The organism is Amycolatopsis sp. NPDC059021 (genome assembly GCF_042739895.1).
Lineage (GTDB): Bacteria > Actinomycetota > Actinomycetes > Mycobacteriales > Pseudonocardiaceae > Amycolatopsis.
Genome location: NZ_JBHYIQ010000059.1, coordinates 1 through 57,671 on the forward strand (window position 1 = coordinate 1; position 57,671 = coordinate 57,671).

At 71.0% G+C, this 57,671-nt stretch carries 36 protein-coding genes and 1 riboswitch (1 of these 37 running past the window's edge); of the genes, 11 read left to right on the top strand and 25 right to left on the bottom strand.

Annotated elements, in window-relative coordinates; genetic code table 11:
- The 10 genes from ACFWX1_RS29650 to ACFWX1_RS29695 form a co-directional block, all read right to left on the bottom strand.
- The coding region (locus ACFWX1_RS29650) for a type I polyketide synthase (protein ID WP_378392846.1) at positions 1–2,052 on the bottom strand (2,052 nt) is incomplete at its 3' end.
- Positions 2,049–17,339: an SDR family NAD(P)-dependent oxidoreductase gene (locus tag ACFWX1_RS29655; protein WP_378392848.1), complete on the bottom strand. Its 15,291-nt coding sequence runs from the start codon at positions 17,337–17,339 to the stop codon at positions 2,049–2,051. The genes ACFWX1_RS29655 and ACFWX1_RS29650, both read right to left, overlap by 4 nt.
- A gap of 157 nt (positions 17,340–17,496) precedes the next feature.
- Positions 17,497–18,507: a nucleotide disphospho-sugar-binding domain-containing protein gene (locus ACFWX1_RS29660; protein WP_378392850.1), complete on the bottom strand. Its 1,011-nt coding sequence runs from the start codon at positions 18,505–18,507 to the stop codon at positions 17,497–17,499.
- Between the two features lie 154 nt (positions 18,508–18,661).
- Positions 18,662–21,385, bottom strand: coding sequence for a LuxR C-terminal-related transcriptional regulator (locus ACFWX1_RS29665; protein WP_378392852.1), 2,724 nt, complete (start codon positions 21,383–21,385; stop codon positions 18,662–18,664).
- A 199-nt stretch (positions 21,386–21,584) separates the two neighbouring features.
- Positions 21,585–24,302 (bottom strand): LuxR C-terminal-related transcriptional regulator, encoded by a 2,718-nt coding sequence (locus tag ACFWX1_RS29670; protein ID WP_378392854.1) that lies wholly within the window; start codon positions 24,300–24,302, stop codon positions 21,585–21,587.
- Positions 24,303–24,661: 359 nt separating this feature from the next.
- Complete coding sequence (locus ACFWX1_RS29675; RefSeq protein ID WP_378392856.1) at positions 24,662–25,114, bottom strand: enediyne antibiotic chromoprotein; 453 nt, start codon at positions 25,112–25,114, stop codon at positions 24,662–24,664.
- Positions 25,115–25,495: 381 nt separating this feature from the next.
- Positions 25,496–27,355 carry a dipeptide ABC transporter ATP-binding protein gene (locus tag ACFWX1_RS29680; protein ID WP_378392858.1) on the bottom strand — a complete coding sequence of 620 codons (1,860 nt, stop codon included), beginning with the start codon at positions 27,353–27,355 and terminating at the stop codon, positions 25,496–25,498.
- Positions 27,352–29,028 (bottom strand): ABC transporter substrate-binding protein, encoded by a 1,677-nt coding sequence (locus tag ACFWX1_RS29685; RefSeq protein ID WP_378392860.1) that lies wholly within the window; start codon positions 29,026–29,028, stop codon positions 27,352–27,354. Before ACFWX1_RS29685 ends, ACFWX1_RS29680 begins: the two co-directional genes overlap by 4 nt.
- 11 nt (positions 29,029–29,039) lie before the next feature.
- Positions 29,040–30,035, bottom strand: coding sequence for an ABC transporter permease (locus ACFWX1_RS29690; protein WP_378392862.1), 996 nt, complete (start codon positions 30,033–30,035; stop codon positions 29,040–29,042).
- A complete protein-coding gene (locus ACFWX1_RS29695; protein WP_378392864.1) occupies positions 30,035–30,973 on the bottom strand; it encodes an ABC transporter permease in 939 nt (312 codons plus the stop codon). The genes ACFWX1_RS29690 and ACFWX1_RS29695 overlap by 1 nt, the downstream gene beginning before the upstream one ends.
- Before the next feature lie 243 nt (positions 30,974–31,216).
- Between ACFWX1_RS29695 and ACFWX1_RS29700 the strand changes: the two genes are divergently transcribed.
- Positions 31,217–31,798, top strand: a complete 582-nt coding sequence (locus ACFWX1_RS29700) for a GNAT family N-acetyltransferase (RefSeq protein WP_378392866.1) — start codon at positions 31,217–31,219, stop codon at positions 31,796–31,798.
- Here the strand turns inward: ACFWX1_RS29700 and ACFWX1_RS29705 are convergent.
- Positions 31,772–32,596, bottom strand: a complete 825-nt coding sequence (locus ACFWX1_RS29705) for a hypothetical protein (RefSeq protein ID WP_378392868.1) — start codon at positions 32,594–32,596, stop codon at positions 31,772–31,774. The genes ACFWX1_RS29700 and ACFWX1_RS29705 overlap by 27 nt on opposite strands.
- A 127-nt stretch (positions 32,597–32,723) precedes the next feature.
- Positions 32,724–33,983 (bottom strand): DUF222 domain-containing protein, encoded by a 1,260-nt coding sequence (locus ACFWX1_RS29710; RefSeq protein ID WP_378392870.1) that lies wholly within the window; start codon positions 33,981–33,983, stop codon positions 32,724–32,726.
- 279 nt (positions 33,984–34,262) lie between these two features.
- On the opposite strand from ACFWX1_RS29710, the gene ACFWX1_RS29715 reads away from it, so the two are divergent.
- The 3 genes from ACFWX1_RS29715 to ACFWX1_RS29725 all read left to right on the top strand — a co-directional run bounded on the left by ACFWX1_RS29715 (position 34,263) and on the right by ACFWX1_RS29725 (position 35,349).
- Positions 34,263–34,403 carry a hypothetical protein gene (locus ACFWX1_RS29715; protein WP_378392913.1) on the top strand — a complete coding sequence of 47 codons (141 nt, stop codon included), beginning with the start codon at positions 34,263–34,265 and terminating at the stop codon, positions 34,401–34,403.
- A gap of 62 nt (positions 34,404–34,465) precedes the next feature.
- Entirely contained in the window at positions 34,466–34,930 is a 465-nt protein-coding gene (locus ACFWX1_RS29720; protein WP_378392911.1) for a transposase, read from the top strand.
- Positions 34,852–35,349, top strand: coding sequence for a hypothetical protein (locus tag ACFWX1_RS29725; RefSeq protein WP_378392915.1), 498 nt, complete (start codon positions 34,852–34,854; stop codon positions 35,347–35,349). The genes ACFWX1_RS29720 and ACFWX1_RS29725 overlap by 79 nt, the downstream gene beginning before the upstream one ends.
- 9 nt (positions 35,350–35,358) lie before the next feature.
- On the opposite strand, the gene metH is transcribed toward ACFWX1_RS29725, so the two are convergent.
- A complete protein-coding gene (gene metH / locus ACFWX1_RS29730; RefSeq protein ID WP_378392872.1) occupies positions 35,359–38,982 on the bottom strand; it encodes a methionine synthase in 3,624 nt (1,207 codons plus the stop codon).
- Between the two features lie 14 nt (positions 38,983–38,996).
- A riboswitch (S-adenosyl-L-homocysteine riboswitch) is annotated at positions 38,997–39,074 on the bottom strand.
- A gap of 265 nt (positions 39,075–39,339) precedes the next feature.
- On the opposite strand from metH, the gene ACFWX1_RS29735 reads away from it, so the two are divergent.
- On the top strand, positions 39,340–39,798 hold the full coding sequence (locus ACFWX1_RS29735) for a hypothetical protein (RefSeq protein WP_378392874.1): 459 nt from the start codon (positions 39,340–39,342) through the stop codon (positions 39,796–39,798).
- 6 nt (positions 39,799–39,804) lie between these two features.
- Here the strand turns inward: ACFWX1_RS29735 and ACFWX1_RS29740 are convergent, their stop codons facing one another.
- Positions 39,805–40,374, bottom strand: a complete 570-nt coding sequence (locus ACFWX1_RS29740) for a TetR/AcrR family transcriptional regulator (RefSeq protein WP_378392875.1) — start codon at positions 40,372–40,374, stop codon at positions 39,805–39,807.
- A 71-nt stretch (positions 40,375–40,445) separates the two neighbouring features.
- On the opposite strand from ACFWX1_RS29740, the gene ACFWX1_RS29745 reads away from it, so the two are divergent.
- Positions 40,446–40,940 carry an FBP domain-containing protein gene (locus ACFWX1_RS29745; protein WP_378392877.1) on the top strand — a complete coding sequence of 165 codons (495 nt, stop codon included), beginning with the start codon at positions 40,446–40,448 and terminating at the stop codon, positions 40,938–40,940.
- A complete protein-coding gene (locus ACFWX1_RS29750; RefSeq protein ID WP_378392879.1) occupies positions 40,937–42,118 on the top strand; it encodes a GDSL-type esterase/lipase family protein in 1,182 nt (393 codons plus the stop codon). The genes ACFWX1_RS29745 and ACFWX1_RS29750 overlap by 4 nt, the downstream gene beginning before the upstream one ends.
- A gap of 60 nt (positions 42,119–42,178) precedes the next feature.
- Here ACFWX1_RS29750 and ACFWX1_RS29755 read toward each other — a convergent pair whose 3' ends face one another.
- The 3 genes from ACFWX1_RS29755 to ACFWX1_RS29765 form a co-directional block, all read right to left on the bottom strand.
- Positions 42,179–42,898: a S1 family peptidase gene (locus ACFWX1_RS29755; RefSeq protein ID WP_378325522.1), complete on the bottom strand. Its 720-nt coding sequence runs from the start codon at positions 42,896–42,898 to the stop codon at positions 42,179–42,181.
- Between the two features lie 350 nt (positions 42,899–43,248).
- Positions 43,249–44,484, bottom strand: a complete 1,236-nt coding sequence (locus tag ACFWX1_RS29760) for a glycoside hydrolase family 18 protein (protein WP_378392881.1) — start codon at positions 44,482–44,484, stop codon at positions 43,249–43,251.
- A gap of 104 nt (positions 44,485–44,588) precedes the next feature.
- Entirely contained in the window at positions 44,589–46,193 is a 1,605-nt protein-coding gene (locus ACFWX1_RS29765) for a PucR family transcriptional regulator (protein ID WP_378392883.1), read from the bottom strand.
- A gap of 163 nt (positions 46,194–46,356) precedes the next feature.
- Between ACFWX1_RS29765 and ACFWX1_RS29770 the strand changes: the two genes are divergently transcribed.
- A complete protein-coding gene (locus tag ACFWX1_RS29770) occupies positions 46,357–47,505 on the top strand; it encodes an indoleamine 2,3-dioxygenase (RefSeq protein WP_378392885.1) in 1,149 nt (382 codons plus the stop codon).
- A gap of 43 nt (positions 47,506–47,548) precedes the next feature.
- Positions 47,549–48,787, top strand: a complete 1,239-nt coding sequence (gene kynU / locus ACFWX1_RS29775; protein WP_378392887.1) for a kynureninase — start codon at positions 47,549–47,551, stop codon at positions 48,785–48,787.
- Here the strand turns inward: kynU and ACFWX1_RS29780 are convergent, their stop codons facing one another.
- From ACFWX1_RS29780 to ACFWX1_RS29790, 3 genes are read right to left on the bottom strand one after another with little or no spacing between them, the layout of a single operon-like run.
- Positions 48,788–49,450, bottom strand: coding sequence for a winged helix-turn-helix domain-containing protein (locus tag ACFWX1_RS29780; RefSeq protein ID WP_378392889.1), 663 nt, complete (start codon positions 49,448–49,450; stop codon positions 48,788–48,790). It lies immediately after the preceding gene.
- A 9-nt stretch (positions 49,451–49,459) separates the two neighbouring features.
- Positions 49,460–51,106, bottom strand: a complete 1,647-nt coding sequence (locus tag ACFWX1_RS29785) for a right-handed parallel beta-helix repeat-containing protein (RefSeq protein ID WP_378392891.1) — start codon at positions 51,104–51,106, stop codon at positions 49,460–49,462.
- Positions 51,106–51,795: a LuxR C-terminal-related transcriptional regulator gene (locus ACFWX1_RS29790; RefSeq protein ID WP_378392893.1), complete on the bottom strand. Its 690-nt coding sequence runs from the start codon at positions 51,793–51,795 to the stop codon at positions 51,106–51,108. Before ACFWX1_RS29790 ends, ACFWX1_RS29785 begins: the two co-directional genes overlap by 1 nt.
- Before the next feature lie 141 nt (positions 51,796–51,936).
- Between ACFWX1_RS29790 and ACFWX1_RS29795 the strand changes: the two genes are divergently transcribed.
- Positions 51,937–52,602, top strand: coding sequence for a response regulator transcription factor (locus tag ACFWX1_RS29795; protein WP_378392895.1), 666 nt, complete (start codon positions 51,937–51,939; stop codon positions 52,600–52,602).
- Positions 52,599–53,849: a sensor histidine kinase gene (locus ACFWX1_RS29800; RefSeq protein ID WP_378392897.1), complete on the top strand. Its 1,251-nt coding sequence runs from the start codon at positions 52,599–52,601 to the stop codon at positions 53,847–53,849. The genes ACFWX1_RS29795 and ACFWX1_RS29800 overlap by 4 nt, the downstream gene beginning before the upstream one ends.
- A 93-nt stretch (positions 53,850–53,942) precedes the next feature.
- On the opposite strand, the gene ACFWX1_RS29805 is transcribed toward ACFWX1_RS29800, so the two are convergent.
- From ACFWX1_RS29805 to eccCa, 5 genes are all read right to left on the bottom strand, one after another.
- A complete protein-coding gene (locus ACFWX1_RS29805; protein ID WP_378392899.1) occupies positions 53,943–55,157 on the bottom strand; it encodes a hypothetical protein in 1,215 nt (404 codons plus the stop codon).
- Between the two features lie 14 nt (positions 55,158–55,171).
- Positions 55,172–55,657: a hypothetical protein gene (locus ACFWX1_RS29810; RefSeq protein ID WP_378392901.1), complete on the bottom strand. Its 486-nt coding sequence runs from the start codon at positions 55,655–55,657 to the stop codon at positions 55,172–55,174.
- Between the two features lie 10 nt (positions 55,658–55,667).
- Positions 55,668–57,083 (bottom strand): hypothetical protein, encoded by a 1,416-nt coding sequence (locus tag ACFWX1_RS29815; protein WP_378392903.1) that lies wholly within the window; start codon positions 57,081–57,083, stop codon positions 55,668–55,670.
- Positions 57,084–57,086: 3 nt separating this feature from the next.
- Positions 57,087–57,518 carry a hypothetical protein gene (locus ACFWX1_RS29820; RefSeq protein ID WP_378325507.1) on the bottom strand — a complete coding sequence of 144 codons (432 nt, stop codon included), beginning with the start codon at positions 57,516–57,518 and terminating at the stop codon, positions 57,087–57,089.
- 69 nt (positions 57,519–57,587) lie between these two features.
- On the bottom strand, positions 57,588–57,671 hold the final stretch of the coding sequence (gene eccCa / locus ACFWX1_RS29825) for a type VII secretion protein EccCa (protein WP_378392905.1). Its footprint extends 3,888 nt past the window's final position; 84 of the gene's 3,972 nt are visible here — the last part of the coding sequence; its start codon lies beyond the right edge, outside the window; its stop codon occupies positions 57,588–57,590.

Consider the following 57,671-nt stretch of genomic DNA (forward strand, 5'->3'; position numbering starts at 1 on the left):
CGCCGCGGACAGGCCGACCGAGAGCATCCCGCCACCGCGCCCGCCCAGCAGCTCGGCGATCGCCCGGCTGCGCAGTACGACCACCCTCGCCCCGTCTTCGAGCGACAGCGCCCCCGCCACGCACGCGGCCGCGATCTCGCCCTGGGAGTGGCCGATCACCGCGTCCGGCCGGACACCGTGCGCCTGCCACAGCGCCGCCAGCGAAACCATGACCGCCCACAACAGCGGCTGGACGACGTCGACCCGGTCCAGGGAGGGCTCGCCCGGCAGGCCGGACAACGCGGCCTCGGGCGACCAGCCGACGAGCGGCTCCAACGCGGCCGAGCACTCGGCGAACCGGCCGGCGAACACGGGTGACGCGGTCAGCAGGCCGGTGGCCATGCCCGCCCACTGCGAACCCTGCCCGGGGAAGACGAACACCGTCCTGCCCCGGACATCCGCCGTCCCGGTCACCACGGGCTCGGGGAGGTGATCGTCCGCGATGCCGCGCAACGCCTCGATCCGGTCCCCGGAGAGCACGACCGCGCGCCGTTCGAACGCCGCCCGGCCGGCGGCGAGGGAGCGGGCGACGGCGGCCTCGGTCTGCCCCGGGTTGTCCTCGACGTGCCGGGCCAGCCGCCGGGCGGCGTCGCGCAACGCGGCGCCGGTCCGCGCGGACAGGACCCACGGGGTGACGGCGGGTGCCTCGGCCTCCTCGGCGGATTCCGGCTCGGCGGCCTGTTCGAGGATGACGTGCGCGTTGGTGCCGCTGATCCCGAACGAGGACACCGCCGCCCGCCGCGGCCGGTCCGCCCCCGGCCACGCCGTGTTGGCGGTCAGCAGCCGTACCGTGCCGGCGGACCAGTCCACCTGCGGCGTCGGCTCTTCCGCGTGGAGGGTCTTCGGCAGCATCCCGGACCGGATGGCCTGCACCATCTTGATCACTCCCGCCACCCCGGCCGCGGCCTGCGGGTGCCCGAGATTGGACTTGACCGTTCCCAGCCACAGTGGACGGTCCGCGGGCCGGTCACGGCCGTAGGTGGCGAGCAACGCCTGCGCCTCGATCGGGTCGCCGAGGGTGGTTCCGGTACCGTGCGCCTCCACACAGTCCACAGAGGACGCTTCGAGGCCGGCGCCTGCCAGCGCCCGCTCGATGACCCTGACCTGCGCCAGCCCGTTGGGCGCGGTGAAGCCGTTGCTGACGCCGTCCTGGTTGACCGCGCTGCCGCGGAGCAGCGCCAGCACCGGGTGGCCGTTGCGGCGGGCGTCCCGCAGCCGTTCCAGCACGAGCACCCCGACGCCCTCGGCCCAGCCGGTACCGTCGGCCGCCGCGGAGAACGCCTTGCACCGTCCGTCCGGCGCGAGGCCGCGTTGCCTGCTGAAGTCGACGAACATCTCCGGCGTGCTCATCACCGTCACCCCGCCCGCGAGCGCCAGCCCGCAGTCGCCGCGCCGCAACGACTGCGCCGCGACGTGCAGGGCGACCAGCGACGACGAGCAGGCGGTGTCGATGCTGACCGCGGGCCCCTCCAGGCCGAGGCTGTACGCGACCTGGCCGGACACCAGGCTGCCGCCGGGGCCGCCACCGGTGTAGTCGTGGTACATCAGTCCCGTGTAGACACCGGTGGCGCTGCCCTTCAGGGTGACCGGGTCGATACCGGCGCGTTCGACGGCTTCCCAGGAGACCTCCAGCAGCAGCCGCTGCTGCGGATCGGCGCGTCGCGCGTCGCGCGGGCTGATGCCGAAGAACTCCGCGTCGAAACCCGTCGCGTCGTAGAGGAAACCACCGTGCCGGACGTAGGTCTTCCCCGGCTGCCCGGGATGCGGATCGTAAATGCCTTCGAGATCCCAGCCGCGGTCGACCGGGAACCCGCCGATCGCGTCCCGTCCCTCGGCGACCAGCCGCCACAGTCCTGCCGGATCGGTGACGCCGCCGGGGAACCGGCACGCCATCCCGACGATCGCGATCGGTTCGCGATCGCGGTCCTCCAGCTCCCGCACCCGGTGCCGGGCGGCGCGCAGGTCGGTGGTGGCCCGCCTGAGGTAGTCGCGGAGTTTCTCCTCGGTCGTCATGTCAGCCCCAGTTCGTCGTCGAGGACGCTGAACAACTCGTCGTCCGTGGCCACGCCCAGATCACCGGCCGGATCCCGGGTCGCCGGGTCCCCGGCTCCCGCCGGGGCCCGCCACCGCCGCACCAGCGCCTCGAACCGGGCCAGTACCTTGCCGCGGCTGTCCGCGCCCGCGGTGGCCACCAGACTCGCCGCCAGCCGGTCGATCTCGCCGAGCACCGGATCGACCGGGTCCGTCTCGCCGGCGCCCACCAGGTCGAGCAGGTGCCGGGTGAGCGCGGCCGAGGTGGGATGGTCGAACACCACGGTCGCCGGCAACGCCGATCCCATTGCCGCGCCGAGCCGGTTGCGCAACTCCACCGCGGCCAGCGAGTCGAACCCGAGTTCCTGGAAGGCCCGATCGGGCCCGATCTCGGCGGCCGACTCGTGCCCCAGTACTTCGGCGACCTGCCCGCGAACGACTTCGAGCAGGAAGGGTTCGCGATCGGCCGGAGCGAGGCCTGCCAGCTCGGCGGCCACGGTCTTGCCCGCCGGTGCCGCAGTGGCCCGGCCCGCGGATCCGGCGGAGGTCAGGCCGCGCAGCATGGCCGGGACCCCGTCCCCGCGGGCACGCAGTGCGGGAATGTCGAGTTTCACCGGAAGCAGCACCGGATCGGCCGCCGCTGCCGCCCACGCGACGTCGAACAGGGCGAGGCCCTCCTCCGGCGGCAACGGCGGCAGGCCGAGCCGGGCGAGCCGGTCCTGGCCTGCCTCGCCGAGCGCGGCGGCCAGCCCCGTCCGCGCCCACGCGCCCCAGGCCAGCGACACCGCGGGCAAACCCGCGGCCCGCCGGTGCACGGCGATCGCGTCGGCTGCCGCGTTGGCCGCGGCGTAGGCGGACTGGCCCGCCGCGAGCAGCGATCCCGCCACGGACGAGAAGACCATGAACGCCCGCAGGTCACGGCTCGCGGTGGCTTGGTGCAGATTCCACGCACCGTCCACTTTGGGCGCGAGGACTGCGGCGAGCCGGTCCGGCGTCAACGATTCGACAAGGCCGTTGTCCACGACGCCCGCCGCGTGCACCACCGCCGTCAGGTCGGGAAGGCTGTCCACGAGCTCGCCGACCGCCGCCCGGTCCGCGACGTCACACGCCGCGACGACGACTTCGGCACCGAGCCCGGCGAGTTCCCCGGCCAGTTCGGCCGCGCCCGACGCGGCCCGCCCCCGGCGTGAGGTGAGCACCAGACGCCGCACGCCGTGCGCGACGACGAGGTGCCGGGCGAGCAGCGCGCCGAGACCACCCGTGCCGCCGGTGATCAGGACCGTGCCGGCCACGGCGGGAGGCTCGGTGTCCACAACGGACACCCGGGCCAGGCCGGGCACGTGGGCCACCCCGCCGCGGACGGCGAGCTCGGCATGGTCGCCCGGCACCTCCGCGTCGCCGGAATCCAGGTCCAGCAACCGGAAACGGCCCGGATGTTCCGCCTCGGCCGCCCGGACCAGCCCCCATACGGCCGCGTGCGCCGGGTTCACCCGTTCGCCGCCGACCGCCACCGCGTCCCGGGTGACGAACGTCAACCGCCCGGTGGGTTCCGTCAGCCAGTCCTGGATCACGCCCAGCGCCTCGTTCAGCGCGGCGCGAGTCGCCACCGGAACTTCACCGTCCACAGCGGACATACGGTGCACGGCGGCGTCCGGGCACGGCGTCACCTCGACCGGTTCCCAGGTGATCCGCCACAACGCGTTCCGGCCGACCGGTGCGGAGGGCAGGGCACCGGCCGGACGGGCCACCAGGGACGCCACCGACACGACCGGCGTGCCCGCGCTGTCGACGGCGATCAGCGACACCGCGTCGCTCCCGGCCGGAGCGATCCGTACTCGCAACTCGGCCGTGCCGGTACCAGCGCCGAGCGAGACCCCGTTCCAGGCGAACGGGAGAACCGGCCCGCCTTCGCCGTCCATGTCCAGCAGCTGAGCGTGCAACGCCGCGTCGAACAGCGCCGGATGCACGCCGTACGCGCGCACGCCGACGGTCTCGGGAGGAAGCGTGACCTCGGCGAACAATTCCTCACCGCGTCGCCACATCCGCCGAAGTCCCCGGAAGGCGGGCCCGTAGTCGTAACCGAGGGCGGCGAGGTCGTCGTAAAGACCGGTCACGTCCACCTCGGCGCCGCCAGGGGGTGGCCACTCGGCGACGGGGCCCACCTCGATCGGGGCGGCGTCGGCGGGCAGCAGCACCCCCGTGGCGTTCCTGGTCCACGGCGCGTCCGGTTCGTCGGCGCGGGAATGGACCTCGACGGCCCGTTGTCCCGACTCGCCGGGCGCGTCGACTTTCACCTGCACCACGACGCCGCCCCGCGGAGACAGCACCAGCGGCGCGGCCAGGGTCAGCTCGGCCAGCTGGCCGCAGCCGACCTCGGCCCCGGCTCGCAGCACCACCTCGACGAACGCGGTACCGGGCAGGACGATCCGGTCGAGCACGACGTGCTCGCCCAGCCACGACGCCGTGTCCGTGCCAAGCCGGGTGGTGAACACCACGGCGTCGGTCCCCGGCATCCGCACCGCCGCGCCGAGCAGGGGGTGGCCGACCCCGGCCAGGCCCGCCGCGGCGAGATCGGACCGCGGCACGGGCCGCAGCCAATAAGTCTTGCGCTGGAAGGGATACGTGGGCAAGGCGACCCGGCGAGCACCACTGCCCGCGAAGTACGCGGCCCAATCGACGTCGGCTCCGGACGCCCACAGCCGCGCGAGCGCCGCGACGGCGGTGTCCGGCTCGGGCCGGTCGCGCCGCAGCATCGGCACCACGGACATGTCGGCGCTCTGCCGGGCCATCGCGGTCAGCACCGCGTCGGGCCCGATCTCCACGCAGCGCACCGCTCCCGCACCGGCGAGGGTGCTCACGGCGTCCGCGAACCGGACGCTGTCCCGCACGTTGCGCACCCAGTGGTCCGGGGTGCGCAATTCCGCGCCGGCGACCGTCCCGGTCACGGTGGACACCAGCGGAATCCGCGCGGCGTGGTAGGTCACGGCCTCGGCGGCGGACCGGAACCCGGCCAGCATCGGTTCCATCAGCGGCGAGTGGAACGCGTGGGACACCGGCAGCCGCTTGGCCCTGCCCAGTGCGGCCGTGACCTTCCCGACCGCTTGCTCGGCCCCGGAAACGACCAGGGAGCGCGGCCCGTTGACCGCCGCGATGCCCGCTCCCCCGGTGAGCAGCGGGCGCACCTCGTCCTCGGCCGCCTCGACCGCCACCATCACCCCGCCCTCGGGCAGCGCCGCCATCAGCCGGGCTCGCGCGACGACGAGCCGGGCCGCGTCCGGCAGCGAGAACACTCCGGCCACGTACGCGGCAGTGAGCTCACCGACCGAATGCCCGACCAGGAAATCCGGTCGCACGCCCCAGGATCCGAGCAGCCGGGACAGCGCGACTTCGAGGGCGAACAAGGCCGGTTGCGTGGTGCCGGTGTGGTCCAGCCCCTCCCCGGTGACGATCGCTTCCTTGATCGAGCCGCCCCGGTGCCGGTCGATTTCCGCGCAGACCTCGTCGAATGCCTCAGCGAACACCGGGAACGCCTTGGCCAGTTCGAGACCCATACCGGCGCGCTGCGCCCCCTGCCCGGAAAACAGGAAAGCGGTCGCGCCATCCTGCACGACATCCGCGACGCCAGGCGATTCGCCGCGTGCCAGTGCGGCGACGCCGTCCCTGCCGTCGAACACCACGGCCCGGTGTTCCAGGGGTGCCCGGGTGGTGGCCAGCGAGAAGGCGACGTCGACCGGATTCCGGTCGCCACGCCAGGACAGCAAGCGCCCTGCCTGCGCCCGTAACGCGGGCTCGGTGCGGGCACTGAGCACCCACGGCGTGACGGGCGGTGGGCTCGACGGGCCCGGGGCGGATGGCCGCTCGCCGGATTCCTCGATGATGACGTGGGCGTTGGTGCCGCTGATGCCGAACGACGACACCCCCGCCCGGCGCGGACGACCATTGACCGCCCACTCCCGGGCCTCGGTCAACAACCGCACATTCCCCGTGTCCCAATCAATATGCGGCGACGGCGCGTCGACATGCAAAGTCTCCGGCAACACACCATGACGCATCGCCATCGCCATCTTGATCACCCCGGCCACCCCCGCCGCCGCCTGCGCGTGACCGATATTCGACTTCACCGACCCCAACCACAACGGCTCAACCCGCTCCCGGCCGAAAACCGCCAGCAACGCCTGCGCCTCGATCGGATCACCCAATACCGTCCCGGTACCATGCGCCTCCACAACGTCCACATCGGACGGATCAAGACCACCCTCGGCGAGCGCCCGGCGAATCACCCGCTGCTGCGCCCGGCCGTTCGGCGCCGTCAACCCGTTCGACGCACCATCCGAATTCACCGCCGAACCCCGCACCACGGCCACAACCTCATGCCCGTTCCGGCGCGCGTCCGACAAACGCTCCACCAGCAACACACCGGCGCCCTCGGACCAGCCCGTCCCGTCCGCGGCCGCCGCGAACGACTTACACCGGCCATCACGAGCAAGCCCACCCTGACGAGCAAAATCCGCAAAAGGCTCCGGCGACACCATCACCGTCACCCCACCCACCAACGCCAGCGAACATTCATTGCGCCGCAACGACTGCACAGCCCAGTGCAACGCCACCAACGACGACGAACACGCCGTATCCACACTCACCGCAGGACCCTCGAGCCCCAACGTATAAGCGATCCGGCCCGACACCACACTGCCCAAACCGCCGTTGCCCACATACCCGGCAACCTCTTCGGGAACCTCACCACCCCGGCCCCAATCGTGATACATCACCCCCATGAACACACCGGTCTGAGAACCCCGCAAATCCGACGGCGCGATCCCCGCACGCTCCACCGTCTCCCAGCACACCTCCAGCAACAACCGCTGCTGCGGATCCATCCCCACAGCCTCACGCGGACTCACCCGGAAAAACCCCGCATCGAAATCCGCCACCCCCGCCAAAAACCCACCACGACCCACATACGAAGACCCGGCATCACCGTCAGAACCCACCACATTCAGGTCCCAGCCACGGTCGACCGGGAAATCCCCGATACCGTCACCACCGGAAACCACCAGATCCCACAAACCCTCCGGCGACACCACACCACCCGGATAACGGCACCCCATCCCCACGATCACCACCGGATCACCGTCCAGCTCGCGCGGAGCGACCACAGGGGACTCGGCACTTTCCCCGGCACCGAGTACCGCCAGCAGCAATCCGGCCACCGCCGCTACCGACGGATAATCGAACACCAGCGAAACCGGCAGCCGCACCCCGGAAACCTCGCTCAGCCGGTTACGCAATTCCAACGCCGACAACGAATCGAAACCCAGCTCCGCGAACGAACGATCCACCCCGACGGAAACACCCGAACCGAAACCCAGCACCACGGCGACATGACCACGCACCAGCTCGAGCAGAACACGCTCCGCCTCGACGGCAGGCATTTCCGCGATACGGGAACGCAGCCCGCCCGGATTCGCCGGGCGTGCCGGCGCACGGACCAAGCCGCGTAACAGCGGGGGAACGCCGTCCCGCGCCGCCTGTGCGCGCACCGCGGCGAGATCGAGCCGGATCGGGAGCACGACAGCGCGGTCGGCCGAGATGGCCGTGTCGAACAGCGCGAGTCCTTCCTCGACGGTCAAGGCCGTCACCCCGGAACGGCGCATCCGGGCGAGGTCCGCGTCGGCGAGCTCGTCCGCCATACCGAGATCCCAGAGTCCCCAGGCAAGGGAAACACCCGGCAAGCCCGCGGAACGCCGCACTTCGGCCAAGGCGTCGACGGCGGCGTTGCCCGCGGCGTACGCGGCCTGGCCCGCGGTGCCGAGCGTGCCGGAGGCCGAGGAGAACACCACGAAGAAGTCCAGCTCCGCGGTCGCCTCGTGCAACCACCAGGCCCCATCGACCTTCGGCCGCAACACGGCGTCGACGCGCTCCGGGGTCAGCGATTCGAGCAGCCCGTCGTCGGTCACGCCCGCCGCGTGCACCACGCCGGCCAGCCGGCCCGGAATCCCGGCGACCAGCTCCCGCACCGCGGCCCGGTCACCCACATCGCAGGCCACCACCGAAACCTCGGTACCCACGGCCGACAACTCGGCCACCAGCCCCGGCGCCCCCGGCGCAGCCAAGCCCCGGCGCGACGCCAAGACCAACCGCCGCACACCACGACCCGCCAGATGCCGCGCGAACACCGCACCCAGACCACCGGTACCACCCGTGACCAGAACCGCGCCCTCGACCCCGCCACCGTCCACAACGGACACAGCGGTACGCACAAGACGCGGCACCAGCGACACCCCACCACGAACGGCGATCTCCGGTTCGTCCGAGCCGAACGCGGTGGGTCCGGCCGTGGCGTCGAGGTCGATCACCCGGAACCGGCCGGGGTGCTCCGCCACGGCCGATCTCATCAGTCCCCAGGCCGCGGCCATCCCGGGGTCGGGGACGTCGCCGTCCACGGCCGCGACCGCGCCACGGGTGAGCACCGTCAGCCGTGCTTGCGCGAACCGCGGCTCGCCCAGCCAGGTCCGTGCCACCGCGAGCAACTCGGCGGTGACCGCCCGCGCGACCTCCGGAACCTCACCATCGCGAGCGGGCAGGACATAACACACCTCGCCGGGCATTCCCGCGCCTTCGCCCACGGCCTCGGCCAGCGCCGTCAGTTCGGAGACGTGAGTGACTTTGCGCGATTCGACCGGCTCGACGTCGCTCGCGGGCACCCACCGCGTCTCGAACAGCGAGTCCCGGGCGACCGCTGTGCCGGAGGAAACCTCGCGCAGGGTAAGGGAAGCGATGGTGACCACCGGCGTTCCGGCGGCGTCGACGGCCACGATCGACACGGTGTCCGTGCCGGACAGGCGGACCCGCAGCGTCGTCGCCCGGCCGGACCAGCGGCTCACCGCTTGGAAGGCGAACGGGACCTGGGCCTCGGCCGCGTCCTCGCGCAGCAGCGCGATCGGGTGCAGCGCGGCGTCGAGGAGAGCCGGATGCAGGCCGAAGCCGGTGGTGTCGACCTCATCGGGCAGCGCGACCTCCGCACAGATCGTGTCACCGGTACGCCAAGCCCGCCGGACACCCCGGAACACCGGCCCATACGCCAGGCCGACGTCGGCGAGGCCGGCATAGAGAGCATCGACATCGACGGGCTCCGCCCCGGACGGCGGCCATTCGGCCAGATCGGGCGCCGGTTCGGCACCGGCGGGCGCGAGCAGTCCGGTCGCGTGCCGGGTCCACTCCCCCTCGTCACCCTCGGGCCGCGAAAACACTGTCACCGCGCGTGTTCCGTCGGCCCCGGCGCCGTCCACCGTCACCTGGACGGCCGCCGTACCGGGCAGGACCAGCGGTGCTTCGATGACCAGCTCACGAACCTCGCCGCAGTCCACCTCGGCACCGGCTCGCAGGGCCAGATCCACGAAAGCGGTACCGGGCACCACCACGCGGTCCCGCACGAGGTGATCGGCCAGCCAGGGGTGCCGGACAGGCGACAGCGTGCCGGTCAGCACTACTCCGCCGGTCGCGGGCACCGGCACGACGGCGCGCAGGATGGGGTGATCGGTCCCGGCCTGCCCGGACTCGGCGGCCGTCGCCGCGGGAGGCTTCGGCGTCAACCAGTAGCGCGAGCGCTGAAACGCGTAGGTCGGCAGGTCCACTTTGGACGCTCCGCTGCCCGCGAAGTAACCCGCCCAGTCGACCGCGCCGCCCGACACGTACAGGTGTGCCAGCGCGGTCACGGCGGTCATCGGTTCGAAGCGGTCGCGGCGCAGTACCGGAACCACGACGGCCTCGCCGGGAACGCACGCGCGGACCTGGCCCGAGAGCACCGCGTCCGGCCCGACCTCGACGTACCGGCTCACTCCGGTTCCGGCCAGCTGCCGCACCGCGTCGGCGAAGCGCACGGTGTCCCGTACATTGCGGACCCAATAGTCCACGGTGCACAGTTCGCCGGCCGCCACCGCCCCACCGGTCACGGTCGACACGAAGCGGATCCGGGGAGCGCCGAAGGTCACGGATTCGGCCACCGACCGGAACCCGGCCAGCATCGGCTCCATCAGCCCGGAGTGGAACGCGTGCGACACCCGCAGGGGTTTCGCCCGGCGGCCGTCGGCAGCCAATCGGTTCACGACCGCCGACACGGCGTCGTCGGCACCCGAGACGACCACCGACCGCGGTCCGTTCACCGCGGCAAGCCAGGCGCCTTCGGTGAGCAGCGGCCGCACCTCGTCCTCGGCCGCCTCGACCGCCACCATCACCCCGCCCTCGGGCAGCGCCGCCATCAGCCTGCCCCGCGCTGTCACCAGCCGTACGGCGTCGGCGAGCGACCAGACACCCGCGACGTGTGCCGCGGCGAATTCGCCGATCGAATGCCCCGCGACGACGTCCGGCCGCACTCCCCACGATTCGAGCAGCCGGAACAACGCCACCTCGACCGCGAACAACGCGGGCTGCGTGTGTTCGGTCCGGTCCAGCCCTTCGCCGCTCTCGATCAGTGATCGCAACGACCCGCCCGCCGTGCGGTCTGCTTCCGTGCAGATCTCGTCGAGTGCCTCGGCGAACACCGGGAACGCGTCGGCCAGTTCGAGGCCCATGCCGGCGCGCTGCGCGCCCTGCCCGGAGAACAGGAAAGCGGTCGCGCCGTCGCGTGGTTCTCCGGTGACGAGGCCGGACGCGGGCGTGTCGTCCGCCAGCGCGACCAGACCCGCTTTCAGATCGGCCCGGCCGGAGCCGACCACCACGGCGCGGTGTTCCAGGGGTGCCCGGGTGGTGGCCAGCGAGAAGGCGACGTCGACCGGATTCCGGTCGCCACGCCAGGACAGCAAGCGTCCTGCCTGCGCCCGCAGCGCCCGCGGGCTCGCCGCGGACACCGGCCACGCCACGGGAAGGGACCAGCCGGGAGCGGCCTTGGCGGGCCGGGACTCTCCTTCTTCCAGGACAACGTGGGCGTTGGTGCCGCTGATGCCGAAGGAGGACACCCCCGCCCGGCGCGGACGACCGTTGACCGCCCACTCCCGGGCCTCGGTCAGCAACCGCACATTCCCCGTGTCCCAGTCGATATGCGGTGACGGCGCATCGACGTGCAAGGTCTTGGGCAGCGAACCGTGCCGCATGGCCATCGCCATCTTGATCACCCCGGCCACCCCCGCCGCCGCCTGCGCGTGACCGATATTCGACTTCACCGACCCCAACCACAACGGCTCAACGCGATCCCTGCCATAAGTCGCCAGCAACGCCTGCGCCTCGATCGGATCACCCAGCACCGTCCCGGTGCCGTGTCCTTCGACGGCGTCCACATCGGACGGTTCGAGGCCGCCGTCGGCGAGTGCCCGGCGGATCACCCGTTGCTGCGCCCGGCCGTTCGGCGCGGTCAGCCCGTGGGAGGCGCCGTCGGAGTTCACCGCCGAACCCCGGATCACCGCGAGCACGTCGTGCCCGTTGCGGCGCGCGTCCGAAAGGCGCTCCACCAGCAACACACCGACACCCTCGGACCAACCGGTGCCGTCCGCGGCCGCCGCGAACGACTTACACCGGCCATCCCGAGCAAGCCCACCCTGACGGGAGAAGTCCACGAACGGCTCCGGCGACACCATCACGGTCACCCCGCCGACCAAGGCCAGCGAACATTCGTTGCGCCGCAACGACTGCACGGCCCAATGCAACGCGACCAACGACGACGAACACGCCGTGTCCACACTCACCGCGGGCCCCTCGAGCCCCAACGTGTAGGCGATCCGGCCCGACACCACACTGCCCAAGCTGCCGTTGCTCACGTATCCGGCGATGTCTTCGGGGATCCCCCCACCGCGGCCCCAATCGTGGTACATCACCCCCATGAAGACGCCGGTCTGCGAACCCCGCAAATCCGACGGTGCGATCCCCGCGCGCTCGACCGTCTCCCAGCACACCTCCAGCAACAGCCGCTGCTGCGGATCCATCCCCACAGCCTCACGCGGACTCACCCGGAAAAACCCCGCGTCGAAATCCGCCACACCCGCCAGAAATCCGCCGCGGCCCACATACGAGGCCCCGGCTTCGCCGCCGGGATTCACCACATTCGGGTCCCAGCCGCGATCGGCGGGAAACCCGCCGATGCCGTCCCCACCGGAAACCACCAGATCCCACAAATCCTCCGGCGACACCACGCCACCCGGATAACGGCATCCCATCCCGACGATCACCACCGGATCGTCGACCGTGGCGTCCCGTACCACCGCGTCGGACTCGGGCCGCTCACGAATCCCCAGCTCCACCAGCAACAACTCGGCCACGGCCGTCACGGAGGGGTAGTCGAACACCAACGACGCCGGCAACCGGAGCCCCGACACCTCCATCAACCGGTTACGCAACTCCAACGCCGACAACGAATCGAAACCCAGTTCCCCGAACGAACGATCCACCCCGACGGAAGCGCCCGAGCCGAAACCCAGCACCACGGCGACATGCCCACGCACGAGGTCCACCAGGAGCTGCCCGGCCTCCGCCGGGGGCAACGCCCGTACCCGGTCCGCCAGCCCGCTCCGGGGCGCCGCGGCCGGCACGCGGACCAAACCGCGCAGCAACGCGGGCACGGCGTCGGCGGCAGCCGAAGCGCGAACAGCCGCCAGGTCGAGCCGGGCCGGGACGACGAGCGCCGGGCCCGCGCCCATCGCGGCGTCGAACAACGCCACGCCCTGGGCCGCCGACAGCGCGGAAACCCCGGCTCGCTCCATTCGCCCGACGTCGGCCGCCGCGAGATCGCCCGCGAGGCCGAGATCCCACGGGCCCCAGGCAAGGGAAACGCCGGGAAGACCGAGAGAACGCCGATGAGCCGCCAGGCCGTCGACGAACGTGTTGGCCGCGCCGTAAGCGGCTTGTCCCGCGCTGCCCAGCACTCCGGACACCGAGGAGAACAGCACGAAGAACTCCAGGCCGAGCCCCGCGGTCGCCTCGTGCAACCACCAGGCGCCATCGACCTTCGGCCGCAACACGGCGTCGAGGCGCTCCGGGGTCAGCGATGCGACGAGCCCGTCGTCGAGCACGCCCGCCGCGTGGATCACCCCGAGGATCGGCCCGCCGATATCGGCGACCAAGGCCGTCACCGCGGCCCGGTCGGCCACATCGCAAGCCACCACCGAAACCTCGGCACCCACGGCCGACAACTCGGCCACCAACCCCGGCGCCCCCGGCGCAGCCAAACCCCGACGCGACACCAACACCAACCGCCGCACACCACGACCCGCCAGATGCCGCGCGAACACCGCACCCAGACCACCGGTACCACCCGTGACCAGAACCGCGCCCTCGACCCCGCCACCGTCCACAACGGACACAGCGGCACGCACAAGACGCGGAACCAGCGACACCCCACCACGAACGGCGATCTCCGGCTCGGCCGGGGAAAACACCTCGGGGATCTCGTCGTCGCCCCGCTCGAGATCGACCAGCAGGAACCGGCCGGGGTGCTCGGCCTGCGCGGCCCGTACGAGGCCCCACACCGGCGCCATGGCGAGGTCCACGGCGTCGTCGTGCCCGGCCGCGATGCCGTTGCGGGTGACCACGGCGAGCGGGACGTCGTGCAATCGCTCCTCGGCGAGCCACGCCCGCACCAGCTCCAGCGCCCATTCGGCCGTCGCCCTGGCCTCATCGGGTACACCCCTGTCCGGGGTCTCCGGCACACAAGCGATGGCGACCGGCGGCCGCTCCGCGGCCTCGGCCAGTTCGCGCACATCGGCGAACCGGGGCCCGCGCCACGCACCGGGCCCGACGAGGGCGGCTCGGACAGGCCGGCTCGCGATCTGCCGCCACCGCACCTCGAACAGCGCGTCACGCGACGCGGTGTCCGCCGGCGCCGTACCGGCCGGGCGGGTGGTCAGGGATTCGACCTCGACGACCGGTGTCCCGGAGGCGTCCGCACAGGCGATCGCGCCGGTGCCGGTGATCCGGACCCGCAACGCGGAGACCCCGGTGGCAGGCCCGATGGTCACCCCGGTCCAGGAAAACGGCAGCTGGGCCTGCTCGCCGGACGCCACGACGAGCCGTGCGTGCAGGGCGGCGTCGAACAGCGCGGGATGCACGGCGAACGCCGCGGCGTCGGCACGCCTGTCCTCGGGGAGGGCGACCTCGGCGAACACTTCGTCCTCGCGGCGCCACACCCGGCGCAGCCCCCGGAAGGACGGGCCGTACTCGTAACCCTGCGCGGCGAGTTCGTCGTAGCGGCCGTCGAGAGCGATTTCCTCCGCACCGGCGGGCGGCCACGATGTCAGGTCCGACCACGTCCCGGTGCCTTCGCCGAGCACACCGGTGGCATGGCACGTCCACTCCCCGGACGACTCGGAATACACGGCCACCGACCGGGTCCCGGCCTCTCCGGGCGGCCCGACGACCACCTGGACCGCGAGCGGCGCGGACTCCGGCAGTACGACCGGCACCTGCATCGTCAGTTCGTCGATCCGCGTGCAGCCGGCTTCGGCCGCGGCGCGCAGCACCACTTCGACCAGCGCGGTGCCCGGCAGCAGCCGCGTACCGTGGATCACGTGTTCGGCCGGCCAGTCCGCGTCGGCCGCAAGGCGGCCGGTCAGCACCAGCCCACCGGAGTCGGGCCTGGCGACGACCGCTCCCAGCAAGGGATGGTCCGCGTCGGCAAGGCCGGCCGACGACACCGCGCCAGAACGCGTCGAACGCATCCAGTATCGCCGCCGCTGGAACGGATAAGTCGGCAGGTCCACTTTGGATGCTCCGGGGAAGAACGCGTGCCAGTCGACCACCGCACCGGTCGCGTGCAGCCGGGCCAGCGCCGTCACGCACGCGGCGACCTCGGGCCGGTCACGGCGCAGCACCGGGATCACGGTCGCGTCCGTGGATTCCGCGGCCGTCGCCGCCAGCGAGCCGTCCGGCCCGATCTCGACGATTCTGGTCACTCCTCGCAACGCCGTGACGGCGGCGGAAAGCCGTACCGTGTCCCGGACGTTGCGTACCCAGTAGTCCGGTGAGCACACCTCGGCCGCCATGACCGGACCCCCGCTCACCGTCGACACGATCGGCGTGCGCGGTTCGGCGTAGCGGACCGACCCGGCCACGGCCCGGAACTCGGCGAGCATCGGCTCCATCAGCACCGAATGGAACGCGTGCGACACCGGCAACCGCCTGACCCGCCGCCCGGCCGCCGTGAAATGCGCCGCCGCCCCGGCGACCACACTGTCCACACCGGACAGTACGATCGACCGCCGTCCGTTCACCGCCGCGATGCCGAGCCGCGGGCCCACCAGCGGCAGTACCTCTTCCTCGGTCGCCTCGACGGCCACCATCGCGCCACCCGCGGGCAGCGCGGCCATCAACCTGCCCCGCGCGGCCACTAGCCTGGCGGCGTCGGGCAGGGACAGCACACCGGCCAGGTGCGCCGCCGGCAGTTCGCCGACCGAATGCCCGAGCACCACATCCGGCCGCACGCCCCAGGATTCGAGCAGCCGGGCCAACGCCACCTCGACGGCGAACAACGCGGGCTGGGTGGCACCGGTGTCGTCCAGGCCGTCCCCGTCCGCGATGACGCTCCTGATCGGACGGTCCAGATACCGGTCGAGTTCCGCGCACACCGCGTCGAAGGCGGCGGCGAACGCGGGGAACTCCCCGGCGAGCGCGAGCCCCATCCCGGCGCGCTGGCTGCCCTGCCCGGAGAACAGGAACGCCGTCCGCCCGCCCCCGGCCGTGCCGGTCACCACCCGCCCGGACGCGGCACCCTCGGCGAGCGCGCGCAGCCCCGCCGCGATCTCCGCGTGCTCGGTGCCGACGACGACGGCGCGGTGCGGAAAGGCGGTACGGGTGACGGCCAGCGAGTACGCCACGTCGGAAAGGTTTCCACTGTCCATTGAGGACAGCTGCTTCGCCTGGGCCACGAGCGCTTCCGGGGTGTGCCCGGACAACACCCACGGCACCACCGCACACCCGGCCGGTCGCGCGGCGGGTCCCTCCGCCGCGGGCCGCTCCTCGATGAGGACGTGGGCGTTCGTGCCGCTGATGCCGAACGAGGAGACACCGGCCCGGCGCGGGGTGCCGCCCTCGGCCCACGGGCGTGGTTCGGTGAGCAGCCGCACGGAACCGGCCGACCAGTCGACATGCGGCGAGGGCCGGTCCACGTGCGGGGTGCGCGGCAGGATCCGGTTGCGCAAGGCCATGACCATCTTGATCACCCCGGCCACGCCTGCCGCGGCCTGGGTGTGACCGAGGTTCGCCTTGACCGAGCCCAGCCACAGCGGCCGGTCCGCTGGCCGGTCCTTTCCGTAGGTGGCGAGTAACGCCTGCACCTCGATCGGGTCGCCCAGGGTGGTTCCGGTGCCGTGCCCGTCCACAGCGTCCACATCGGACGGTGCCAGCCCGGCGGCGCGGAGCGCGTCCGTGATCACCCGTTGCTGGGCGAGGCCGTTCGGGGCGGTGAGCCCGCTGCTGGCGCCGTCGGAGTTGACGGCCGAACCGCGGAGCACCGCGAGCACTTCGCGGCCGTCCCGCAGGGCGTCGGACAACCGCTGCACGAGCAGCACGCCCGCGCCTTCGCCCCAGCCGACGCCGTCGGCGGCCTCCGCGAACGCCTTGGAGCGCCCGTCCGGTGACAGCCCACGCTGGCGGCTGAAGTCGATGAACGGCTCCGGCGTCGCCATCACCGTCACCCCGCCGGCCAGCGCCATCGAACACTCGCCACGGCGCAGCGCCTCGGCCGCCCAGTGCACCGCGACCAGTGAGGACGAGCACGCGGTGTCGACCGTGACGGCCGGGCCTTCGAGGCCGAGGGTGTAGGCGACCCGGCCGGAGACGACACTGCCCAGGCTGCCGCCCGGCGAGTAGTCGTGGTACATCACCCCGGCGAACACCCCGGTCCGGCTGCCCCGCAGCTCGGCGGGCACCAGCCCGGCCCGTTCGAACGCCTCCCACGACACTTCCAGCAGCAGGCGCTGCTGCGGGTCCATCTCCAGCGCGTCGCGCGGGGCGATGCCGAAGAACTCCGGATCGAATCCCGCCGGGTCGTCGAGGAAGTTCGCGTGCCGGACGTAGCTGCTGCCGGGGCGCTCGCCGGTGGGGTCGTAGAGCGCGGCGAGGTCCCAGCCACGATCGGCGGGGAACTCGCCGACCGGGTCCCGGCCGTCGGCGACCAGCTGCCACAGCCCCTCCGGTGAGGAAACGCCGCCGGGGTAGCGGCATGCCATCCCGATGATCGCTATCGGCTCGGCCGCCCGGTTCTCCATTTCCCGTAATTGCCGCCGGGTGATTTTCAGCTCACCCGTCATACGCCGGAGATATCCGAGCAGCTTGTCCTGATCCGTCACCGCTCATCCTCCTCGTCCGCTCATCCCCGGCACCCGGCCGCGGGCACACCGGGACAGCGGATTCGATTGATATCCCCCCGGCAATGAAAGCCACCGACGAACCGGGAATCCGATTCGGTGAGAGGAAGTCAACCACAGCCCGCGCGCGCGGCAGCCCCTAAAACGAGCGGGCGAGACCGGTCAGTTCGGCGACCAGCCCGGCCGGGGCAGGCGCCTGCGACAGCTCTTCGCCGAGCCGGTCCGCGGCGGCTCGCAACGCCTCGTCCTCGAGCAGCCTCGTGACGGCGGACGAGATGTCAGCGCGGGCCGTCAGCGCGGCGCCCGCGCGTTCGATCCGTGTCACCAGCCCGGTTTCCGGACCGACGACCAGCTGCGGCAGCCGATGGCTCACCGCGGCGAGCGCCTGGCTCGCCCCGCCGCCGTGCACCACGGCCGAACAGGTGGACAGCAACGGGCTCCACGCCACGGATTCCACCGGCCGGACGTTGTCCGGCACGGCGGCGCCCGCGGGCAGCCCGGCCGTCCCGGTGGTACAGACCACCTCGACGTCGAGTGCGGCGACCGCGCCGAACACCGTCGCCAGCGCTTCGGAAGTCACTGATGCCAAACACAATCGGGGCCGTCGGGGTGACCGCCGCAGCCACGCCGCCACCTCGGCGGGCCCGGCGTAGGGCACGAACCGCACGGCGAGGTGATCGCCGGCGCCCGGCGGCCGCAGCGACCGCGGCGTCGGATCCAGCGTCGCCTCGCCCTCGACCAGGCCCTGGTCCGCGGTCAGGCCGAACCGGCCGAAATCCGCGCCCATCCGGCGGCGGAATCCGTCCGCTGTCACGACCGGCTCGTCCGCCCCGGTGAGCACGCGCACGCTGGGCACACCCGCGACCCGCGCGGCCACCGGCGCGGCGGGCATCAGTTCGTCCCAGACGATCAGATCGGGTGCCCATCGCCGGGCATGGCCGATCAGGTCGTCGACGGACCGGGAGTCCGCGGCGGCGTGCCCGGCATCGTCCAGCTCGATCGCCACCACCCCGGCGCGGTTGATCACCGGGGTGAAATCGCGGCGCCCCGCGATCTGCACCTCGTGTCCCGCCGCCCGCAACGCCCACGCGATCGGCACGAGGTTGTACAGCCGCTCCCGTTCCGGCGCTGTCGCGAACAGTACACGCATGGGCACCCCCAGAAAGCACCGGAAAAGAGGCCGGGCAGCACGGGAAAAGCACGGAAAACACGGCTGCGGAAAACCGCGTCGAAAGGTAGCAGCGCCCCCGCCGCGTCCGACCCCTTATTTTCCGGTGTGCCCGGCCGTAGGGGTTTGCTCCCGATCACGCGGAGTCGAGCACGGTCGAGAGTTCGGCGCGGTTGTTCGTGCGGAGTTTGCGGTAGACGCGGGTCAGGTGCTGCTCGACCGTGCTGACGGTGATGTAGAGGGAGCGGGCGATCTCCCGGTTGGAGTGCCCCTTGGCGGCCAATTGCGCGACCCGGCGTTCCGCCTTGCTCAGCGAAGCGCGGAAGGCGGGCTCGGCTGTCCGGCGGAGATCGACCGGCGCGGCGACCGCCGTGGCCAGCTTGGGCTTGGGCCTGCCGCCCGCCGGGGCGGCCAGGGAGGCCTTCTTCTCCGCGGTGGCCGCGCGTGCGGTCTGCTCGGCCCGGTTGTGCTCGCCGAGTTGCCGGTAGACCCCGCTGAGATCGGCGAGGGCGCGCCCCAGTTCGTGACGGTCGCCCGATTCGCGCAGGGCGGCCACCGCCTGTTCGAGCAGGGCGGGCCTGCGGGCCGGATCACCGGTCTGGGCCAGCAGGCGCAGGCTGATGCCTTTGGTCCTGGCGTCGAGATAGGCGCCCCTGCCGAGTTGCTGGGTGAGGAACTCGTGTGCCTCCGCCGTCCGCTTGAGACGGAGGTAGGCCATGGCGAGGCCGGCGCGCCACGGCAGCAACGGCGGGAAGTCCACCTTTCCCTTGCGGGCGAAGCGGCCGACGGTCTCGAAGTCGTGGACCGCGGCGAACACGCGGTCGGTGGCCAGCATGTGATGGCCACGGGCGAGCAGATAGCGCATTCCGGGGACCGTGGTGTGCATCGACTTCGGCACCGGTACCGCCGCGAGCACCGCGGCCGCCTCCTCGTGCCTGCCGAGCCGGTCGTAGACGCCGAGCGCGACGGCGACCGGGTAACCGACGAACGCACCCCAGGTCCTGGCCGCGGTGGGGTTCACCACGGCGGTGATGGCGGCTTCCGCGGCGAGCAGGTCACCCGCGCGCAGGGCGGCTTCGGCGCGGATGTACTGGAAGATGGCGCACCAGGTGGGCGAGCCGCGCCGCTTCGCCTCGTCGATCAGCTTGTCGCACCACGCCGCGGCGCTGTCCGGGCGGTTGGCGAAGGCCAGCGCGAACAAGGCGCTCGACACCACCGCCATCGTGCCGTCTCCCAGGCAGTAGCTCCGCAGGATCTGCTCGGCACTGGCCGCCGCCTCCTCCGCGGCACCATGGGTCCACAACCCGGCCAGTGCCACCACCGCCTGCGTCCACGGATCGGCTATGTCACCGGGATCGTCGTCGGGAAAGACGTCCGACGACGTCCCGAGCAGAAGGCGGTAGGTCAGGCCGAGTTCGGCGGCCGTCAGCGGGTCGTGCAGCAGCCCGCGATCGCGGGCGACCCGCAGCACTTCGCCGATGTCGTCGGCGTCCCCGGTCCACAGCACGCTGCGGATCGCGCTGAGCACGTCACGCCCGGAGATCGAGTCGTCGCTCATGGCGGCGCGCAGCACCGGCAGATGCGCCATGGCCTCGTTCGGGTCGAGACGCCACTGGGCGCGTGCGAGGGTCGCGGTCAGGCCGGTGCGGGTGGCCTCCTCACGGCAGTCGCGGAGGGCGAGACCGAGGCAGCGCACCGCGAACCGGACCCGGTCGCCCGCCAGCGCCTGCTCGCCGGCGTCCCGGAGCAGCGCGACACCCCAGCCCGCAGGCACCCGCTCGGCGGCGACGAGGTGTTCGGCGACGTCGATCGCCGGGCCACCGCGCCGGTACCGCAGGTCGGCGGCGCGCTGGTGCAGTTCGGCGCGCTGGTCGGCGGACATCGAGTCCAGCACGGCGTCACGGACGGCGGGGTGGCGGAAGCGGCCATCGACGAGGAACCCGGCTTCGGCGAGAACCGCCGAAGCCTGCTCGACGTCCTCGGCCGTGACCGCCACGAGCCTGCCGACCTGCTCGGGCCCCATCGAGCCGAACACGGCGAGACCGCGGGCGACGTCGAGCAGCTGATCGTCCCAGCGGCCCAGGCAGGCGAGCACCGCGTGCCGGAACTCCATCCCCACGACGGGCCGCTCCACCGTTTCCTGCCCGAAGGTGGTGGCCACGCTGTGGTCGAGGATGAGCGCACGCGCCAGCAGGGCGTTGCCGCCGCTGATGCGGTGCAGGTCGGCGGCGGGCAGGGGCGTTTCGGCCGCGCCGGCGGCGTCGGCCAGATGGGCGACCTCCTCGACACCCAGCCGGGCGAGCCGGATGTGATGGTGCGGACGGCGGGTCAGCTCGGCGATGAACAGCGGGTCGGGCACGTGCGGGCGGTCCCACATGGTGACCACCAGGAGGATGGGTGCCGAGGCGAGCCGCCGCTGCAACGAGAGCAGCAATTGCTGGGACTGCGGATCACCGAAATGGACATCGTCGACGGCGATGACCAATGGCCAGCCCTTCGCCAGTTCCAGCAGTACGGCGCACAGTTCGCGAGTGAGCCGCATTTCGTGTTTGCCGACCCGGTCCCGCTCGTCCGTCGCGAGCAGCTCCCAGGCCCGCGCGGTCACCTCGGCCGGCAATCCCCCGCCGTAAAACAATTGATCGATGATGCCGGATCTGATGTTCGTTTCGGCTCGCGCGCCCGCGGCACCGAGGAACAACGCGCCGGTATCGGCCACGATACCGGCGAAATCGTGGACAAGCTTCGTCTTTCCGCTTCCCGGCCCACCGCGGACGACGACCAGGGTCCCACTTTCATTGAAAGCGTCGGCGGCGAGCCCGCTCAGTTGATTCAGCGCTTCCGAATGACGCAATCGAACCATTTATGCTCCCCCTAGCAAAAACTATGAAGTCGCTTTCAGCTCAATTCCCCCAAATATCCCCTATCGGGCGAATCGCAGCAGCTCCATGTCATGTTACAACCGGTATGCGAATCTCACGGGAGGTGACTTTGACGGGACAGTATGTATCCGTTCCCGCCGTCGAAAGTGCGCTAGGGCGGATGTGAGAAGGACCGACCGGTCATTCGGCCAGGTGCGCCGGGCCGACCAGGGTGGCCAGCTCGCGCCTGCTGGCCACCCCCAGCTTGCGATATACCCGCGTCAGGTGCTGTTCCACCGTGCTGACCGTCAGGAACAGCTTTCCGCCGATCTCGATGTTGCTGTGTCCCCGGCCCGCCAGCCGGGCGACCCGCAACTCGGCACCGCTGAGCACGGCCAGCGGGTCCCCGGCCACCTCGGGCCGCCGCGGTGGCCGCGCCGGCTCGGGTACGGCGTGTCCCTGGTAGGCCGCCTCCTCCGCCGCGCGCTTGGCGACGGCGCGGGCACGCTCGGACTCCCCCGCCTCCTGATGCGCCTTGCTCAGCTCGGTCAATGCCCGGACCAGGTGGAACCCGTCGCCCGCGGCCTCCGCCGCCTCCACCGCCTGGCGCAGCAGCCCGACGCGTTTGGCGGGTTCGCTGCAGGCGGCCAGCAGCAGGAGCGAGCCGCCGCGCGCCCCGGTCACCGGCTGCCCGAGCATGCCCAGCTGGTCGGCGGCGAGCGAGCGGGCCTCGGCACGCCGCCCGAGCTGCAGCGTCGCCTCGGCGAGATCACCACGCCACGGAAACAGCTCGGGCACGTCGATGCGCCGCTGGGCGATGAGCTCGCCGCAGTCGCGGAAGTCGCTCACGGCGGCGAGAATCCGGCCGGTGGCCAGCCGGTGGTGCCCGACGGCGCGCTGATACCAGATGCCGGGCAAGGTACCGCTCATCGCGTCGGGTGCCGGGACGCGCACGACCTCACCGGCACGCTCGTGCTGCCCCAGCGTCGTGAGCGCGAGTGTGAGAGTGCCCAGCGGCCACCCGACGCACACACCCCATTCCTCGGCGGGGAGCACCTCCAGCGCCTCCGAGGCCAGCCGCGCGGCCTCCGGTATTTCCCCGCGCAGCAACGCGATGCGAGCCGTCACCTCGGTCAGCACGGCCTGCCAGACCCGGGCCGTCCGGCGTCCCGCCTCCGCCAGGAGCTGCTCGGCCGCGGCGGTCACCTTGCCGTAGCCGGCGCCGAGGGCGAGTACGAGCAACGCGGTGCCGAGCGTCTCGACGGTGGTGTCGGCGAGGACGCCGCTGTGCAGCACCCGCTCGGCATGCGCGACGGTGGCCTCCGTGACCCCGTGCGTCCACACGGTGCCGATCGTCCCCGCTTGCCGGGTGGCCTCCGGCTCGTTCCGCGGCGCGCCGTAGACCCAGCGATACATCAGGCGCGCCCGCACGGCCAGCTGGGCGTCGGCGTCCCGGCCCGCCCGGTCGAACGTGGCCAGCACCTCCTCGGCGGCGGGTTCGTCGCCGAACCACAACGCGTGCCGCAACGCGGAAACCCTGTCGTGCGCCGACAGGTCGCCCGCCAGCGCCGCCGCGTGCAGCGCGCCGCGATGCGGTGCGGCCAGTGAGGGATGACTCCGCCACGCGGCACGGGCGATGCCCGCGACGAGCGCGGCCCGCGTCGCGGGTTCGGCGTCACCGTCCACGGATCCCGCGGCGAGTTCGAGACAGCAGACCGCGAATTCGTCGTCGTCGTTGCGCAAGGCCCGCTCCGCCGCCTCGCGCAGCACCGGGACGACCCACGCGCCGGGGACGGGGCCCGCGGCGACGAGATGACCGGCGACCGCCGGCGCGGGAGCGTTCGCGGCGTACAGCACGCGCGCGGCCTCGGCGTGCAGGCCGGCTTGCCGGCGAGCGGGAAGGCCCGCCAGGACGGCCTTGCGGGCCGCGGGCTGCCGCAGCCCCGTTTCGTCGGCGAAACCCGCCGTGGCCAGGATCTCCATGATCTGCTCGACGACACCGGCGCGCCGCCCGATCAGCCTGCTGACCCCCGCGGGGGTGGCCCGTTCACCGAGCACCGCGAGTCCCCTGGCGACGTCGAGCACCTGGGGTCCCCACCGGCGCAGGCACGCCACCACGTCCTCGCCGAGCTGGGCGTCCGACGCCGTCAGCTCGGCACCGGTTCCCGCGATGGCACCGCCCCTGCGGGCCTGCTCGTACTCCCGGACGAGCGCGTTCACCAGCAGCGGGTTGCCCGAACTCAGCCGGTGCACGGCAGCGGCGACGTCTGCGGCCTCGTCCGCGGGGACACGGCCCTTCGCGAACCTGGTGATGCTGTCCTCGCTCATCGGGCCCAGCCGCAGCCGCCGGTGCGGGAACCGGGACAGTTCCACCTGGAACTCGGCCAGCGTCGGCCGCGGCCACACCCACTCGCTGACGACCATCCGCACGCTCGCCGACCGCAGCCGGCGCCAGAGATACAACAGCAGCCACATCGACATGCGGTCGACGAAATGAATGTCGTCGACCGCGATGGACACGATTCGCTCGCGCGCCATTGCCGACAGCACTTTACCCATCTCGCGGGCCGTCGCGAGCACCTCCGGATCACTGACCTTAGTGCTGCCGAGGACATGCTCACTGTCCTCGACGACGGCCGACGCCCTCGCCAGCAATGCCAGCAGGCGCTCTTCGTCAGGCGTGCCCATGCCGCGGAACATCTGCTCGATGACGGCGAACTGCAAGGTACTCTCGGCGGCGGAACCGACCGCCGTCAACGAGACCATTCCCGCCTCGGCCGAATGCTGGGAGAACTCGTGCAGCAGGCTCGTCTTGCCACTCGCCAGGCTTCCGCTGACGATGACCAGACCGCCTCCCGCCGCTCCCCCGTCCAGCGCACACAGAATCTTCAGCGCGTCGTCGTACTCAACGTATCGCACACAAACGCCCCCATCACACGCCTGCCGACGCTCCCGCATCAGGATCGACAGCCCGCCCCAGTCGACGTGTCAGCGTTGAACCCTACTGCAGGAAGGCGACCGCACAACCCCTATTTCCGGCGTTTCCGGCACCCTCGCCGTTCGCACGGCGCGAACGGCGACGCGGCCGGGCGGCCAAGGGCGGCCCCCGTCCCGACAGGGGGCACGTCGTCCTTCCCCGGCCGGTTTCCCCTTCGACAGCCGGGAAACCCGGCCCCGGCGACGACGTGCCCCACTGCCCGGGGCAGGCACTCCCCACGTCGGCGTGCGAATCCCGAAGAATTCCCCATGCCGCGTGGAAAGCGCCCGGATCAGGGATATCAGCTGAACGAAATCACCGTCGTCGCGCCCGTTCCGTCATCGGCACCGGCGCCGACATAACAGCCGTGCTCGGCCGTCTTGCAGTCGACGGTTCCCCACTTCGTCCCGTTGTCGAGGTAGCCGACGAACGTCTTGTGCGCCACGCTCGCCGAGGAACCACCACCATTCCCGTCCGTGGTGATCTGCCCCGAACCATCGTGATCGCACACGTTCGCGCCGCCGATCTCCGCGCACTCCGAGAAGTGCACCTTCTGCGCGGCCTTGAAACCGGAGACGGTGACAGTGATGGGAGTCCCTTCGGAAAGATTCGTCGACGGCGACACCGTGACCTGCGGCGCGTCCGGCGCCGGCGCCGCCGCCGCGGAGGACCCGCCTGCCACGGCGATCCCGAAGGCCGCCGCGGCTACGGCCACCACGCCCGCGACACGCTTGACGCTGTTCGCAGAATGCATTCGCATACTCCATTTCTCACGAGAATAAATACGTCAGTAAACGCTCTCGACAGAACTGAGAGGAGTTACGGCCCAATTCTCGATGCCAGATGACGCATCCGGGCCACCATTGACGCTAGCAGCAGCTTTCCACAACGTCAACATCCGACAAATCCCCCAACAAGAACCGGGATAGGGGGTCGAAAATAGGGGTCGGGTCAACGATCTTCGCCGCTATTCTCGAAACCTTTCGCGATACCGCCCCTGCCGTACCGGGCGATTCATTGTGCACTCCGCAACCGAATGGGACCGAAAGGGTTCCGGTGTCACACATCGGATATCGTAGCGCCGGCCAGGCCGCTTTCACAATTTCGTCGCAGACCGAGGATTACCCCGCACCTGTCACAGGGAGCGCTGTCCGAGTTCGCGCCACGCCTCGCGGCGGCGACGCTGCGCCGCGGGGTCGGCGACCGGCGCGGCCGACAGCAGCCGCTGGGTGTAGGGATGGACCGGCGCGGTGAGCACCGCCTTCGTCGGGCCCTGTTCGACGACGTGCCCGCGGTGCATCACGGCGACCCGGGTGGCGAGTTGCTCGATCACCGCGAGGTCGTGGCTGATGAACAGGCAGGCGAACCCGAATTCGTCCTGCAGCGAGCGCAGCAGCGCCAGGACACGGGCCTGGATGGTGACGTCGAGGGCACTCGTCGGCTCGTCGGCCACCAGCAGATCGGGCCGCAGGGCCAGCGCCCTCGCGATGCAGACGCGCTGGCGCTGCCCGCCGGACAATTCGTGCGGGTACCGCGTGCGCAGCGCCGGCGAAAGCTGGACGGCGTCGAACAGTTCCGCGACGCGTCTGTCCACTTCGGACCCACGCAGCAGGCGGTGCAGCCGGATCGGGGCCGCCACGCTCGCCCCGGCCGGCATCCGGGGATTGAGCGCCGACAACGGATCCTGGAAGACCACGCCGATCCGCCGCCGCAGTGCCTTCGCCGCCCGCCCCCGGACGCGGGCGAGATCGGCGCCGCCGATCCGGACCGTGCCCGCGGTGGGCGGGATCAGGCCGGTGACGGCGCCGGCCACGGTGCTCTTCCCCGAGCCGGATTCGCCGACCAGCCCGAGGATCTCCCCCGGCTCCACGTGCAGGCTCACGCCGTCGGCGGCGCGGACGGCCAGCGACCGGAACCGGCCCCGGTAGGTGACGGACAGGTCTTCGACGGTCAGCAGGGGCGACTCCGCCGGAACGTCGGGGACCGACCGCGTGGCCGGGTGTTCCGCGGCGACGTTACTAATCCGATCAAAAGTAGGCGGATACGGGCCGCAGCCGACCTGCTCGTAGGTACCCGTTTCCGCCGTGGCTGTGGTCGAATTAGTAACGAACGGCGCAGTGTGTCCCGGCACGAGCACCGGTTCGGCCGACAGCGCGCGCTCCACGCCTTCGGTGGCGACCGCGCCGAGGGAGACGACCGAGCCGAGGAGCTGTCGCGTGTACTCCTCGCGCGGTGCGGTGAAGATCGAGCTGACGTCGTTCTGCTCGACGACCTGGCCGTCGTACATCACCACGACGCGGTCGGCGAGATCCGCGACCACGCCCATGTCGTGGGTGATCAGCAGGATCGCCGTGCCGAGGCGCCGGCCCAGATCCCGCAGCAGTTCGAGGATTTCGGCCTGCACGGTGACGTCCAGCGCCGTGGTCGGCTCGTCCGCGACGAGGAGGCTCGGCTCGTTCGCGACCGCCATCGCGATCACGACCCGCTGCAACTGCCCGCCGGACAGTTCGTGCGGATACGACCGGAAACGCTGCTCCGGCGCGGGAAGCCCGACGAGCCCGAGCAGGTCGATCGCCTTGCGCCTGGCCTCTGCGGGCGAGACCGGCTGGTGCACCCGGATGGCCTCCACCAGCTGATCACCGATGGAGAACACCGGGTTCAGCGCGCTCATGGGTTCCTGGAACACCATGCCGACGTCGTTGCCGCGCACCGCCCGCAACTCGGCCGCGGTCATCGCGAACAGGTCCCGCCCCGCCAGCAGCGCCCGGCCGGTCACCTCCGCGTTCGCCGGGAGCAGGCCCAGCAACGACATCGCGGTGACGGTCTTGCCCGAGCCGGACTCCCCGACCACGGCGACGACTTCCCCCGCGGCCACCGTGTAGCGGACCGAGCGCACCGCCCGCGTCGTCCCGAACGAGACCGAGACGTCCCGCAGTTCCAGCAAAGCGGCCTCGCCGCCCGGCCGGGCCGACTCGGTCGGCGAGGCGCCGGTCACTGGATCAGCCCGAACTGCCGGTGATCGGCGTAGGCGGGGAACCGGCCGATCACGACGTTGCCGAACTTGGACCCGTGCAGGAACGAGTTACGGGTGTAGATGAGCGGCACGACCGCCGAATCGGCGAGGATCTTCTTGTCCAGCTCGACCCACTTCTTCGCGGCGGCCGCCGGATCGATCGTGGCCTGCGCCTCGGTGATCAGCCGATCCACGTCGGGGTTGTTGTACCGCGATTCGTTGTACCCGCCGTTGCCGATCTCGGTCGACTGGAACAGCGGCTGGATGTTGGCGTTGGCGCTCGGGATGTCCGGCTGCCACGAGGCCAGCGTCAGGTCGAAGTCCGAGAGGCCCTTGGTGTCCACTTCGGACGTATAGGTGTCCTCGTCCAGCGCCTTGATGGTGATCTTGATGCCCGCCCTGGCGAGCGAGGCCTGGATCGCGGCGGCCTTCTCCGGGAAGCTGTTCTCGTTCTTCGTCGCCAGCACCAGCCCGTCGAGCCCGTTCGGCAGGCCCGCCTCGGCCAGCAACTGCTTGGCCTTCTCCGGATCGCCTTCCGGTTTCGCCGGGTACAGGTCGAACTGCTCGCGGCCGGCGATGCCGGGGGTGATCAGCGTGGTCGCGATGTCCCCGGCCAGCCGGGCGCTGCCCGCGCTCGCGACCTGGTAGGCGGCCTTGTCCACGGCGTACTGGAAAGCCTTGCGCACCTTGGGGTCGGCCAGCTTGCCGCGCTGGGTGTTCAGCGAAAGGTAGGCCAGCGCACCGGATTCCGAGGTGACCAGCCGGGACTTCGCCGAGGCGTTGGCCTGGATCTGCGCCAGCTGGGCGGGCGAGGCGAAGGAGAGGCCGAACGCGGCCTGGTCGTTGCCGCTGTCGTCGATCAGCCGCTTGGAGATCACCGTGGTGTCCTGGCCGAGCTGGGTCACGATGGTGTCCGGGTTCGCCTGGCGCGTGTCGTCGGTCTTGCGGTCCCAGTTCGGGTTGCGGACCAGCCTGCCCTCCTTGCCGCGCTCGTACTTCTCCACCTGGTACGGCCCGGACGTGATCGGGTGCTCGCCGTAGTTCGGCTCGGCGCCCTTGCCCTTCGGCACCGGCGCGAACGCGGGCGTGCTGGCGACCCAGTTCCAGTCACCGTAAGGACGGGACAGGTGGAAGACGATGGTCTTGGCATCCGGGGTCTGGATCGTGTCCAGCTCCTTGCCGCCGTCGAAGGGACCCTTGTACGCCAGCCCCGGCGAGAGCAGATCCTTGTGGTAGCTGAGGCCGCCGGAGAACGCGGCGGCGAACGACCGCTCGAGCCCCCATTTGACGTCCTCGGCCTTGATCGGCGTGCCGTCGCTGTATTTCAGGTTGTCCTTCAGGGTGAAGGTCCAGGTCTTGCCGCCGTCGCTCGGCGTACCGGTGTCGGTGGCCAGATCGGGGACGATCGTGGTGTCCTGCCCCGGCGCGACCTTCCACGAGGTCAGTCTGCGATGCACGAAACTGAGCGCCGAGACCACCAGGTTCGAGCTCTTCGCCGGGTCGTACTGCTGCGAAGGCGCGTCGGACAGCAGGTACAGCGTGCCGCCCGGCTTCACGCTCCCGCCCTGGCCCGACGGCTGGTCGTTCGCACCGCAGGCGGTGAGCGCCGTGGCCGCGACCACCACCCCGGCGACGACCTTCAGCACGCGGTTCATGGGTTCCCCTCTCACGTCAGCCGCGCTCGCGGATCGAGCGCGCCGTAGCACAGGTCGACAAGGAAGTTCACGATCGTCACGAGCACGGCGGAGAACAACGTCACGCCGAGCAGGACGGGCAGGTTCATCGAGGCGATGCCGTCGACGAGCAGCCTGCCGACGCCCGCCATCCCGAAGATCCGTTCGGTGATCACGGTTCCGGCGAGCAGCGCGCCGAGATCGACGCCGAACACGGTGATCACCGGCAGCAGCACATTGCGCAGCGCGTGCCTGCCGATCACCTTCCGTTCGGTGAGGCCCTTGGCCCGCGCGGTGCGGATGAAGTCCTCGCCCAGGGTCTCCAGCATCTGGCCGCGGGTCAGCCGGGCGTAGATCGCGGCGTGCAGGAACGCCAGCACCAGCCACGGCAGCACGAGATGCCAGGCCCATTGCACCGGGTTCTCGGTGATCGGGACGTAGCCGGACTTCGGCACCACGTCCAATGCGAACGCGAAGATCGTGATGCCGATCATTCCGGCGAGGTAGGCGGGCATCGACACCCCGGCCATCGCGATCCCCATGGTGATCCGGTCCCACGCCGTACCGCGGCGCAGCGCGGAAAGCACGCCGAGACCGACACCGGTGACGATCCAGAGCACCGCGGCCCCCGCCGCGACCGAGAAACTCACCTCGATCCGGCCGCCGATCTCAGCCAGCACCGTGACGTTGTTCTGGAAGTCGTAGCCGAAACACGGTGCGGCGCACTGGATCGCGGCGGCACCGGTGCCGAACGTCCGCCCGGCGAAGATGCCCGCGACGAAGTCGAGGAACTGCCGGTACCACGGCACGTCGAAGCCCATGAACTCCTTGGCCAGCGCCAGACTCTCGGGCGAGCACGGCCGGCCGCACGCCATCCGGGCCGGGTCGGCGGGCAGCAGGTAGAACACCACGAACGTGATGAAGGTGACGATCAGCAGGACGAGGGCCATCCCGGCGAACCGGGTCAGCACGAACCGGGCGGTGCGCATCAGCCCCGTCCTCCCGACCGCGGGTCGAGGGTGTCGCGGATGCCGTCGCCGACGACGTTGAACGCGAGGGTGACCAGGAACAGCAGCGTGCCGGGGAACAGCAGGTACATCGGATCGGTCTGGAAGTAGTCGATCGCGGTGCTGATGGTGCGTCCCCAGCTCGGTGTCGGCGGCAGCACGCCGACGCCGAGGAACGACAACGCCGCCTCGCTGCCGATCATCGACGGAATGCTGAGGCTCGCGACGACGATGATCGGCGCCCACAGATTGGGAAGCAGCTCACGGGAGAACACGTGCCACGGCCCGCCGCCCATCGCCTTCGCCGCCGACACGAAGTCGCGTTTGCTCAGTGTCAGTGCCTGCGCCCGCACGATCCGCGCGACGCGCGGCCAGCCGAACAGCCCCAGCACCACGATCAGCAGCAGCTGCCGCGGGAACTCGACCGGGGCGACCGCGCCCAGCGCGATCATGAAGATCAGGTACGGGAATCCGAGGATCACGTCCGCGGTCCAGGTGACCACGCGGTCCCACCAGCCGCCGAGATAACCGGCGCTCGCCCCGATCAGCACGCCCAGCAGGGTGGCGAGCACGGTCGCGCCGAGCCCGACCAGCAGCGAGGTCCGCGCGCCATGGGCGACCAGCGCGAACAGGTCGATGCCGGTCAGCGGTTCGACGCCGAACCAGTGCGCTGTACTGATCCCGCCGAGCGGGCCCGCCGGGAGCCCGGTCGGCCCGAGGTTCCCGATGTCCGGCTGGAGGCTCTGCCCCTCGATCAGCGTCAGCAGATCGGCCGCGACGGCCAGGAACACGATCAGCACCACCACGATCGCGCAGACCAGGGTCCAGCGGCCGGCGCGGATCGCGCGCCACAACGCGGCGGGCACCGAGCGCACCGCCGTCGGCGGAGCGCCGGCGGCGGACGGCAGGGGGTCGGGCACGGCACCTACTCGGTTCATCTGATCGGGTGACGGACACGGACCCTAGGGAAAGAATTTTCCCGAACCCAATTCCCCCAGTGACCGTCCCAGCCGGTGGACACCGTGATAGTGCGCGCTGCCAGGGCAGCCGGTGCCGGTGCCGGCACAGTCAGCGAGCGTAGCGCGTCGCGCGAAGGCACCGGAAGTCCCGAATCAGCCACGGTCGCCGCTTGACCGGGTCGCCCCCGTTGCGATGATCAGCGCATGACACAACCCGTTCTGCACACGCCACGGCTCGAACTCGTGCCGCTGGCCGACGAGCATCTCGAGTGGGAGATCGAACTGGACTCCGATCCCGAGGTGATGCGGTATCTCGACGGCCGGGCCTCCACCCGCGCCGAAGTCGAAGCGGCACACCGCCGCCGGCTCGCCGCCGCGCTCGAAGTGCCCGGCCTCGGCCTGTGGGCCGGTTTCGCCGAGGACGGGTTCGTCGGCTGGTGGCTCCTGCGCCCGCCCCACGGCCCGGATCAGCCCCAGGTCGACGGCGAGGCGGATCTCGGTTTCCGGCTGCTGCGCCGCCGATGGCGCCGCGGCTACGCCACCGAGGGCGCGCGCGAACTCCTCCGCTACGGCTTCGCCGACCTCGGGCTCGACCGCGTCTTCGCGCAGACGCTGGCCGTCAACACGCCTTCGCGTGCCACCATGGCCGCCGCCGGGCTCTCGTTCGTCCGCGCCTTCCCGTGTTCCGGAGGCGACGAGAATCTGGTCCCCGGCATCGCCCAAGGTGAGGTCGAGTACGCGATCACCCGCGCCACGTGGTTACGGATGACCGAACAGCAGTCCTGACCTCCGCTGATCGCCCAGCTTCCGTTCGGGCGTCGCGAACGCTCCGTTGCCGACGATGAACGTCCCGAACGGAGCGTTCGGGACGCCCAGGGCCGCAGCGCGGCACCCCCGCCACCGGCGTCCGGGCAGGTGGGCGATGTCGCGAATGGCAGATTGGGGTTGTGTGTTCGTGGTGGGTAAGGGTTTTCCAGCGTGTTGTGAGGGTGGAGATGGCGCGTTCGCTGAGGGCGCGTAGGCGGGTGTGGTGCAGGTTGTCGGTGTGCGGGGGGTGGCTGGCCTTGGCGGCCGGGGTTTCAGGCCGTGGCGGGCGGTGGCGCAGAGTGGGTCGGTGCTGTTGAGGTGGCGGGCGGCGCCGAGGTCGTTGCGGGAGCCGGGCACGACGTCGGAGATCCAGAGGGGGGGGGACCCGTCGGGGGTGGTCAGGAATGGGATGTTGCCGCCGAAGGCGCGGTGTTTGCCGGAGTACCACAGGTGCACGGTCTGGCCGCGGTTTTCCCTTTGGTTTTGGTGGTGGTGGCCGTGACGCGGTCGGTGTGGATGAGGGTGCCGTCCAGGATCACGTGCGTGTCGCCCCGGGGTGTGACGGTCGGCGAGGATCTGCTGTAGGTCGGGGGCGTGGGTGGCCAGGGCGGTGATGCCTTCGTGCAGGTAGCGGTAGGCGGTGGCGATGCTGATCTTGTGGTCGGTGGCGAGCCGGTGTCCGGGGATGGTGTCGCGGAACCAGCGCAGTACCAGCACCGCCTGCCGGAACGGGGTCAGCTCGTGCGCCACATTGAGGGTGGCATTGTGGGTGATCACGTGGGGTCCTCTGGATCCTCGGGCTTGATCTTCGCAAATCCAGGGGCCCACGCCTCAACCCAGCACAACACACCCCCCACCATCCCCACTGAGAAAAACCTCAATGGGGATGGTGGGAAAGAGCTACCTATGCGGTGATGGGTAGGTGGAGGATGTTGCGTCTGGGTGTGCGTAACGGATCCACGTAATCTGGCGGAATGAACTCCGGGAGTCCGTCCTCGGCGATGCGGACCGACCAGTCGGCTTTGTGCAAGAGTCGGTGATGTGCGCCGCAGAGCAGCACGAGATTCCGGAGGACGGTGAGTCCGCCGTTCATCCACTCGAGCAAATGGTGGGCGTCGCAATGCCGAGGCTTGCGATGACAGCCCGGGAAAGCGCAGCCGCCGTCCCGGATGATCAGCGCTTTGCGTAGTGCGGGGGTGACCAATCGCTTGGCTCTGCCGAGATCAAGGGGTTCGCCCTTGGTGCCGAGGACTGCGGGGATGATCTGGCTGTCGCAGGCGAGCATGCGGGCTTCGGTGGCGGAGATCTGCGAGACCATGTCCAGGCAGGCGGTGCCCAGCTTGGACTTCAGATCCTCCAGGGTCACCGTGACCAGGAGCTGGGCGCGGTCGCCGCCGGGCACGTCCGGCACGTTCGCGAGCATCGCGACGGCCTCGCCGAAGGCTTCCCCGTACCGCTGGGAAGGTGACCGCAGGTCCGGCCACTTGTCCTCCCCGGCAGGCCGGGGTGGGGCCAGGGGGTCGAGGAGGGTGCTCAGCCGGGTTCCGGTGATGGGGTCGAGCTGTCCGTCGATGTCGAACCAGCCGTCTTTCCGCTGTCGTACCCGTAGTTCCGGCTTCCGTTCCGGCGGATCCGGGTCCTTCGGTGGCTTCCCGTCCTGGTCCATCCGCGCCAGCAACTCGTCAGCGGCCTTCACCACTTCCTGAGGTGTCGCGTGGCGGGCCAGTTCGACAAGGATCTTCTCGGCCTTGCTTCTGTCCTCTTCGGACACAAAGCTCGGTACCTTCTTCAGGAACTGGAGAATACGGTCGCTGTGGTGCGGGCCGATCTCGCCGTCGAGTGCGGCGGCGCCGGTTGCTGGCGCCACCGCGGGGAGTTCGGTACCGTCGATGTTACGGCCGGGATTCAACCCGTGGGCCCGATCGAGATACTTTTTGGCGTCACCACGCGACATCCGCCCCACATGCGCGAACCACGCCGCGGTGGAGCCGTACCCGTACAGTTTGGACGCGCCGCGTGAGTCGATCTCCGCGAGGTAGTGGCCGAGTTCGGCGTCCAGGCGCCACAAGGACTCCAGTCGGGTACGCACCTCGTCGGCGAGTTCACGACCGGATTGCCGCCACAGCTCCTGCGGCGGTTCCAGAGTGGACAGATTCCCGGACACACCACCATCATACCGCGCCGGATAGAACATATGTGCGACACGAATGGGTGAACTAAGTGCTTTCGACTCTCGCGGTTATGCGGGTGTTTTCCCCAGACAAGGTGGATGGCGTGGATTTGGTGGTTGGGTCGGGTCGGCACGATATTGGGCTGCAATGAGGACGCGGCGGAGTTTGGTGACCATGTCGTGGTAGCTGGGGTGTTTTTCGTTGTGTACCAGGGTGCGCGGGCTCGGTGTTCTGCTGTGACGAGGGGTGAGTGGCCGGCGAGGTGGTACCAGATGATGACGAGACTCTGGGCGATCATGGCGAGCGGAGCGGTGCGCTGGACGGCTTTTTCGGTGCGGTTGCGGGCCTCTCCGGCACCAGTGGTGTGCTTGGCGTCGGCGAAGGCGACCTCGACGGACCATCGCGAGGCGTAGCGTTCGATGATGGTGGCGGTGGGAGTGGTCAGGTCGGTGCTGACCAGGGCCAGGGGTGGTTTGTGTGGCTCGGTGATCAAGATCGCGCGCACGGGCCGGGAGCGGAAGACGCAAACACGTCAGCGTGCTACGGGCCGAACGTGACCGCACTGGCGGTCTATCTGCCGACGTATCAGCACATTCCGGCCGCGCGGACCGCCCGGCTTCTCGCTGACATGCTGGGCCTGCCGGTCTCGACCGGCTGGGTCGCCGGTGTCCTCGCCCCGGTCGCCAGCGAGCCGGACGAATTCGCCGAATGCCTCGTCCGGCAACTACGGGGAACGCCGGTGGCGCACTTCGGCGAAACCGGTCTCCCGCAACCTCCTGATACGCCTACGCGACTACCAGGACCATGTAACGGGTTCAGCGCTCATGCCGACGACTGTGCGATCGGCAAAGGAACAGACCCATGTCACTCAAAAGCTTCGCTGTGCTCGCCGTGGTCGTGGCCGCGCTTCTCAGCGGTCTCGCCGTTTACATCGCCGTAGTCAAACGGCCTCATGCGTCGTCGGCTGGTGGTCAGCCAGCCCCGGCGACCTTCACGCTCCGCGGTTCGGTGACCATCAACAACAATCTGGCCGGCTCGATCGGTTACGACGGAACATCGTGCCGCGGCGGAGGTGGCTTCTCCGACCTGACTCCGGGCACCGCCGTGGTGGTCGCGAACGGAACCGGGCAGATCCTGGCGACCGGTTCACTGGGCACCACTCTCACCGCGGTGACGACCATGTCGGCACCGCTCGCAGGACTCCCCGCGGCGCCGTTCGTCACGGGGTGTGTACTGAGCTTCGCCGTGCGCGACGTACCGGATGGACTACCTTCCTATGTTCTGACGATCTCTCACCGGGGTTCACGCGTTATCCCGGCCTCGGAAGCGCATGATGGCGTGCGGCTCGTTATCGGGTGACGCCGCGGATCAGCTCACGCCGCCCTCGGGTTCGTAGGCGAGGTTGGGCCGCAGCCAGTGCTCGATCTCGGCAACGTCGAGACCGCGCCGCCGCGCGTAGTCCTCGATCTGGTCGCGGCCGAGCCGTCCCACGGTGAAATAGCGCGAATCCGGATGCGCGAAGATCAGCCCGCTGACGCTGGCCGCCGGGGTCATCGCGAACGACGTCGTCAGGCCCATCCCGATCGATTCGGCGTCGAGCAGGTCGAACAGCTGCCGCTTGAGGCTGTGGTCGGGGCTCGCCGGGTAGCCCAGCGCCGGGCGGATGCCGCGGAACCGCTCGGCGTGCAGGTCTTCGAGCGCGGGTTCGGCGCCGGGCTCGAACCAGTCGCGGCGGGCCTTCAGGTGGAGGTACTCGGCGAACGCTTCCGCGAGGCGATCCGCCAGCGCTTTCACCATGATCGCGCGGTAGTCGTCGTGCTCGGCCTCGTAGCCGGCGGCGAGGTCTTCGGCGCCGTGGATGGCCACCGCGAAGCCGCCGAGGTGATCGCCCTCGGGCGCGACGTAGTCCGCGAGGCAGCGGTTCGGCCTGCCCGTGGGCTTTTCGGTCTGCTGACGCAACATCGGGAACTCGACGCCGTTCTCGAGCAGGATGTCGTCGCCCTTGGCTTGCGCGGGCCAGAAGGCATAGGCGCCCTCGGCCCGGAAAAGCTCCTTTTCGACGATCTCGTCGAGCAGAACGTTCGCTTCGTCGTACAGCTCACGGGCGACCGGCTGGTCCAGGATGGCCGGGTACTTGCCCTTCAGTTCCCAGGCCAGGAAGAAGAACTGCCAGTCGATCATCTCGCGCAGTTCGGCCAGGCCGGGCCGGACGACCCGCAGCCCGGTGAACGCGGGCGTCGGGACGTCGTCGAACGAGACGCGCTCGGGATTCGCGCGCGCCTGTTCCAGGGTCAGCAGGGGGCGCTGTTGCCGGTTCGCGTGCTGCTCGCGCAGGCGTTCCTGCTCGTCGCGGTTGGCCACCGCGAGCGCCTCGGCCCGCTCGGGGTCGAGCAGATCCGAGACGACACCCACCACGCGCGACGCGTCGAGCACGTGCACCGTCGTCCCGTCGTAGGCCGGGGCGATCCGCACGGCGGTGTGCTGCCGCGAGGTAGTGGCGCCGCCGATCAGCAGCGGCAGTTTCAGCCCGCGCCGCGCCATTTCCGTGGCCACGTTGACCATTTCGTCCAGGGACGGGGTGATCAGCCCGGACAGCCCGACCGCGTCGGCGCCCTCGGCGATCGCGGTGTCGAGGATCTTCCCGGCCGGGACCATCACCCCGAGGTCGATGACCTCGTAGTTGTTGCAGCCCAGCACGACGCCGACGATGTTCTTGCCGATGTCGTGCACGTCGCCCTTCACCGTCGCGAGCACGATCTTTCCGTTGCCGTGCCCGGAAACGACGTTGCCCGCGAGCCGGGCCTGTTCCTTCTCCTCCTCCATGAACGGCTCGAGGTAGGCGACGGAACGCTTCATCACGCGCGCGCTCTTGACCACCTGCGGCAGGAACATCTTGCCCGAGCCGAACAGGTCGCCGACGATCTTCATCCCGTCCATGAGCGGGCCTTCGATCACTTCGAGGGGGCGCGCCATGGCCTGCCGGGCTTCCTCGGTGTCCTCCTCGATGAAGTCGACGATGCCGTGCACGAGCGCGTGCGAGAGCCGCTCCGCCACCGGCGCCTCGCGCCACGACAGGTCCACCTCGCGGCGGGTACCCCGCCCGCTGACCGTCTCGGCGAAGGAGACCAGCCTGTCGGTGGCGTCCGGCCGCCGGTCGAACAGCACGTCCTCGACGAGTTCGAGCAGGTCGGCGGGAATGTCCTGGTACACCGCGAGCTGCCCGGCGTTGACGATGCCCATGTCCAGCCCGGCCTTCACGGCGTGGAAGAGGAACGCGGAGTGCATCGCCTCGCGCACGACGTTGTTGCCGCGGAAGGAGAACGACAGGTTCGAGATGCCGCCGCTCGTGTGCGCGCCGGGACACCGCTCCTTGATCCGCGGCAGCGCGTCGATGAACGCCTTGGCGTAGCCGTTGTGCTCGGAGATGCCGGTGGCGACCGCGAGCACGTTCGGGTCGAAGATGATGTCCTCGCCCGCGAACCCGGCCCGCTGGGTGAGCAGATCGTAGGCACGGGCGCAGATCTCGACCTTGCGGTCGGCGGTGTCGGCCTGGCCCCGCTCGTCGAAGGCCATGACCACCACGCCCGCGCCGTAGTCACGGACGCGCCGCGCGTGCTCCAGGAACTGCTCCTCGCCCTCCTTCAGGCTGATCGAGTTGACGATTCCCTTGCCCTGCACGCATTTGAGCCCGGCTTCCAGGACCGTCCACTTGGAACTGTCGATCATGATCGGGATACGGGCCACCTCGGGCTCGGTCGCGATCAGGTTCAGGAACGTGGTCATCGCCTGCTCGCTGTCGAGCAGATCGGCGTCCATGTTGACGTCGAGCACGTTGGCGCCGCCACGGACCTGCTCCAGCGCGACGTCCACGGCGGCCTGGTGATCGCCCGCCTCGATGAGCTTGCGGAACCGCGCCGAGCCGGTGACGTTGGTCCGCTCCCCGATCATCGCGAACCCGGTGTCCTCGCCGATCTCCCACGGTTCGAGGCCGCTGAACCGGGTCCGCGCGGCCGGCACCGGCACCGGCCGGGGAGCCGCGCCGCGCACCGCCTTCGCGATCTCGGCGATGTGGTCCGGGGTGGTGCCGCAGCAGCCGCCCACGATGTTCGCCATCCCGGACGCGGCGAAGTCGCCGAGCAGCCTTCCGGTCTCCTCCGGCGTCTGGTCGTAGCCGCCGAACGCGTTCGGCAGGCCCGCGTTCGGGTGACAGGCGGTGTAGGTGCCCGCGAGCCGGGACAGTTCGGCGATGTGCGGCCGCATCTCCTCGGCGCCCAGCGAGCAGTTCACGCCGACGACCAGCGGCGCGGCGTGCTCGATCGAGCGCCAGAACGCCTCGACGGTCTGCCCGGACAGCGTGCGCCCGCTCAGGTCGACGATCGTCACGGAGATCCACAGCGGCAGGTGCGGGGCGACCTCGCGGGCGGCCGCGATCGCCGCCTTCGCGTTGAGCGTGTCGAAGATGGTCTCGACGAGCAGCAGGTCGACACCGCCGTCGGCCAGCGCCTGGATCTGCTCGGCGTACGCGGCGTACACCTCGTCGAAGGACACTGCCCGGTACGCGGGGTCTTCCACTTTCGGGGACAAGGAAAGCGTGACGTTGAGCGGCCCGATCGACCCGGCGACGAACCGGCCGCCGAACTCGTCCGCGGCCTGGCGCGCCAGCTCGGCGGCGCGCAGGTTCATCTCGCGGACCAGCGATTCCAGCCCGTAGTCGGCCTGGCCGATGCTGGTGGCGGTGAAGGTGTTGGTGGTGGTGACGTCCGCACCCGCGGCGAGATACTGGCGGTGCACGTCGAGGACCACGTCCGGCCGGGTGAGATTGAGCAGGTCCGGGTCGCCGGTGACGTCCTTGGGGTGCTCGGTGAAGCGGTCGCCGCGGTAGTCGGCCGGGGTCAGCCCCGCGTTCTGGAGCATCGTGCCCCACGCGCCGTCCAGCACCACCACGCGCTGGTCCAGAAGCTCCCGCAATGCCGTCTCGCCCGTCGCGGCCACAGCCCACCTCCCGTTACAGGGAGGCGCCCTTGCGGATGATGGTGCGAGCCGAGCGTGGCGGGCCTTCGCCCGTTGCAGCGCCTCTCGGCTCGGTACCCAGGGTAGTGGGCGGCGCAAGTTGCGCGCCAACCTTCCCATCCTTTGCGAACCGGGCTCCTCGTGGACGGCCGGTGTCGCGGCGAACACGGAGCGATCATCCGAGTACTGGGAGTACTTCCCGTGACCACCGTGCGCACGGCAGAATAGAAGACTTGTAGCTCTCCCCCTCTAGCGACGATGCTGCCGCCGATTTCCCCCGAAAAATCCGGCGGACAGTTTCACGCCGTGCCCCCGCTGCCGAACGGAGTGAAACCTGCCATGTTCGTGATTTCCACCCGGGCGATGTACCCCTGGATCGCCGAGGTCGCCGGCAACGCCGTGACCTTCCGCCGTGCCCCGGAGGCCGACCAAGCCCATCCCGAATACCGCCTGCCCCGCGTGTGGAGCGGGCACGGTCTCGCCATGCCGGAGGCCGACCTCCCCGGATTCGCCGTGGCGCTGGCCGAGGCGATGCGGTCGCCGAACTACTGGCACGCCAGGGCCTGCCAGGCCGATTCCGGCGCCGACGACACCGAACTGTGGTCGGAGCCCTGGTACGACGTCGACGACGAATTCGTGTACATCAGCGGTCCGTGCGGGCAGGCGGGCGCCGACCCCGGTTACCGGCCCGGCCGCGCCTTCGCCATTTCCCTGCCCCATCTCCGCGGGCTGCGGATCCGGGTCGCCGCTTATGTGCGCGCCCACGATGACCTCCGGTCCGTCGCGCGAACGCACTGAGGCCGGTCACGGGGACGGCCAGTTTTCGAGGACGGCGTCGAGGGCGTCCAGAGCCCGCGTCCACGACGCGTCCGCCCCGCGCGAGGTGTGCCGGAACCCGCCCGCGCGCTCCAAGCTCACGTAACCGTGGAACGTGCTGTGCAGCAGCCGCACCGCGTCCGTCTGGTCGGGCTCGGAAAGCGCGTAGCCGCGCAGGATCGCCCGGGTCAGCTCCGCGTGCCTGCGCGCGGCGGCAGGGTCCGCCGACTTCTCGTCGAGGTCGTACTGCATCGCGGCGTATCTCCCCGGATGCTTCTTCGCGTAGTCGCGGTAGGCGTTCGCGAACGCCACGAGCGCCGCTTTTCCCGCACGCCCCGCCAGCGCGTCGGCGGCCTTGTCGGCCAGCTCGTTCAGCGCCAGTGCCGCCACTCGTGTCTTCAGGTCCCGCGCGTTCCTGATGTGCGAGTACAGGCTCGCGTCCTTCACACCGAAACCGCGCGCGAGCGCGGAGACGGTCACGTTCTCGAAGCCGATCTCGTCGGCCAGGTCCGCCGCCGCCCTGGTCAGGCGTTCGGCGGTCACCCCCGCACGTGCCATGCGTCACCCTTTCGTTCCCTAGAGCATTAAACCATTTGCCTAGGGATCCTAGGAAGGGTTAGCTTGCCAGCATGAGACCCGTTACCGAGCGCGAGATCCGCGCGTCGTTCGTCAACTGCAGCAAGGGCGAGGCGAAGCGGCTGGCCGTGCCCCGGGATCTCGCCACCTGGCCGTGGGACGATCTGGACTTCCTCGGCTGGCGGGACCCCGCCGCGCCGGACCGCGCCTACCTGGTCACCGAGTCCGGCGACGAGTTGGTCGGTGTCGCGCTGCGCCGGGCCACCCCGCCCGCCGGGATCGCCAGGAGCAACCTCTGCTCGCTGTGCCTGACCACGCATTCGGGCGGCGGCGTTTCGCTGATGACGGCGCGCAAGACGGGCAAGGAAGGCCAGCAGGGCAACTCGGTCGGATCGTACTTCTGCACCGATCTGGCGTGTTCGCTCTACCTGCGCGGCAAGAAGAAGGTCGCGTCCGGTGAGCGGATCCGCGAATCCCTGACGCTGGAGGAGCAGATCGACCGGGCCAAGACGAAGCTCGCCGCGTTCCTGGCCAAGGTCACCGCATGACCGGCTGGATCACCACCCCGATCGGCGCCGGCCTCGTGTCCGGTGCGCTCGAACTGGAGCGCACCGGACACGGCGTGCTGCCACACCGGTTGCCGGCGTCGGCGAGGAAGCGCTTTCCCGACGGGTATCTGGCGATGGTGGCGGCCCAGCCCACCGGTGTGCGGCTGGTCTTCCGCACCAGGGCCACCGCCGTCGAACTGGACGTACTGCCCACGAAAAGCAGCTACCAGGGGATGCCCGCGCCGCCGGAGGGCCGGTACGACCTCCTCGTCGACGGCCGCCCGGCGGGCGTGGCGACGGTGCCCGGCGGCAACGTCCACGTCCTCGACATGGCCACCCGGTCCGCGGTCACCCGTCCCGGGGAGCCGGGAACGGCCCGGTTCGCGGGCCTGCCGGGGCACCTGAAGGACGTCGAAATCTGGTTGCCGCACAACGAGATCACCGAGCTGATCGCGTTGCGCACCGACGCGCCGGTCGAGCTGGTTCCCGATCGCGGCCGCCGGACGTGGCTGCACCACGGCAGTTCGATCAGCCACGGTGCCAACGCCGACGGCCCGACCGCGGCCTGGCCCTCGATCGCCGCCGCCCGCGCCGGCGTCGACCTGGTCAACCTGAGCCTGCGGGGCAACGCGCTCCTCGATCCGTTCACCGCGCGCGCCATCCGCGACGCGCCCGCGGACCTGATCAGCCTCAAGATCGGCATCAACCTGGTCAACGCCGATCTGCTGCGCCCGCGCGCGTTCTCCCCCGCGGTCCACGGTTTCCTCGACACCATCCGGGACGGGCATCCGGCCACCCCGCTACTGGTGGTGTCCCCGATCCTGTGCCCCATCCACGAGGACACGCCCGGCCCCGGCGCCGTGGACTTCGACGGCGAGACGCTCGTTTTCCGGGCCACCGGCGATCCCGGCGACCGTTCCGGGCGGCTGACGCTCACCTACATCCGCGACGAACTCGCCCGTGTCGTCGGGGAACGGGCGGCCGAAGACCCGAACCTGCACTACCTCGACGGACTCACGCTGTACGGCGAAGCGGACTTCGCCGAGTTGCCGTTGCCGGACCGGCTCCATCCGGACACCGCTTCCCACCGGCGGATCGGCGAGCGCTTCGCCGACGCGGTCTTCGGCGACGGCGCGCCGTTCTCGGCGTCTGTCCACTGTGGATCCGGAAGGCCGTGAAGGCCTCCATCACAGCGCTCAAGGCTGTGAAGGAGGCCTTCACGGACCGACGTCGGAGAATCAGACGCCCGCGACGGACCGGATCCAGTCGCGGTAGCGGGTGATGTTGGTGTAGGCGGTGGTGGAGGAGCGGTCGCTGGTGGAGGCGACGCCGACCTGCTTGCCGGAGGCGAACATCGGGCCACCGGAGTCGCCGCCCGCGGTGATGCCGTCACCACGGCGGGCGCAGACCGCCACGCCGCCGGCGTAGTCGGAGCACGAAACCGAGGTGACGCTTACGTTGGCGTACTTGAGATACTGCGACTGGCAGTTGATCTCCTGGCCGCAGCGGCTGGTGGCGCCCCAGCCGTACACCTGGACGGACTGCCCGACCCGCACGTCGGAGGACTGGCCGAGTGGCGAGTAGGTGGCGCTCACCGAGCTGGTCAGCTTCACGATCGCGAGGTCGGCCGAGGGGCTCCGGGTGATGGTGGAGCCGGTGGCCATGGTGCCACCGGAGGTCTGGTCGAGGCTGCCGATCCGGAACGTGTAGGTCCCGGAACCGGCCACGCAGTGCTTGGCGGTCAGGATGTACTGCGGCGCGATGATGGTCGACGTGCAGGTCTGCCTGCCGTTGACGAACAGCCGGGCGGCCCAGGGGCCGCTGGTGGCCCGGCTGCCGCCGATGATCATCGGCTCCATGGCGGCGGGGTCGCTCGCCGCGGCGGCGACCGGGGTGGCGACTCCGGCGAGAGCGAGGGCAGCACCGGCCACGGCGAGCCCGAGTCTGATCAGACGCATTTTCCATCTCGATTCCGCGGCGAGAAGGCCGCACAGGGGAACGGAGCGGGAAAAAGCATCACTCCCCCGGAAGCCGGGACGGTACCGACTAAGGTCGCAAAACGGGCGAGGACACGACGTTCGTCGCACCGGCCCGTAACGTCCACAATGGACGTCGCGGGCGGTGGGTCGGCCATTCGGCGGAGTGGGGTCGCGTGATCAGCGGGCGATCTCGCGTGTTTGGGGGCGGAACTCGCGTGATTGGGCGGAGATCTCGCGTGACTATGTAGTCGCTGCCGTAGCGGGCGAGTGCCGTGAAGGCCTCCTTCACAGCGCTGAGGGCTGTGAAGGAGGCCTTCACGGACTTGCCGCTAGCGGTCGAGCCAGGGGCCGGTCATCGCGGCGAGGAGGCTGTGCTGCGGGTCGTCGAGGCCGATCTCCCACATCATCATGCCCTTGAGGCCGTTGTTCCTGGCGAACCGGGACCGGTCCTGGATCGAGCGCGGGTTCGCGTAGTTGACCCAGGTCTTCGTCTTCGCGTTCCACAGGTACGGCGAGCGGACGATCGGGTCCCAGCCCTGGACGAAGTCGGGGTTGCCGATCCACTTCGGGCCGACGAGATCCTTGTAGTTGAGGAACTCGGTGGCCGTGTAGGGCTGGTACAGACCACCGTTCGCGGCGGAGGTGACGGTGAACGAGCGGCCGTAGAACGGCACGCCCAGCACGATCTTGTGCTCCGGCACCCCGTGCGCCTTCATGTACTCCAGCGCGCCGGTGTCGTTGTTGTACCGGTCATTGGGATCGTCCGGGCGCTTCACCAGCGGGTCGTTGAAGCACGAGACCGTCGCGTACCCGGTGCACAGGTCGTAGGTCATCAGGTTGAAGATGTCGACGAGCCTGCCGATGGTCCTGAGGTCGAAGCTCTTCGACTGGTCGTACGGGGCGCCGACGTTCTTGCCGGTACCGTCGTCCTGGCGGCGGCCCGCCGGGATGTCGATCGACAGCTTCATGGGCTGGCGCCGCCCCGCCTCGCGGGCGTAGCTGTTCAGCTGCTGCCGGAACTCGACCAGCAGGTGATTCAGGTTTTCCTTGTCCGCGGGCGAAGAACCGATCTCGGGCAGACCGCCGTAGACCGGGAACTCCCAGTCGACGTCGAGGCCGTCCACCAGGCCGGCCGGGAACGACCGCACCCAGTTGTCAACGCACGACGACACGAACGCGCGGCGGCTTTCGGCCGTCGCCGCGCCCGCGCTGAAGCCCGGCGCGGCCCAGCCCCCGATGGAGACCAGCACGGTCAGCCCGGGATGGGCGCGTTTCACCGCCTGCAGGCTCAGGATGTCCTTGCGCTGCTTGTCGTTCGGCTTGTCGCAGTGCCCGCCCGCCGGCGAGGCGAAGAAGTAGCTGATGGTGTTGACCATCTCCCACGGCACCTGATCGGCCGAGGGGGAACCGCCCCAGAACGCTTCGAGCACCGGCTTGCGCGACGCCGCTTCGGCGTCTGCCTGCGCGTCCGCGCTCGCGGCCGCCGGTGCCAGCGACAACGCCGTCGCCACGGCCGCGCCGAGCGCGATCGCGGCCCTTCGCGCGCGCCCCCAGGTGAGTTTCATGCGGTGACCTTCCTGAACAACCACATCATGAATGGTTTGGACCAATACCTGTCCATGTCTAACGCGCGGCAGCGCAAAAGTAAAGATTCCCTTGCCGGGAAAGCTCACCGCGGCCGCAGATCCCGGAGGCGGAACTCGAGTTCGGCAAGGAAACGCGTCTCGGGATCCGTGACGTCGAAGCCGGTGAGTTCGCGGATGCGGTGCAACCGGTTCCGGAAGGTGTTGGGGTGCACGTGAACGCGGTCCGCCGCGCGTTTGACGTCCCCGAAGAGATCCAGGTAGGCCCGGAGCGTCGGCACGAGTTCCGTGCGCTGTTCGGCGTCGTGCCCGGCGAGCACGTCGACCGGGCCGCGCAGGCGGTGCCCGGCGCGGGCCAGCGCCCGCGCGGAGGCCGACAGCGCGAACGTCGCCTGGATGTCGGTGAACGTGGCGACCTCGGGCGCGGCCGGATGGTCCGCCAGCGCACGCAGGACGAGGTCGGCCTCCTCCTTCGCGGCGGCCACCTCGTCGGGCGACGAGGCGACGCTCCCGACGGCCAGCACGAGGTCACCGCCGCGGCCGGCCCGGCGCGCGAATCCTTCGGCGAGCCGTTTCGTCCCGGCGACCGCGGCGGCCGCGGTCATCGAGGACGGCCACGGCAGCAGCGCGTAGGCGGCGTTGCCGTCGAACGTGGTGACCGCGCGGGGATGGCCGATCGCCAGGTGCAACGTCAGCGGGTCGAGCACGCGGCGGCGTTCCGCCCAGGATTCGTCCGGCTCCACCGCGGCTGCCGACCGCGCCACCAGTACGGTCAGCTTCGCGTTCCGGACGCCGAGCCGCTGGGCGGCTTCGTCCGGGTCGTCGCCGTGCAGGAGCGCGGAGACGAGGTCGGGAGTGGCGGGCCGGTCTCCCTTGCCGTGCCTGCGCAGAAAGGCCGCGACCGCCCCGGCGACGGCGGTGAAGTCGGCACTGCGTTCGGGCCCGAACGGTTCCCCGGTGGTCGTGGCCCAGAGGTAGCCGAGGAGTTCGCCGCCGAAGCGCACGGCGACCGCCATCCTCGGCTTCGCCTGCGACGACGCCGGCCCGAGGAACAACGGCTCGTCCGACGCCGCCAGCCGCGCGAAATCGCCGCGGGCCTCCAGCGCGTCGACGAGCCAGCCCGGGGCACGCCGTTCGAGGATCCCGGTCACCCGTTCCTGATCGGCCTCGTCCTGCCTGCCCGACCACGCGAGCACCGCGAGCGCGGTGTCCTCCAGCACGATCGGCGCGTCCAGGAGCACGGAAGCCGCGTCCAGCAAGGCGAACAGGTCGTCGGCGGGCGGTCCGTCCGCGGTGTCCGGCCGGGCGGGCGACCACGCGGCGGCGACGGCCCGCACGTCGTCCGCCAGCCGGGTCCAGTCGGCGCCCGCGGCGAGTTCGAGCACCGTCGTGCCGTGCTCGCGGGCCGCCCGGAGCAACGCGGCGCCCGCCGGGACCGGGGCCCGGCAGACGATCGCCGGATGATCGGCCGTGGCCACGGCGTCGAGCAGTTCCGGCAGGTCTTCGGCGGTGACGCCGGGGGCCAGCAGCAGGCTGCCCGGCCGGGACGGGCCGGCCGGATCGTGGATGGCCACCTCGCGGATCGCCCGCCCGCCGCCCCCGTCGACGACGAGCCGCAGCACCGAACGGCCCAGCGCGTCGACGATTTCGGCCGCGGTCGGATGCGCTGCGACGTCGCGCGGTGTGGACACGGCTCTCCTCGTTTCGGGCCCCGGCCAGCGGTTTCCCAGTATCCGGACCGGACTGTGCCGATCACACTGCCATATCGCCCGAGAGTGTGCCGGTGCCCGTTCCCCCGGCGGCGGTGCGGCGGTGATGCTGAGGTGGACGGCGGAGGACCACGAAAGGACCGAGATGACCGAGACGATCACGCGGCCCGTCGGGCGGGACCTCGCGTCCTACGGCATCGACGCCGAACGCGGGTTCGTGCCCGGTACCGATCCGGTGCCCGCGCTGGCGCCGCGCTACCGGCCGTGGGAGCGGATCGCCCGCGACCTCGGCCCGCTGATCATGACCGGCAGGCTGCGCGGCGCCGTCGACGCCCTGCCGGAACTCGCGCCCGGCGACCTCGACGGCCCCGGCGAACGCGAACGCGCGTTCCTGCTGCTGTCGTGCCTCGGCAACGCCTACATGTGGGCGGAACCCCTTGCCGCCGAACGGTTTCCGGCGGCGCTGGCCGTTCCGTGGTGCGCGCTGGCCGAGGAGCTCGGCCGCCCGCCGGTCCTCGCGCACTACTCCGCCGTGGTCAACAACTGGCGGCGGCTCGCGCCGGACGAACCGGTGAGCCCGACCAACATCGACACGCAGGTGACCTTCCTCGGCGGCGTCGACGAGAAGTGGTTCTACCTGGCCACCGTCGGCGTCGAACTCGCCGGGGCACCCGCGCTGCCGTTGCTCGTCGCGGCACAGCACGCGGTCGCGGCCGACGACGCGGACCGCCTCACCGCGGCACTGCGCGCGCTCGAGCCGATCATCGCCACGACCACCCGGGCGTTCCTCGCCATGGAGAAGTGGTGCGATCCGCACGCCTTCTACCACCGGGTCCGGCCGTTCCTCGCCGGCTGGCCCGCGCCGGGCGTCGTCTACGAAGGCGTCTGGGACGAGCCGCGGACGATGACCGGCGCGAGCGCCGCGCAGAGTTCCCTCATCCAGGCCTTCGACGCCGGGCTGGGCATTCCGCATCCGCACGAGCGGACCGGGGTGTTCCTGCGCGGGATGCGCGAGCATATGCCGGTCCCCCACCGCCGGTTCCTCACCGATCTCGAAGCGGGCCCGTCGGTGCACGGCTACGCCGCGCGCCGCCGCGACCGTCCACAGTTGACGGACGCCTACAACGCCTGCGTGCGCGCGGTGAGCGAGCTGCGGGCCCAGCACATCGGGCTGACCGGCCGCTACATCGGCCGGTTCGAGCGGTCCGGGACGGCGAAGGGCACCGGCGGCACCGATTTCGTGCGGCTGCTGGTGGAAGCCCGTGAAGAGACCCGCGCCACGGAGCTGGACTGACCATGCCGTATACCGGGGAAACGCCCCCATCCGGAAGGAATCCATGAGCACCACCGACGACTCGCTGGCCGCACTCGACGCGGCCGACCCGCTCGCCGCGTTCCGGGACCGGTTCCGGCTGCCCCGCGACGTCGTCTACCTGGTCGGCAACTCGCTGGGCGCGCTGCCGGAAGCGGCGAGGGCGCGGGTCACCGAGGTCGTCGACGAGGAGTGGGGCGACGGGCTCGTCGGCAGCTGGAACACGGCGGGCTGGTTCGACAAACCCCGCACCGTTGGCGAACTGGTCGCCCCGCTGATCGGCGCCGCGCCCGGCCAGGTCGTCGTCTGCGACACGACGTCGCTCAACCTGTACAAGGTGCTCTTCGCCGCGCTCGCGATGCGGCCGGGACGCGGTGTCGTGGTGGCCGAGGCCCACGCGTTCCCGACCGACCTCTACATGATCGAAGGGGCGCTCGGCACGCAGGAAGGCAAGCGGCTGCGGCTGATCGGCCGCGACGCGCCGGACCTCGCGGGCGCGCTGGACGACGACGTCGCGGTGGTGGTGCTGAGCCACGTCGACTACCGCACCAGCGCGCTGACCGACCTCGCCGAGGCGACCCGGCAGGCACAGGCGTGCGGCGCGCTGGTCGTCTGGGACCTCTGCCACAGCGTCGGCGCTCTTCCCGTCGAACTCGACGCGGCCGGAGCGGACTTCGCTGTCGGGTGCACGTACAAATACCTCAATGGTGGCCCGGGATCGCCCGCGTTCGCCTACGTCGCCCGGCGGCACCAGGAGGCCGCGCGGCAGCCGCTTTCCGGCTGGCACGGACATCGCGCGCCGTTCGAGTTCACCGTCGGCTATGAGCCCGCCGACGGGATCGACCGCTTCCGGACGAGCACGCCGCAGATCCTCTCCTACGCGCCGCTGGAGGCCGGTCTCCGGCTGTGGCAGGACGTCGATCTCGGCCAGGTACGCGCCAAAAGCCTCGCGCTGACCGGGCTTTTCATGGACCTCGTGGAAGCCCGGCTCGGCGATGCCGGGGTCGAAGTCGTGACGCCGCGGGACGAGCGGCGCGGCAGCCATGTCGCGCTGCGCCACGAACACAGCTACGGCATCGTCCGCGCGCTCGCCGACCGCGGGGTGCTCGGCGACTTCCGCGCTCCCGACACCATGCGCTTCGGGTTCGCCCCGCTGTACCTGCGCCACCTCGACGTCGGCACCGCCGTCGCCGCGATGGAGGAGATCGTCGCGTCGCGGGCCTGGGAACGCGAGGAGTACGCGAACCGGCCGACGGTGACCTGATCAGCTCATCTGGTAGCCGATGCCGCGCACGGTGTGGATCAGCACCGGATCGCGGAGCTTGCGCCGCAACCGGGCGATCACGACGTCCAGGACGTTCGACGCGGGATCCGCCGCCTCGTCCCAGGCGTACGAGATCAGCTCGGTGCGCGACACCGGCCGCCCGGCGGCCTGCATCAGCCGCTCCAGGACCAGGTATTCCTTGCGGGTCAAGGTGAGCAGCACCCCGGCCCTGGTCACCTGGTGCCTGCCGCCGTCCAGTTCGACGTCCGCGCAGCGCAGCATCATGGTCGGCGGCGGCCCGGCCGGGCCGCCGCGGCACAGGCTGCGCACCCTGGCCACCAGCTCCGGCATGGCGAACGGCTTGACCAGGTAGTCGCCCCCGCCCAGCCGCAGCCCGTCGATCCGGTCGGCCACGCTGTCCCGCGCGGTCAGGAACAGCACCGGCACTCCCCAGCCCGCGTTCCGCCGCTGGTGCACGTACCACAGCGCGTCGCCCGAGGGCAGCATCCGGTCGAACACCGCGCAGTCGTAGGCGTTCACGAACAGCGCCTCGTCGGCCCCCGGCAGATCGGCCGCGGTGTCCACCGCGAACCCAGCGCCGCGCAGGGCGGCGTCGAGCGCCACCCGCAAGTTGTCGTCGTCCTCGGTCACCAGCACCCGCACACGCGCACGTTAGCGTGCGGCCGCGGCCTCCACGTCGGCGACGACCAGAGTGCGCAGTTCCGCGACCGCCGGGATCCGGCCGAGCTGCCGCAATCGCTGCGACTGCGCCTTGCGCACACCTTCGAACAACCGGCGCGCGTCGCGCGCGTTGCCGAAGTTCTCCTCGCCGACCATCCGCTCGAAGAACCCGGTCAGCACCGGATCGGCGGCCCGGTCCAGCTCGTAGTCCCCGGCTTCCACCATCCGGCGGATGATGCCCAGCAGTTCGTCCGGGGTGTAGTTCGCGAACTCGATCGTCTTGCCGAACCGCGACGCGAGACCGGGGTTGGCCGAGAGGAAGTCCGCCATCTCCCCGGTGTAGCCCGCCGCGATCACCGCCACCTCGTCACGCTGGTCCTCCATCAGCTTGACCAGCGTGTCGATCGCCTCCTGCCCGAAGTCACCACCCGAGCCCGCCGAGCGGGACAGCGTGTAGGCCTCGTCGATGAACAGCACCCCGCCCCGGGATTCCTCGAACACCACCGCGGTCTTCTCCGCGGTGTGCCCGATGTACTGGCCGACCAGGTCGCGCCGGGACACCTCGCGGAACTGCCCGCGCGGCAGCACTCCCAGTGCCTTCAGCAGCTTGCCGTAGATCCGCGCCACCGTCGTCTTCCCGGTGCCGGGCGCCCCGGCGAAGATCAGATGGTGCCCGGTGGAGCCCACGGGCAGCCCCGCCCGGCGGCGCCATTCGTTGACCTGCAGCTCGTCGATCAGCGAACGCACCTCGGCCTTCACCCCCGGCAGGCCGATCATGGCGTCGAGTTCGGCGAGCAGCTCGTCCAGTTCCTGGCCACCGGCGCTCGCCGGGTCCGCGCCGCCGGCCACGGTGGTCGTGGCCCCTTCGGCGATCGCGATGCCGGGTTCGGCGGTGTTCTCCACCCGGCACGCGGAAACGCTGCCCCCGCAACCGGCGGCGAACGCGATCCCGGCGCCCCGCGTGTCGCGGACCGTGCAGTCGCGCAACTCCGGCGTGCCGTGGTGGGCCACCGCGATGCCCTCGTGGCCGGTGCGCGTGATCTCGCACCGCTCGATGACCGGCCTGCCGTACTGGTAGACGTACACGCCGCGCAGCCCGCAGCCGGTCACCACGCAGTTCCGGAGCACCGGATCGGCCGCCATCGCGACGATGATGCCGTCGCCGGTCACGTCCTCGACGGTGGTGTTCTCCAGCCTGCCGGACGCGCCCTCGATGAGGATGCCCTGTTCGCCGGTGGTGACGACGCAGCCGGTCACTTCGAAGCCCGCCATCCCCCGGATGTCGATCGCCGGGCCCCGCCCGCCGGAGACGACGCAGTCGCGCGCGGTGAACGCGACGTCGTGCACGGAGATCGCCGGGGCGTCCCCGGCACACAGCTCGATCCCTTGCAGGGTAAGGGAACCGCCCCGCGCCGCGAACACCGGCCGGTCCGCGCCGCGGCCGTCGACGAGTACCTTCGCGCCGTCCGCCGCGGGCAGCGTGACGCGGCGGCCGACGAGTTCGAGGACCTCGTGGTAGGTGCCCTCGGCGAGGGTGACGATCGCGCCGTCCGGCGCGTCGGCCAGCGCGTCGCCGATGGTCGGATAGGCGCCGGGCTGGTCCGCGACCACCAGCGTCCGGCCGGATGCGAGGTCCATCAGCCCGCCTTGGCCATCAGCCAGCCGCGGTCGACCGCCTTCGCGCCGGCCTGGAAGCGGCTGCGCGCGCCGAGCCGGTTCATGATGTCGGCGACCATCCGGCCCACCGTGCGGACCGAAATGCCCAGCTGCGCCGCGGCCGACTCGTCGGTGCTGCCGGAGCAGAGCAGGGCCAGCAGGTCCCGCTCCCGGCCGGTCAGCATCTGCTCGTCGTCGGGATCCGGCAGCTCGGCAGGCGCGAGCGGCACCGCGGCCTGCCAGATCCGTTCGAACAGCCCCGCCGTCGCGGTGACCACGCCGGGCAGCCGGAACACCGCGACGCCCGTCTGGTTCCCGGTGCCGGTCCGGTCCACCGGCAGCACCACGGACCGGCGGTCGATCACCAGCGCCTCCATCGGGACCTCGGCGTCGGTCCGCACCTGCGCCCCGGCGAGCGACAGCCCGCTCAGCGTGCTCGACAACCGCGCCGAGTCCGGGAACAACGCCCGGCAGCGCACCCCGGCGCGCAGGTTCGCGTGGGCGATCCGGCGGAACTCGCCGATCGGCCCGGAGTTCGCGTCGGCGCTCATGATCAGCACCTCGCTGACCGCCGACGCCACGAGCCCGTCCAGTCCCGCCTGTCCCGCCCGGACCCCGGAGCCCGCCGGTGCGATGCTCTCGACGAGGCTGAGCCTGCTCGGCTGGTTCATGGCGCATCCCCTCTACTTCTTCCCGCCGCCCCTGCGACGGCCTGTTCATGCCAGATCTCGCGGATCCGATGGTCTACGCTCGCCGACGCGTTAGCGTTGCCGAGCATGCGCCCACCTTCTCTCCGCGCACATGAGGTTTTGATGACAACGGTGTTGGTCGTCGAGGACGACGAGAATCTGCGGGTCGCCCTGACCGCGCAACTGCGGGCGGCCGGTCTCGACGTCGGCGCCGAAGGCGACATCGCGGGCGCGGACCGGGCGCTGGGCGCCACGCACTACGACTGCGTGGTGTTCGACCGGATGCTGCCCGACGGGGACGCCATCGGGTACGTCCACACGCGACGCGGGCACGGCTGGCGGACCCCGGTGCTGTTCCTCACCGCGCGCGACGCGCTGGCCGACCGGGTCGCCGGGTTCGAGCACGGCGGCGACGACTACCTGGTCAAACCGTTCGCGATGGCCGAGCTGACCGAACGCGTGCTCAACCTGTGCCGCCGCGCCGGCGCCGACCGGCCGTCGGTGCTGCGGCACGACGACCTGGTGATGGACTGCGCGCGCCGCGAGGTGCGCCGGGCCGGGGTGCTGCTCACCCTGTCGAACAAGGAGTTCGCGGTGCTGGAGTACCTGCTCGTGCGGGCGGGGCACACCGTGGCGCGGGCGGATCTGATCGAGCACTGCTGGGACAGCCAGACCGATCCGATGTCCAATGTGGTCGACGCGGTCGTGAAACGGTTGCGGCGCAAGCTGCGGGAACCGGAGCTCATCCACGCCGTGCGCGGCCTCGGGTACCGGCTCGGCGCGCTGTGAGCCGCTCCTCGGCCGACGGGCTGCGCAGGCTGCGCTGGGGCCTGACCGCGCTGTTCACCGTGATCAACGCCGTCGGGCTGATCGCGTTCGCCTGGTTCATGATCAGCGAGGACAGCAAGCAGGGCACCGAGAAGATGGACGCCGACCTGCTGCGCGTCACCTCCTCGGTCAGCAGGCTGGTCAGCTTCGACGGCACCATCGGCTTCGACCTCGTCAAGCCCGACGTGCTGAACCAGCAGTGCCCGCAGTTCGCGATCCTGCCCGGCGGCGCGGCCGCGTTCGATCCGCACGTGTCCCAGCGAACCTGCGTGCCGATGGACGTCCGGGTGCTCGACGGGCTCGCCACCGACGCCGTGCGCGGCCGCAAAGTCGTGACCGGCTACCAGCAGGGCTCGGGCGGCGAGCTGGTCCAGTTCCGGGCGGAACCGCTGCTCAACCGGACGGGCAAGCCGTTCGCCGCGGTGGTCGCGGTCAAGGACACCCGGCCTATCGCGGCGGACCACACCCGGTTCGTGCTGCTCGTGGTCGGCAGTTGTGTCCTGCTCGTCGGCGCGCTCGGGTTCGCGGGGCATCTGCTGTCCGGGCGGTCGATCCGGCCCGCCGCGGCGGCTTTGCAGCAGCAGGAGGTGCTGCTCGCCGAGACCGCGCACGATCTGCGCACGCCGGTCGCCGCGTTGCGCGCGCTCGCCGAGACCGCGATGGCACATCCGGATCAGCGGGCCGATCTGCTGCCCCGCACGGTCCGGCTGGCCGCCAGGATGGGCGGCATCATCGACGATCTGCTGGTGCGGGCCCGGCTCGCGGCGGGCGTGGAACAGCTGAGCATCCAGCCGGTGTGGCTGGATCAGCTGGTGACCGGCGTCGTCGAGGACACCGAGCCGGACGGCGCGCAGGTCACCGTCACCGCCGCGCCGACCAAGGTGAACGCCGATCCGGCGCTGGTGCAGCGCGCGGTCGGCAACCTCCTGAACAACGCCCTGCGGTACGGGCGGCAGCCGGGCGCGCCCGCGATCGTGCACGTCACCGTCGCCGGGGGCACGGTGACCGTCGCCGACCACGGGCCGGGCATCGACACCACGCTCACCGAAGACGCTTTCGACCGCTTCACCAGCACCGGCGGATCGTCGGGGCTGGGACTGTCCATTGTGCGCTGGGTCGCCGAATCACACGGCGGCACGTTGTCGGTCTACAACGCCGACGAAGGCGGCGCGATCTTCGAACTGCGCTTCCCGGTCAGCATGTCCTGAGTCCGGCACAGGCCGGCCGACGGTCCACAGTGGACGAACCCCGCCTCGTCGAGCGACCGGGCGACGAGGCGGGGCGGGGTCACCGCGAGCCGGTCAGTCGCTCGCTTCGATGAGCTCCACCGTGCCGGTGCCCGACTCGCTCAGGCTGTAGGGGCGGTGGGCGAAGCCCTCCTGGCCGGTGCCGCCCGCCCGGCCGCGGAGCGCGGCCGTCACCCCGTCGTTGCCGGTGGCCTTCCGCCTGCCGCCCGCCGACTGGCCGTCAGCGTTCTCGGCGGTGCCAGGGCGCAGGGTTCCGGCGGAGCCGGAGGCCGGGTTGTGCGGCGTCATCGGGGGCACCATCCCACCCGCGCTGCCCCGGGCCGAACCGGCCGCGGCGCCCGAGGCGACCCCGGAATCCGCGCCGGAGCGTTTTCCCGTCCCTGCCCGCACCGCCGGGATCGCACCGAGCCCGCTGTTCGCCGCGCCGAGCGCCCCGAACGGCAGACCCGACGGCCCCGGGGCCGAACCGGCCGGGGACAGGCCCGGCAGTCCGCCTGCCGAACCGGCGGCGAGATCACCCGGGGTCAGGGAGCCCGGCCCCAGCCCGGCCAGTGACGGCCCCTGCCAGGACGCCCAGTCCTGCGGATTCCAGCCCACCGCCTGCGTGCCGTCCGAAAGACCGGGAATGTCGGGCAGCTTCGGCAACGTCCCGCCGCCACTACTACTGCCGCCGATCCCGGCCGCCTGCGCGAGGCTCTGCACCTCGGTCAGCAGATTCACGGCCGCGTCGGCGGTCTTGACCGCGTCGGCCGAAGAGACGTTGAAGTTGGGGATGAGATCCGCCGGGTTGGTGGCGCCCGCGGCCTGGCAGACCGACAGCATGACGCCGTCATAGTGCCCGCCCAGCGTGTTCATCGCCATCGCGGAGTTCTGCCAGGCCTGGATGGCCAGTCCCCAGGTGAGCGGATTCATCCGCGTCGCCAGGTATTCGTCGAAGAAACCCTGCACGGCCAGCTGCGTCGCGGGCAGGGTGTCGGCCAGTGCGTTCAGCCGCGTCGTCACCTGGGACGCCGCGATCCGGTCGCTCCACATGGTCAGGTCGGCGATCGACCGCCCGACCTTGGCCTCGAAGGAATCCGCGGCCTTGTCCCGCCAGTCCGCCAGCGTCAGGTCACCCGCGTTCCGCCGCAGGTCCGCGGCCGCGGTCTGGCTCCAGGAATGCACCTCCTGCCACATGGCGGCCGCGCTGCGGAGCGTGGGAATGTGCGCCTGCTCGGCGCTGATCATCGCGATGTGCGCCTCGGGCGGCAGCACGTTGTAGGGAATCACCGGTCATCTCCTCTTCAGACGCTCTTCTGCGCGGGGTGATTCGCCGACGAACCGCCGGACGACGTGGTACCGGGGGTGCTCGCCTGCTGATCGCCGCCGCCCGGCGTGGTCCCCGTCGCGTCGGTGCCCGGGGTTTTCCCGCCACCGCTGCCGCCGGACAGCTGCTTCACGACGCCGAGGCCCTTGTCGGCCAGCTTCACCGTGGAAGTGGCCAGGTCGATGCTGTTGATCAGGTCGGTGGCGCTGTACTTCGCCGCGGCGGCCTTGACCTTCGCGGAAATGGTGGTCATGTCCTCGCTGGTGTTGGCGATGTAGGCGCCGGCCACCCCGGTGGCGGCCTTGTCCAGCACGGCCATCAGAATTCCCTCGATCGTCCCGGCCAGTGCGGCCGGTTCGCCCAGCAACCTGCCGAGCGACGCAGGCGGCGCGGGCGCCTTCGTGTGCGCGGAGAACGTGGCCATGGCCTCCGGGTTGCCGTTGATGAACGAAGCGTCGGACATCTGCCCCTCCTCAGGTTCGGTAACTGCGTTCGGTGCCGGACGGGCCGACGCGCCACAACTCTTCGTCGAGCACTTCGACGGGTTCGCTGGGCACGGCCGGCGGTGGTTTCGGTTTCGGCTTCGTGGCCTTCGCCAGGGCCGGGGTTTCCTTGGTGTTCCTGCCCTTGCCGCCCTGCCCTTCCCGGCCGGACAGGACGACCCCGGCTCCGCTGCCGGGCTTGCGCGAGCGGACGGCGTTGACCTGTTCGGCCGCCCCTGGCCGGATACCGCCGGAAGCCCCGCGCCCCGCGCCGGACTGCGGCGGATACATCGGCGGCACAGCCCCGCTGCCGCCGGTTCCCGTGCCGCCCGTGGAGGCCGAGGCCGCCGGGATGGCCGCGCCACCGGCGGTCCCGCCGCCGGGCGACGGCGGCTGCGCCGGGTTCGTGACCGGGTTTCCGCCGAGACCGTCGAGACCGCCGAGCCCGGCCGCGCCCCCACCGAGTCCCCCGCCGCCGACTCCCCCACCACCGGCCGAGGCCAGCCCGGGAAGTCCCGGATCCGCTTGCGGCACAAGGGAATCAGCGACGGCGGCGGGATCGATGGGGTGATACAGGTCCGCCGGGTCGAACGTGCCGCCGATGGGGCTGGGCACGTTTCCGGTTCCCCCGGACGCGTTCTTGGCGAGGTCGAGCAGCTTGCTCGCCACGTCCACCGCGTTCTTCGCGGTCACGAGCGGGGATTCCGGGGAATTCTCCTTGGTCTTGCCGGGATCGTTGGGGTTGGGAGCGTTCTGCGGGCCGGGGGTTTCCCCGGGGTTCACCGCGTTCGGGTCGGCACCGCCCGAATCCGACACCCCGGGCGCCGGGCCCGGCCCTGGGCCCGGCGTGTCGGCCGGTCCGGACGAGGGCACCGCGGCCAGCGGCACCCCGGACAGGGACCTTCCGGTCGCCGCGCGCAGCTTGGCGGCCGCGTCGTGGTACGCCGGGGTCAGCAGGTTCATCGCCCAGGCGACCGCGTCCCTGGTATCGGTCTTGTCCTTGTCCGACGCGTTGGCGGGCAGCGTCTGCACCCGGTCGTCCACGTAGCGCCGGACGTTGCAGATGCCGTCCGCGAGGGACGTGAGCGCCCGGTCGATGTCGTCCATGGTGGCGGTGGTCGCCCACGGCGCCCCCGATTCGGGACGCGTGATCCCGCCGTCGGTCCAGGACCGCGCGACGGCGACCACCTTGCCGACCTCGCTGTCGAAGGTGGTGCCCGCCAGGTCCTTCCAGGACTCGCCGAGGGTGGTCCGGAGGCTCGCCAGCAGCCCGGCCCGCGAGTCCAGCCAGACGCGGCTCGCCTTCCACATCGCGGCCGCCGAATGGAGCAGCGGGGCGTGCTGCTCCGCTTCCGTGACGATCATGGTGTGGAGTTCGTCGAGGGAGAGGGAACGGTAGTCGATCATGGCCTACTCGTTGCCAGGGGATTCGAGGGAGGGCAGGACCCGGGGCAGGCCCTCGCCGGTCATCCCGGCGAAGGCGGTCCGGGTGTAATCGTCGAACGCGGCCCTGGCGATGTCGCGTTGGTTGGCGTCATCGGTGAAGTGGTAGGAGGTTCCGGCCTTGTGCGCGAAAAGACCCAGCGCGCTCGTGGCTTCCTTGAACCGGGTGAGGAACTCGTAGAGCTGGACAGTGGTCTCGTTGTCGGCGGCGAGTACCTCTTCGTGCCCGTTCATCCCGCCACCACACTGCCCGCCGCCCCGGCCTGCGACCTCCTTGGGCAGTGCGTCCCGCGCCAGGCTCACCGCGTTGTCGGCGAACCGCAGCATCGCCTTCGGGATACCGTCCATTTTGTCCGGTGGTGCCATCATGCGCTCCTGACTCGACTCGTCGCTGTCCACTCAAACACCGCGGGGGCGCGCCGGACGGGCGGCGGCAGGAACCCGCCATCCGCCGCCGCGATCCCCGCGCTAGTCCCGTGGCGGCTGCCAGGCCAGCTGCACCAGGCCCTTGTTCCCCCGCCGGTCGACCAGCCAGCCGCGGCCGGGCGGCAG

Excerpts from the sequence above, each read along its gene's own strand:
- ACFWX1_RS29660 (WP_378392850.1), bottom strand. The coding sequence starts at position 18,507 with ATGCGTGTACTGTTCGCGACAGCGCCGGAACGGGAGCGGCTGTACAAC.
- ACFWX1_RS29665 (WP_378392852.1), bottom strand. The coding sequence starts at position 21,385 with ATGGTTCGATTGCGTCATTCGGAAGCGCTGAATCAACTGAGCGGGCTC.
- ACFWX1_RS29675 (WP_378392856.1), bottom strand. The coding sequence starts at position 25,114 with ATGCATTCTGCGAACAGCGTCAAGCGTGTCGCGGGCGTGGTGGCCGTA.
- ACFWX1_RS29685 (WP_378392860.1), bottom strand. The coding sequence starts at position 29,028 with ATGAACCGCGTGCTGAAGGTCGTCGCCGGGGTGGTGGTCGCGGCCACG.
- ACFWX1_RS29690 (WP_378392862.1), bottom strand. The coding sequence starts at position 30,035 with ATGCGCACCGCCCGGTTCGTGCTGACCCGGTTCGCCGGGATGGCCCTC.
- ACFWX1_RS29700 (WP_378392866.1), top strand. The coding sequence starts at position 31,217 with ATGACACAACCCGTTCTGCACACGCCACGGCTCGAACTCGTGCCGCTG.
- ACFWX1_RS29715 (WP_378392913.1), top strand. The coding sequence starts at position 34,263 with ATGATGACGAGACTCTGGGCGATCATGGCGAGCGGAGCGGTGCGCTGG.
- ACFWX1_RS29725 (WP_378392915.1), top strand. The coding sequence starts at position 34,852 with ATGTCACTCAAAAGCTTCGCTGTGCTCGCCGTGGTCGTGGCCGCGCTT.
- ACFWX1_RS29735 (WP_378392874.1), top strand. The coding sequence starts at position 39,340 with ATGTTCGTGATTTCCACCCGGGCGATGTACCCCTGGATCGCCGAGGTC.
- ACFWX1_RS29740 (WP_378392875.1), bottom strand. The coding sequence starts at position 40,374 with ATGGCACGTGCGGGGGTGACCGCCGAACGCCTGACCAGGGCGGCGGCG.
- ACFWX1_RS29745 (WP_378392877.1), top strand. The coding sequence starts at position 40,446 with ATGAGACCCGTTACCGAGCGCGAGATCCGCGCGTCGTTCGTCAACTGC.
- ACFWX1_RS29750 (WP_378392879.1), top strand. The coding sequence starts at position 40,937 with ATGACCGGCTGGATCACCACCCCGATCGGCGCCGGCCTCGTGTCCGGT.
- ACFWX1_RS29755 (WP_378325522.1), bottom strand. The coding sequence starts at position 42,898 with ATGCGTCTGATCAGACTCGGGCTCGCCGTGGCCGGTGCTGCCCTCGCT.
- ACFWX1_RS29760 (WP_378392881.1), bottom strand. The coding sequence starts at position 44,484 with ATGAAACTCACCTGGGGGCGCGCGCGAAGGGCCGCGATCGCGCTCGGC.
- ACFWX1_RS29770 (WP_378392885.1), top strand. The coding sequence starts at position 46,357 with ATGACCGAGACGATCACGCGGCCCGTCGGGCGGGACCTCGCGTCCTAC.
- kynU (WP_378392887.1), top strand. The coding sequence starts at position 47,549 with ATGAGCACCACCGACGACTCGCTGGCCGCACTCGACGCGGCCGACCCG.
- ACFWX1_RS29785 (WP_378392891.1), bottom strand. The coding sequence starts at position 51,106 with ATGGACCTCGCATCCGGCCGGACGCTGGTGGTCGCGGACCAGCCCGGC.
- ACFWX1_RS29790 (WP_378392893.1), bottom strand. The coding sequence starts at position 51,795 with ATGAACCAGCCGAGCAGGCTCAGCCTCGTCGAGAGCATCGCACCGGCG.
- ACFWX1_RS29795 (WP_378392895.1), top strand. The coding sequence starts at position 51,937 with ATGACAACGGTGTTGGTCGTCGAGGACGACGAGAATCTGCGGGTCGCC.
- ACFWX1_RS29810 (WP_378392901.1), bottom strand. The coding sequence starts at position 55,657 with ATGTCCGACGCTTCGTTCATCAACGGCAACCCGGAGGCCATGGCCACG.
- ACFWX1_RS29815 (WP_378392903.1), bottom strand. The coding sequence starts at position 57,083 with ATGATCGACTACCGTTCCCTCTCCCTCGACGAACTCCACACCATGATC.